A 57671-nucleotide genomic window follows, 5' to 3' on the forward strand; every position below is an offset into this window, starting at 1 on the left:
GGTCGTCTCCGACGACGGCGCGCTCAACACGGCCGTCCAGGAGGCCATCGCAGGCAACCCGGGCATCGCCGACAAGATCCGCGGCGGCAAGGTGGCCGCGGTCGGCGCCCTGGTCGGCGCGGTGATGAAGGCGACCCGCGGCCAGGCCGACGCGGCCCGCGTCAAGGAACTGATCCTTGAGCAGTTGGGCGTCAGCGAGGGCTGAGCCGAGCGGCAGTGAGCCGAGGGGCGCACCGGAATTCCGGTGCGCCCCTCGGCCGTTGCTCTACCTGATCACGTACGGTGTCCCACGACCCGTACGAAGCCCAGGGACCGGCCCTGGTCGGCGCGCACCAGCTCCACCGAGTCGCGGGCCATGTTCGCCATGAACTCCTCGGTGCTCTCCTCGGCGCAGACCTCGCTCCACAGCAGCCAGTCGCGCCAGCCGTCCGGCAGCCAGTCGGCCCTCTCCACGGTCACGGCCCCGCTGCGTGTCCACTGCCGCCGCCACCAGTCGGCGGTGTGGAACGACCAGAACCCCGGGTCCCAGAACGGCTTGAGGTGCTCCGGCGGCTCGACGCCGTCCAGCTCCTCGCGCAGTGCCGGTACGACGACACCGATCCGCCCGCCAGGCTTCAGCAGCCGGGTGAGCGTGGGCAGATACAGGTCGTTGGTGCCGAAGTACTGATACGCGTCGATGCTCACGATCGCGTCGAACGACCCGTCGCCGAAGGGCAGTTGGTGTGCCTCGGCGTAGACGGGCAGCACCCGGTCGGCGACGCCCGCCTCATTGATGCGGCGCGCGTTCTTGGCGGGCTCGATCCACAGGTCGGCGGCGGTGACCTGGACGTCGTACTCCTTGGCGAGGAAGACCGACGTCATGGCCTTGCCGCAGCCCAGATCGAGCACCCGGGCGCCCGGCGGGAGGGTGTCGAGGCCGAGTGCGGGGGCCAGCCACTCCAGCAGCCACAGGGCGTGCGGGCCCATCTGGTTGTCGATGGTCCAGCGGGCGTCGTACCCGCTGCTGCGCGGGTAGTGGGGGTGGTTCAGCCGGTCAGCGAGCGGGTCGGGACGGTCGTTCGAGGTCCTGGATGTGATGTCGGACATCGGTGAACGGGCTCCTCGGGTTCTGTGACGAGAAAGAACGGAAGGCGTCGGAGCTCGGTCGGACCTTCAAACAATGCACCTGCTCGGGGAGGCGGCGAAAAGCCGGATACGGACAGTCGACGGCCGGACGCTAGCAGTGGCCGTACGACGTCCGCATCCGAATTCTCAGGCGGGCGCGCTACGCTCCCGCGCCATGGACGAGAAGGACGAGACCCATGGGAACGAGGAGGAGTACGAGGACGCGGTGCTGGACGCTCGGCGCGCCCGCTGGACGGCGACCGGGACCGGGGCACTGCTGGCCCTCGTGGGGCTCGCTGCCTCGACGCTCCGCCTCACGGGCTCCGCACCCGCGCTCGTACCCGGCGCGTACGCCTTCGGCGCCGCCGTCTGCGGGCTCGCGTCGGTGCTGGGGGCGCGGGGGCGTACTCGCAGGGCCCTGTGGCTGCTGATCGTCGGCGTGATGGTGATGGCGCTAGGGGACCAGTTCGACTGAGTTGCTTATCGCGCTTTTACTGGGGCGACAGAGTTCATGTGATTGTCCTGTGATGTGACTCGCACTCTTGTGAATAAGCGCACTAGCGGCTCAAACGATCACCAGCGCCTGTAACAGTGGTTCGGTATCTCTCTTGCCTAGTTTCGTTTCTTTGCGGGCCGTTCTGTTCATTCACGAGTGCTCCCGGTCAAAGATCCATATTTCATCCAGGGAGCACGTCTGTGGCAGTCCTCGCACGCTGGTGTGTCAGGCACCGCCTCCTCGTCGTTCTGATCTGGCTCGCCGCCTTCGCCGGGGTGACCGCCGCCGCAGCCGTCGCGGGCTCGGCGTACTCGAACGACTACGAGGTCCCCGGCACCGAGTCGGGCCGCGCCACCCAGCTCCTGGAGAAAGGTTTCTCCGGGCTCGGTGGCGACACCGACACCGTCGTCTGGCACACCGCCTCGGGCACGGTCCGCGCCGCCGACGTCGAGCAGACGATGACCCGCACCCTGGACCGCATCGCCGACCTGCCCTCGGTGGCCTCGGTCGTCAGCCCCTACGAGGGCCGCGACACCGGCCGCATCAGCGCCGACGGGCGTACGGCCTACGCCACCGTCACCTTCGACAAGTCCGCCGAGGACATCGGCGAGGGCGAGGCGCGGGCCGTCGTCGACGTTGCCGAGTCGGCGCGTGCCGACGGGCTCCAGGTGGAGCTGGGCGGCAGCGCCATCGCGCTCACCGAGTCGTCCGGCGGCCACCTCGCCGAGGTCGTCGGGGTGGTCGTCGCGGCCGTCGTGCTGTTCCTCGCCTTCGGCTCGCTCGCCGCCTCGCTGCTGCCCATCGCCACCGCCCTGGTGAGCGTCGGCACGGCCTACGCCGCGATCGTGCTGCTCGGGCACGCGATGACCGTCGCCGACTTCGCGCCCATGCTCGGCATGCTGATCGGCCTCGGCGTGGGCATCGACTACGCGCTCTTCATCGTCACCAGACACCGGCGCGGCCTCAAGCGCGGCCTGTCCGTCACCGAGGCGGCCACCAATGCCGTCACGACCACGGGACGCGCCGTCGTCTTCGCGGGTGCGACCGTTTGCATCGCCCTGTTGGGGATGCTGATCCTGCGGCTGGGCTTCCTCAACGGGGTCGCGATCGCCGCCTCGCTGACGGTGGTCCTGACCGTCGCGGCCTCCGTGACCCTGCTCCCCGCCCTGCTGTCGTTCATCGGGCCGCGCGCCCTGAGCCGGCGCGAGCGGCGCAGGCTGGCCGGGCACGGGCCCGAGCCGGAGCTGCCCACCGGGTTCGCCGCCCGCTGGTCCGCCTTCGTCGAGCGCCACCCCAAGGTGCTCGGCGCCGCCGCCCTGGTCGTCGTCGCGCTGCTCGCCCTGCCCACCTTCTCGCTCCACCTCGGCACCTCCGACCAGGGAAACAACCCGAAGGAGACGACAACACGCCAGGCCTACGACCTCCTCGCCGACGGCTTCGGCCCAGGCGTCAACGGCCCGCTCACCCTGGTCACGCCCGTCTCCGACGCCGAGGACAAGCTCGTCCTCGACAACCTCGCCGCGACCCTCCGGACCACCGAGGGCGTCGCGTCGTCCTCGCCGGTCACCTACAGCGCCGACGGCTCCACCGGGTACCTCACCGTCGTACCGGAGTCCTCCCCGCAGTCCGCGCGGACCAGTGACCTGGTGGAGCGGCTGCGCGAGAAGGTGCTCCCGCGCGCGGAGACCGGCACCTCGCTCGACCTGCACGTCGGCGGGGTCACGGCGAGCTATGACGACTTCGCGGATGTGATCGTCGACAAGCTGCCGCTGTTCGTCGGTGTCGTGATCGGCCTCGGCTGTCTGCTGCTCCTGCTCGCGTTCCGCTCGATCGGCATCCCGCTCAAGGCCGCCGCGATGAACGTCGCCGCCGTCGCCTCCGCGTTCGGTGTCGTCGTCGCGATCTTCCAGTGGGGCTGGGGGAGCGAACTGCTGGGCCTCGGCAGCGCGGGCCCGATCGAGCCGTTCCTGCCGGTCATCATGGTCTCCGTCCTCTTCGGCCTCTCCATGGACTACCAGGTCTTCCTGGTCAGCCGGATGTACGAGGAGTGGCTGGAGACCGGCGACAACCGGCGGGCCGTCCGGGTCGGCCTCGCCGAGACCAGCCGCGTGATCAACTCTGCGGCGGTCATCATGATCTCCGTCTTCCTCGCCTTCGTCCTCTCCGGCGACCGCGTGATCGCCATGTTCGGCATCGCCCTGGCCGCCGCCGTCGCCCTCGACGCCTTCGTCCTGCGCACGCTCCTGGTGCCCGCGCTGATGCACCTGCTCGGCGGCGCCAACTGGTGGCTGCCCCGCTGGCTGGACAGGCGCCTGCCGCGCATCAGCATCGAGCCGCCCGAGTGCCGGAGCGCCGCCGCGCAATTGCCGGGCGTCGGGGAGGCCGCCCGTGCGAGCATTCCGGACGTACTCGACGTACTCGACATGGACGTCATGGACGTACTGGTGAAGGAGCGACCGCAGGATGTACGCGATATCCCTGGGTGACGACGGCGCGGAACTCCGGCCCCTGGAGCCCTGGCACGCCGAGGAGTTCCTCGCGCATCTCGACCGGGGGCGGGACTTCATCACCCGGCACGTCCCCTTCGGCATGAAGACCACGGACCTCGACTCCGCGCGGGACCAGCTCCAGCGGTACGCCGACCAGCGCGCCGCCGACACCGGGTCGCTGCACGGGATCTGGCTGGACGGGAAACTCGTCGGCGGGGTGCTGTTCCTCAACTTCAGCGCGGAGCAAGGCAACTGCGAGGTCGGCTGCTGGCTGGAGCCGGCCGGTACCGGACGCGGGCTGATCACGCGCGCGATGCGTGTCCTCATCGACTGGGCGATTGACGTACGTGGCATGCACCGTGTGGAGTGGCACGCGTCGTCCGTCAACGAAGCGAGCATCAACGTGGCGCGGCGACTGGGCATGAGCCGTGAGGCCCTGCTGCGGGAGAACTACCCGCACCGGGGTGTACGCGCGGACACCGAGATCTGGTCGGTACTCGCGCCCGAGTGGCGTGCCGCACGCGCGCGTGCCGCTCACAAGGAGCATTAAGGAACTTCTCAGACGACGTCCGTACGGTGCGAGGCATGGGAACCAAGACAGCAGACGAGACCGGCGCCGAGACCGGTACCGAGGCGAAGAGCGACGACGTGAAGAGCGGTAACGAGACGGTGGACATCACCAAGGACGAGCAGCCGGCGGAGGCCGCGGCCGAGACCGAGGTCGAGGTCCTGGGCGACGCGGACGAGTACGAGGGCGAGGACCTGACGGACCTCGACGAGGCGGAGCTCGCGGCCGAGAAGGAGGGCCCCTCCGGTGTGGGCCAGGGCGCTGCGGCCGTGGTGTCCGCCGTCCTCGGCTTCGTCTCGCTCACCGGCAGCTGGCTGGGCACGGTGGCGGGCGCGCGCGAGACGCTCGTCGGCCAGCTGGGGACCGCGTCCTCGGCGAGCGTCGCCACCCAGATCAAGGAGGTCTACGGCGACGCCTGGCAGACCACCGCGCTGTGGGGCGGCATCTTCGCGCTCCTCGGGCTGCTCGTCGGTGTCGCGGCCCTCGCCCGGCCCGCGTTCGGCGCCCCGGGCAAGCCGCAGCCGGTCTGGATCAAGTCGGTCTCCTGGGCGGGTGTCGCCCTCGGCATCCTCGGACTGCTCCTCGCGGTCCTGAAGTACACCGACGTACTGCTGGGCCTGCCCTCCGCGCCCTGACACGGGAGCGGAATCACCGCAGGTCATGAGGGGCCTTAGGCCGGTCGTAAGCACCTTACGACCCGTCCGGGGCCCCTCACCCGTTCCTAAGGCCCCCACCCCCTCGGAAGATGCGGAACTCTCCCGATGTGGCGGACCCCCCTGGGAGACGAAGGTTGGGACATCGCAGAAAGCGAAGACCGACCGAAGTCACCAGGACCCGAGGGGCATCACATGTTCGAGTACGAACTCCACCAGATCCGTTCCGCCGAGCTGCGCCGCGCCGCCGCGGACGAGCGCCTGGCCCGGGAAGCCGTCCGTGGCGCTCGTGCCGCCCGCCGCGAGGCAGCCGGCCCGGCCGCCGAGGGCGAGGTGCATACCGACCGCACCCGCAGGCACTGGTTCACCCGGGCCGCGTGAGCACCGGGGGACGGGCGGACGGTTCTCCCACGGCGGCGCTCCTCCCCGCGCACGCCGAGGCCGTCCGCCCCACGACCCACCACGGGCCGGTCGCCGTCACGGTGACCGGCCCGTCCCGCACGTCGTCCGTCGGCCCGGTCATCGGCCCGATAACCAGTCCCGCGATGTCAGAGCCCTGTGCGATGCTCTGGCCCGTGGAGACCAGGTCCGTCTGTCCGGTGTTCGTCGGTCGCGCCGATGAGTTGGGGGTGTTGCACGACGCGCTCGCCCGCGCCGCCACCGGTGAGCCGCAGGCGTTGCTGCTCGGTGGGGAAGCAGGGGTCGGCAAGACACGACTGGTCGAGGAGTTCGCCGAGGCGGCCTCCGGCCGGGGCGCTGTCGTCGCACTCGGCGGCTGCGTCGAGATCGGCGCCGACGGGCTGCCCTTCGCTCCCTTCTCCACAGCCCTGCGCGCCCTGCTCCGCGCGCTGCCCGACGAGTTGGCCGCCGCCGCTGCCGGGCAGGAGGAGGAACTGGCCAGGCTGCTGCCCGAGTTGGGCGAGACCGGCGCCGGACGGCACGACGAGGAGGGCATGGCCCGCCTCTTCGAACTCACCGCGCGCCTCCTGGAACGCGTCGCCGCCGACCGCACAGTCGTCGTCGCCCTCGAAGACCTCCACTGGGCCGACGCCTCCACCCGCCACCTCCTCGCCTACCTCTTCCGCACCCTGCGCACCGGCCGCCTCGTCGTCCTCGCCACCTACCGCGCCGACGACATCCACCGCCGCCACCCCCTGCGCCCCCTCCTCGCCGAACTGGACCGGCTGCGCACCGTCCGCCGCATCGAGCTGAGCCGCTTCAACCGCGCCGAAGTGGGCCGACAGATCGCCGGTATCCTCGCCGCCGAACCCGCACCGGCCCAGGTCGACGAGATCTTCGACCGTTCCGACGGCAACGCCTTCTTCGTCGAGGAACTCGCCGTCGCCGCCCACGAGGGCTGCCGCACCCGGCTCACCGACACCCTCCGGGACCTGCTCCTCGTACGCGTCGAAAGCCTGCCCGAGAGCGCCCAGCGGGTCGCCCGGATCGTCGCGGAGGGCGGCTCCACCGTCGAGTACCGGCTGCTCGCCGCCGTCGCCGGGCTCGCCGAGGACGACCTCATCGAGGCACTGCGCGCTGCGGTCGGCGCCAACCTCCTGCTCGCCACCCCGGCCGGCGACGGCTACCGCTTCCGCCACTCCCTGGTCCGCGAGGCCGTCGCCGACGACCTGCTCCCCGGCGAACGCTCCCGCCTCAACCGCCGCTACGCCGAGGCACTGGAGGCCGAGCCGACGCTCGTCCCCGCAGACCAACGCGCCATGCGCCTGGCCAGCTACTGGTACCACGCCCACGACCCGGCCAAGGCCCTCCCCGCCGTCCTGGACGCCTCGGTCACCGCCCGCCGCCGGTACGCGTACTCCGAGCAACTACGGCTCCTGGAACGGGCGATGGAGCTCTGGGACGCCGCCCCCGACGCCGTACGGGCGACCCTCCGCCCTGTCGACTACACCGAGATCTACCCGCCCTACGGCTGCGACTCGGCCCCCACCGCCCTGCGCTACCTCGACCTCATGGCCGAGGCCGCCGTCGCGGGCCGGCTGTGCGGGGAGCGCGAACGCGCACTGAAGATCATCAAGCGGGCGCTGCACCTCCTGGAGGACGACGGCGACCCGCTGCGCGCCGCCTGGTTCTGGTGCCAGCGTTCCCGTCTGGTCCAGGCCCAGTCGCGAGGCGACGGCTGGAAGGAACTCGGCACGGCCCAGGAACTCGTACGCGGTCTGCCGCCCTCGGAGGTGCACGCCGAGGTCCTGGCCAATGTCGCCGCCTGGTCGATGCTGCACTCGCCCGGCCCCGACGCCCTCGCCGCCGCCGAACAGGCGGTCGAGTACGCCCGCATGGTGGGCGCCCACGAGACCGAGCTGCACGCCCGTCTCACCCACGGCGGACTCCTGATCGACGCCGGTGCCACGGAGACCGGGTTCGCGGAGATGCGCGCGGTCAAGGAACAGTCGGTCGCGGAGAACATCTTCTTCGTCGCCGGACGCGCCTATGTCAATCTTCCCAGTGGGCTCGAGTCGGTCGGCCGTTCCCGGGACTCCGTCCCCATCCTGGAGGAGGGCATCGCCTACACCCGCAGGTTCGGCCTGCTGGACTCCGAGGCCTGGGTGTGGGGCAACCTCTCCCAGTCGCTGTACTCGCTCGGACGTTGGGACGCCGCCGCCGACGCCGCGACCAACGCGCTGCGCCGGGGCCACAGCACCAAGCCACAGGGAGGCGGCGCCATCTGCCTGGCCCAGCTCGCCCTGGACCGGGGCGACCTGCCCGAGGCCACGCGCCAACTGGCCACCGCGCACGAGCACTTCGGCACCCACGACCCCATGCCCCAGCACGACCTGCTGCTCGCCCTGGTCACCATCGGTGTCGCCGCCGCCGAGGGCCGCCTCCTCGACGCCCGCACCGAACTGGGCCATGTCCTGGACACCGGCTTCCCGCCGGGCACCCACCGCTACGGCTGGCCCTTGCTCCTCGCCGCCGTCACCGCGGAGGCCGACGCCCGCGCCCTGCCCACCGTCGCGGCGGGCCGCGCCGAGATACTCGAACGCATCCGCGACACCGCCAAGAAGCTCACCACGGGCGCCCCCGTCTGGCTCGCCCACGAGCAGTGGGTCCGCGCCGAACTCCAGCGCGCCGACGGCACCGCCACCTCCGACACCTGGTCGCGGCTCGTCACCGCCTTCGAGGCCCTGGACCGCCCGTACGACCTCGCCCGGGTCCGCCACCGCCTCGCCGAGGCCCTGCTGACGGACGGCGCCGAGCCCGACGACCGCGACCGGGCGACCGAACTCCTCCGGCTGTCCGCCACCGTCGCCGACCACCTGGGCGCCCGCCCGCTCGCCGACGCCGTCACCCTCCTCGCCCAACGCGCCCGCCTCACCCCGACCCGCACTCCCGGTCCGGCCCGCCCCACGGCGGACCCGGTGGAGTCCCTGGGCCTGACCAGCCGCGAACGGGACGTCCTGCGTCTGGTCTCCGCAGGCCGCACCAACCGCCAGATCGCCGAGGAACTCTTCATCTCGCCGAAGACGGCGAGCGTCCACGTCTCCAACATCCTGGCCAAACTGGGCGTCTCGGGCCGGGGAGAGGCGGCGGCGCTGGCCCACCGGCTGGGGCTGTTCCCACCGGGGGCGGTTTCCGCCAGGACGGTCGGGTGAGGGCGAGAGTTACGCTGCAGGGGACCCAGGCCCACGGGAGGCCCCGTGTTCAACATGTTCGAGGAGCTCTTCGCACCGGGACGCAAGCACACCCGCGACGAGCAGAACCGCCTGGAGCTGACCCGCGAGGACGTCGGTGACGGCGACCCCGGACGCGGCCCGATAGACCTCGCGTCCGGAAAGGTCGTCGTGCGCCCGTCCGAGCAACCGGGTCGGCCGGACCGCGCCGATCAGCCAGAACGGACTGATCGGCCGGAACGGACTGATCAGCGTGAACGGACTGATCCTCCTCACGTCACCTGAAGCTCCAGAATCCGGTCGTCCCCGCCCTCCGGGGACCCCCTGCCGTCCGTCTCGCTCGTCACCAGCCACAACTTGTCGCCGCCCGCGGACACGACCGTACGGAGCCTGCCGTACTCGCCCTCCAGGAACGCCTGCGGGTCGGCCGAGGTCTCCGTGCCCTTCAGAGGGACGCGCCAAAGGCGCTGGCCCTTCAGCCCCGCCATCCATATCGAGCCCTCGGCGTAGGCGACGCCGCTGGGGGACGCGTCGTCCGTGTGCCACTGGGCGACGGGGTTGTGGAACGCGTCGTCGTCGCTGTCGCCCTCCGCCTCGGGCCAGCCGTAGTTGTCGCCCGGCTTGATCTGGTTCAGCTCGTCCCAGGTGTCCTGGCCGAACTCCGAGGCGAACAGCCGCTGCTTCGAGTCCCAGGCGAGGCCCTGCACATTGCGGTGGCCGTAGGAGTACACCGGGGAGTCGGGGAAGGGGTTGCCCGGGGCCGGTTCGCCCTCCGGGGTCAGGCGCAGGATCTTGCCGCCCAGGGAGTCCTTGTCCTGGGCCAGCCCGGTGTCGCCGCTCTCGCCCGTGCCCGCGTACAGCATTCTGTCCGGGCCGAAGGCGATCCGGCCGCCGTTGTGGATGTAGCCCTTCGGGATGCCCCGGAAGACCGTGTTCGGGGCGCCCAGCTGCTCGCCCGACGGCTTCTCCTCCTCGTACAGCATGCGGGCGATGCGGTTGTCCGACTCCGTCGTGAAGTACGCGTAGACCATGTGGTCCGACGCGAAGGAAGGGGACAGCGCGAGGCCCAGCAGACCGCCCTCACCGGCCGCCGAGACGCCCGGCACCTCGCCCACCTCGGTCTTCTTCCCCGTCTCCGTGTCGATCCGGGTGATCGTGCCCTCGTCACGGGAGGAGACCAGCAGATCGCCGTCCGGCAGCGGGGCCAGGCCCCAGGGGGACTTCAGGCCCTCGGTGACCGTGCGCACCACCTTCACCGAGCCCTTGGCCGGCGGGGCCTCCTCGGCCGCCTGCGCCGGGGACGACGACTGCGGGCTCGTACGTCCCGGCGACGCACCGCCGTCGCCGCCCGAGCCGCTTCCTCCTCCCTCGTCGGAGGAGCAGCCGGCCGTGAGCAGGAGCGTGGCCGCGGCCAGTACGGCCGTCACAGCTCTACGTTGCACGATCATGGTCCCTTCGACGCGGCGGGTTCTCCTTGTGATACACCGCTCGCGCCTCGCGAGTTCCCGATCCGCACAGCCTGATTCCGGGCAGCCTGATTCCGGCCTCAGTCCCAGGATCCCTGCGCCCTGGGCAGTCCCGCCACCTCGGCCAGATCCGCCGCCGTCAGCCGCAGCCGTGCCGCCCCCGCGTTCTCGGCCACCCACCGTTCCTGCTTCGCCCCGGGTACGGGCACCACGTGCCGGCCCTGCGCGAGTACCCACGCCAGCGCCACCTGGGCCGGGGTGACCCCCGGGCCGATCCGTGCCGCCACCCGGCGCAGGCCCGCCACGATCGGCTGGTTCGCGGCCATCATGTCGGCCGTGAAGCGGGGGTGGCGGGCGCGGATGTCCTCCGGCTCGAAGCCCTCGCCCGGGGTCAGCGTCCCGGTCAGGAAGCCGTTGCCCAGGGGCATCGCCGCCAGGAAGCCGATCCCGCGCGCCGCGCACCACGGCAGCAGCGTGTCCAGCGCCTCCCTCGACCACACCGACAGCTCGGCCTGCACCGCGCTGACCGGAAACACCTGCTGCACCCGCTCCAGCTGGCGGATCGTCGCGTCGTGCAGCCGCGCCCCCGGCCGGCGCCCGGACCGCGCGCCCATCGCGGACAGCCCCAACGCCCTCACCTTTCCCGCCCGTACGAGTTCCGCCAACGCGCCCCAGGTCTCCTCGACGGGTACCTCCGGGTCCGCGCGGTGCAGTTGGTACAGGTCGATGACGTCCGTCTGGAGGCGGCGCAGCGAGGCGTCGCACGCCCGTTTCACGTATCCCGGGCGGCCGTTGGCCACGATGTGCTGATCGCCCACCAGCAGACCGACCTTCGTCGACAGGAAGGCGTCCCGGCGCCGTTCCCTCAACGCCCGTCCCACCAGCAGCTCGTTGGTGAACGGTCCGTACATGTCGGCGGTGTCCAGGAGCGTCGAGCCCTCGTCCAGGGCCCGGTGCACGGCCCGCACCGACTCCTCGCCATGCCGCCGGGAGGCGCTGTACGCCCAGGTCATCGGCATGCACCCGAGGCCGACGGCCCCCACTTCGAGCGCCGCCGCGCCGATCGTCCTGCGCTCCACCTGGTCGTGAACCTCTCTCTCCCTGCCCCTCAAACCTAACCTCTGTACGCACAGGGGTTCGCCTACGCTCGTGACCATGACTGCTGACGTGTGGCTCCCCATCCCGCCGGAGGAGATCGAGGGCCTGCCCGAAGGACCCGACTACCTCTTCTGGAACGGCGATCACGACTACCCCGGGGACCCGGCCGACTGCGCTTTCTACGTCGTGCCGTACATGAAGTCCGTGGAGGTGTGCGTACGTCCGCTGCCGGAGATGACCGGCGTCCAGGTGATGCAGACGCTGTCCGCGGGCGTCGACAACGTTCAGCCCGGGCTCAGGCATCTGCGCCCGGGCGTGCAGCTGTGCAACGCGCGCGGTGTGCACGAGGCGAGTACCGGTGAGCTGACCCTCGCCCTGATCCTGGCCTCGCTGCGCGGCATCCCGGACTTCGTGCGGGCGCAGGACAAGGGGGAGTGGCGGGGCGGGTTCCGGCCGGCGCTCGCCGACAAATCCGCCCTCATCGTCGGCTACGGGGCGATCGGCGCCGCCATCGAGGACCGGCTCGCGCCCTTCGAGCTCGCGCGGGTGGCGCGCGTCGCGCGCTCTGAGCGCACCACGGCGCGCGGACCGGTGCATCCGCTCACCGAACTGCCCGCCCTGCTGCCCGAAGCCGACATCGTGATCCTCGCGACACCCCTCACCGATCAGACAAGAGGGCTGGTGAACGCTGATTTCCTGGCGCGCATGAAGGACGGCGCACTGCTCGTGAACGTGGCCCGCGGGCCCGTCGTCGACACCAAGGCACTCCTCGCCGAGCTGGAGTCCGGGCGCCTCACGGCAGCCCTCGACGTCACCGATCCGGAGCCGCTGCCTCCGGGACACCCCTTGTGGCAGGCGCCCGGCGTGCTCATCAGCCCACATGTCGGCGGCCCGACGTCCGCGTTCCGGCCCCGGGCCGAGAGACTGCTGGTGGACCAGTTGAGTCGTTTCATGAACCAGGAGCCGTTGCGGAACGTGATCCTTACTACGGGGGCGGTGCACGCGTAGTCCGCTTCGAGCACCCTCCGCATTCCCTCGTATGCGGGGTGTGTCGCCGTCGCCGTCGGCCGTCACGGAGAGTAGAGGAACTATGTCCCTGAGTGACGAGACTGGTGTATCGTCCCGACAGGGGCTGCGCCGCGAACCGTTCGGCGCCGGGGATGGACATTGCAGACTGTGAGGGGGGCGACGGGCGATGCACGGCCTATGGACGAACGATCCGACGCGGCGGGGCCGCCGACGGCGACCCTGGCGCACGACCGCGCACAGACGCGGCCACAGCAGCCATCATCAGCACCGCCGGCACAGCGGTCGCCGGAGGCACACCCACACCGCGACCCCGGCATCCGCAGCACACCCGGCGCGGCGGGACGCACGGGACACGGTCGCGATTCGGGCCCGGGGTGTCCGGTGAGTTCCCCCGGGGCACTGCTGACCCGCCGACCGGCCCTCGGTGGCGGGACGAACCTGGTCTCGCAGCTCGTACTGGCCCTGGTGTGCGCGGGATACGCCGTCGGTTCCGCGCTCGGCTGGGGCTCCCCCCGACTCGCCCTGATCATGGGCGACTTCGGCCTGAGCATCGCGGCGGCCACCGCGGCCGTCTCCTGCTTCCTCTACGCCCGCCGCCGGATCCGCTTTCGACCCGCCTGGCTGCTGTTCGCGCTGTCGTCCGCCATGGCCGCCCTGGGCAACCTCGTCTGGGGCTGGTACGAGGTCGTCCTCGACCGGGACGTACCCAGCCCCAGCTATGCGGACATGTTCTTCCTGTGCTTCGCCCCGCCCGCCATCGTGGGACTCCTGGTCCTCGCCAAGCGACCGGTGACGAAGGCCGGCTGGGTCTGCATGGTCCTGGACGCCTGGCTGATCGGCGGCTCGCTGCTCACCCTGTCCTGGAGTCTCGCCCTGGCGCAGGCGGCGAAGGCCGACGGGCCGAGCGTCGCGCACACCGCGCTGTCGCTGGCCTACCCGCTGCTCGACATCGCCCTCGTCAGCATGGTCCTCGCGCTGCACTTCCGGCGCTTCACCGTGAACCGGTCCGCCGCGAACACCGCGATCGGCGCGCTCGCCCTGACCGTGTGCTGCGACGCTCTGTTCACCTCGCCCCTGATGCACAACAACTACCGCTCGGGTCAGCTGCTCGACGCGGGCTGGTTCGCGGGCTCGCTGCTGCTGGCGTACGCCCCGTGGGTCGGCTCCGGGCGCGGCGGCCCGGGCGAGTCCGACGGGCACACGCGCGTGGTGCACGAACACCGCCCCGGGCGGCAGCACCCGGGCAGGCCCGAGGGACAACGGCCCCTACCCCGTCAGGGCCGGGCGCCCGCCACCGGGCAGGGGCATCCGCCCGCACCGGGAGGCGAACACAGCAGGTATCCGGCCACCCGGCCCATCACCGGTTCCCTTGCCGCGCTCACGCCGTATCTCGCCGCGGCCGTGTGCACGCTGGGCGTCCTCTACAACGTTCTCAACGGCCGCAGCCCCGACCGCGTGGTGCTCATCACCGCGGGTGGCGTCGTCCTCGCGCTGGTCGTGCGGCAGGGCATCATGCTGCTCGACAACATCACCCTCACCCAGGAACTGGCCCAGAAGGAGAACCACTTCCGTTCCCTGGTCCAGGGCTCCAGCGACGTCATCATGATCGCCGCTCCGAACGGGATCCTGCGGTACGTCAGCCCGGCCGCGGCCGGGGTCTACGGACGGTCCGCGGAGGACCTCGTCGGCACCGAACTGGCCCATCTCATCCACCCGGAGGACCTGGGCTGCGTGGTGCACGAGGTGCGCCGCTTCCTCGCCGCCAGCCCCGACGACGAACCCACCACCCGTATCGAGTGCCGCTTCAAGGCCGGCGGCGGGGGCACCTCCCGCTCGGGCGAGGCCGAGAGCGGGGGAGGCTGGCTGAACGTCGAGTCCACCGTCAACCGGCACCACGGCGGCCTCATCTTCAACAGCCGGGACGTCACCGAACGGGTGCGGCTCCAGGCCCAGTTGCAGCACAACGCCGAACACGACCCGCTCACCGACCTGCCCAACCGCGCGCTGTTCACCCAGCGCGTGCAGCAGGCCCTGTCCGGCCGCCGCTCCACCGACCGCGGCACGGCCGTCCTCTTCATCGACCTCGACGGCTTCAAGGCCGTCAACGACACGATCGGCCACCAGGCCGGGGACGAACTGCTCGTCCAGGCCGCCCGCAGACTCCAGGACGCGGTCCGCTACGGGGACACCGCCTCCCGCCTCGGCGGTGACGAGTTCGCCGCCCTGATCGTCGGCGACGGCACCCGGGACCGTGCCGCGCGCGAACGCCACATAGGGGAACTGGCCGACAGGCTGCGACTCACCCTCTCGCAGCCCTACGACATCGACGGCAACGATGTCCGGGTCAACGCCTCGATCGGCGTCGCCTTCGCCGAGCCCGGCCTCGGCGCGGGCGAACTGCTGCGCAACGCCGACCTGGCGATGTACCGGGCCAAGGCCTCCGGCAAGGGCCGCGTCGAGCTCTACGCCCCCCAGATGCAGCAGGACGTCGTACGGAAGGCGGAGCTGGCCACGCGTCTGCGTGCCGCCCTGCACGACGGCGAGTTCGCGCTGCTGCACCAGCCCGTGGTGGAGCTGGAGAGCGGGCGGATCACCTCGGTCTCCGCCCAGGCGCGCTGGCGCTCCTCCCAGGGAGTGCTCTTCACGCCCGCCGAGTTCCTGCGCGTCACCGAGGACAGCGACAAGACGGCCGAGCTGGACCGCTGGATGCTGGAGGAGGCCGTCGAACAGGCCGCCGAACGCGCCGCGACCGGGCTCGCCGTACCCGTCGCCGTCCGGATGAGCGCCCGGCGGCTCCTCGACCGCTCGCTGCCCCTCGGGTCGATCGAGACCCTGCTGACCCGCCACGGGCTCCCCACCGGCGCCCTGGAGATCGAACTGGCGGACACCGACCCCCGGATCTCCCTGGACGAGCTGGAGCGCCGGCTGAACGCCTTCAGATGCCTCGGCGTACGGATCGCGCTGGACGGCTTCGGCAGCGGCTACGCGCCGATCACGGCACTGCGGCGGCTCCCCGTCGACGTGCTGAAACTCGACCGCGGTCTGGTCGAGGGCGTCGTCGAGTCCACGCGGCTGCACAAGATCACCAGCGGGCTGCTCAGAATCGCGGGCGACCTCGGGCTCCCGTCCGTGGCCGACGGCGTGGATCTGCCGGAGCAGGTGATCGCCCTGCGCGCGATGGGCTGCACGCACGGGCAGGGCATGGCCTTCTCCGGGCCGCTGGACGAGTACCGGCTGCGCCGGGCCCTGTCCACAGGCCGCTATCCGGTGCCGAACGGTCCGGCCGAGCCCGCGTTCGCGGGCGGCGGCAGCGGGGTGTACACAAGTACAGGTGTGCCCGCTGTTTTCGGAGGCGGAACAGCCCTCCGTTCACATAATGAGACTCCCGTCCCACCCACTTGACAGTCGGTGTGTGCCGGGGGGAGGGTCGACCCCATGCGCACCCGAATTCTCGTACTTGGAAAGCGCGTCGGCTGACGCTGGTGAACGTTTCGGACGGACCCGGAACTCCCAGCGACCGCACCCGGCGCGCTCCCCTCGCTTGCCTCACGGCACGAGGGGTTTTTTGTTGCACCGGTATCGGTCGAACAGCGACGCAACCGCAACGCACACCGCACAAACCTCGCAAAAACCCTCAGCATCGAGAAGAGAATGCCGATGACCGAGCAGGCCACCGGGGCCCATCACCCGCAGCCGCGGCCCCGTTCCGGAGGACAGCAGTCCGCCCCCGAGCACGTCACGGGTGCGAAGTCCCTCATCCGCTCGCTTGAGGAGGTCGGGGCCGAGACGGTATTCGGCATTCCCGGGGGCACCATCCTGCCGGCGTACGACCCGATGATGGACTCCACGCGGGTGCGCCACGTGCTGGTCCGCCACGAGCAGGGCGCCGGCCACGCGGCCACCGGTTACGCGCAGGCCACCGGCAAGGTCGGCGTCTGCATGGCGACCAGCGGCCCCGGCGCCACCAACCTGGTGACCCCGATCGCCGACGCGCACATGGACTCGGTGCCGCTCGTGGCGATCACCGGGCAGGTCGTGTCCAAGGCGATCGGCACGGACGCCTTCCAGGAGGCGGACATCGTCGGCATCACCATGCCGATCACCAAGCACAGCTTCCTGGTCACCAAGGCGGAGGACATCCCCCGGGCGATCGCGGAGGCGTTCCACATCGCCTCCACCGGCCGCCCGGGCCCGGTCCTGGTCGACATCCCCAAGGACATCCTCCAGGCCCAGACCGTCTTCCAGTGGCCGCCGGTCACCGACCTGCCCGGCTACCGTCCGGTGACCAAGCCGCACGCCAAGCAGATCCGCGAGGCGGCCAAGCTGATCACCGCCGCCAAGCGGCCGGTCCTCTACGTCGGCGGCGGTGTCATCAAGGCCCAGGCCACCGCCGAGCTGAAGGTCCTCGCAGAACTCACCGGAGCGCCCGTCACCACCACCCTGATGGCGCTCGGCGCATTCCCCGACAGCCACCCGCTGCACGTGGGAATGCCGGGCATGCACGGTGCGGTCACCGCCGTCACCGCGCTGCAGAAGGCCGACCTGATCGTCGCCCTCGGAGCCCGCTTCGACGACCGTGTCACCGGCAAGCTGTCCAGCTTCGCCCCGCACGCCAAGATCGTCCACGCCGACATCGACCCGGCGGAGATCGGCAAGAACCGCGCCGCCGACGTCCCGATCGTCGGGGACGCCCGCGAGGTCATCGCCGACCTGGTCCAGGCCGTCCAGAAGGAGCACAGCGAGGGCCACGCCGGCGACTACACCGCCTGGTGGAAGGACCTCAACCGCTGGCGCGAGACCTACCCGCTGGGTTACGAGCAGCCCGACAACGGCTCGCTCTCCCCGCAGCAGGTCATCGAGCGCATCGGACAGCTCGCCCCCGAGGGCACGATCTTCACGGCGGGCGTCGGCCAGCACCAGATGTGGGCCGCGCACTACATCCAGTACGAGAAGCCCGCGACCTGGCTGAACTCCGGCGGCGCCGGAACGATGGGGTACGCGGTCCCGGCCGCGATGGGTGCCAAGGCCGGCGCCCCGGACCGTACGGTCTGGGCGATCGACGGCGACGGCTGCTTCCAGATGACCAACCAGGAACTCACCACCTGCGCGCTCAACAACATCCCGATCAAGGTCGCCATCATCAACAACGGCGCCCTCGGGATGGTCCGCCAGTGGCAGACCCTGTTCTACAACCAGCGCTACTCCAACACCGTGCTGCACTCCGGGCCGGACGACGTCAATCCGGCGGCCAGGGGCACCCGTGTCCCCGACTTCGTCAAGCTGTCCGAGGCGATGGGCTGCTACGCGATCCGCTGCGAGTCCCCCGACGACCTCGACAAGGTCATCGAGGAGGCGAACTCGATCAACGACCGCCCCGTCGTGATCGACTTCATCGTCCACGAGGACGCCATGGTGTGGCCGATGGTCGCCGCCGGCACCTCGAACGACGAGATCATGGCCGCCCGGGACGTCCGCCCCGACTTCGGCGACAACGAAGACGACTGAGCGAGAGAGACGTAAAGAGACATGTCCAAGCACACCCTCTCCGTCCTCGTCGAGAACAAGCCAGGTGTCCTCGCCCGGATCACCGCACTGTTCTCCCGGCGCGGCTTCAACATCGACTCGCTCGCCGTCGGCGTCACCGAGCACCCCGAGATCTCCCGCATCACCATCGTGGTCAACGTGATCGAGGCGCTCCCCCTCGAACAGGTCACCAAGCAGCTCAACAAGCTCGTCAACGTGCTGAAGATCGTCGAACTGGAATCCGGCTCGGCCGTTCAGCGTGAACTCGTTCTGGTGAAGGTGCGCGCGGACAACGAGACGCGTTCCCAGATCGTCGAGATCGTCCAGCTGTTCCGCGCCAAGACGGTCGACGTCTCCCCGGAGGCCGTCACCATCGAGGCCACCGGCAGCAGCGACAAGCTGTCCGCGATGCTCAAGATGCTGGAGCCGTACGGCATCAAGGAACTGGTGCAGTCCGGCACCATCGCGATCGGCCGCGGCGCGCGCTCGATCACGGACCGGTCGCTGCGCGCCCTCGACCGGTCGGCGTAACAGCGTCGAGCCCGGCGGATTCGGGCGGTCGGGTGATACCGGCCGCCCGTATACCGAGACCCCCGAACCTCACTTCCGCCCGCCGTCATACGGTGGGACGCAACACCTGCACCCAAGGAGAGAACCCAAAGTGGCCGAGCTGTTCTACGACGCCGACGCCGACCTGTCCATCATCCAGGGCCGCAAGGTCGCGGTCATCGGTTACGGCAGCCAGGGCCACGCCCACGCGCTGTCGCTCCGTGACTCTGGTGTCGACGTCCGCGTCGGTCTGCACGAGGGCTCCAAGTCCAAGGCGAAGGCCGAGGAGCAGGGCCTGCGCGTGGTGACCCCCGCCGAGGCCGCCGCCGAGGCCGACGTCATCATGATCCTCGTCCCGGACCCGATCCAGGCCCAGGTCTACGAGGAGTCCATCAAGGACAACCTCAACCAGGGCGACGCGCTGTTCTTCGGCCACGGCCTGAACATCCGCTTCGACTTCATCAAGCCCCCGGCCGGCATCGACGTCTGCATGGTCGCCCCCAAGGGTCCGGGCCACCTCGTCCGTCGCCAGTACGAGGAGGGCCGCGGCGTTCCGTGTATCGCGGCCGTCGAGCAGGACGCGACCGGCAACGCCTTCGCGCTGGCCCTGTCGTACGCCAAGGGCATCGGCGGCACCCGCGCCGGCGTCATCAAGACCACGTTCACCGAGGAGACCGAGACCGACCTGTTCGGTGAGCAGGCCGTTCTCTGCGGTGGCACGGCCGCGCTGGTCAAGGCCGGTTTCGAGACGCTGACCGAGGCCGGCTACCAGCCGGAGATCGCGTACTTCGAGTGCCTGCACGAGCTGAAGCTGATCGTCGACCTCATGTACGAGGGCGGCCTGGAGAAGATGCGCTGGAGCGTCTCCGAGACCGCCGAGTGGGGCGACTACGTCACCGGTCCCCGCATCATCACGGACGCCACCAAGGCCGAGATGAAGAAGGTCCTCGCCGAGATCCAGGACGGCACCTTCGCGCGTGAGTGGATGGCCGAGTACCACGGCGGTCTGAAGAAGTACAACGAGTACAAGTCCCAGGACGAGAAGAGCCTCCTGGAGACCACGGGCAAGGAGCTGCGCAAGCTCATGTCCTGGGTCGACGACGAGGCGTAGGTCTTCGGGGGATGGGGCCGCGGCGGATGCTGCGGCCCCATTGCCGAACCCCGGGTAAGGCCTTGTCCGCGCTGACCGGCCACGGATGAGTGATCCTTCCGCAGGGGCGGGAGCCGCCCTTCGCCGCGCCACTACACTGCCGTACTACCAACGCGTCAGGCCCACAGCGTCGTGCGTCTCCAACGCGGTAGCACCTCCACCGCCTGCGGCCGTCGGGACGGCCGTCCGCATAGGACTGAGTGAGGACCTCACGTGAGCTCGAAACCTGTCGTACTCATCGCTGAAGAGCTGTCGCCCGCGACCGTCGACGCGCTCGGCCCGGACTTCGAGATCCGGCACTGCAACGGAGCGGACCGAGCCGAACTGCTCCCCGCCATCGCCGACGTCGACGCGATCCTGATCCGCTCGGCCACCAAGGTCGACGCCGAGGCGGTCGCCGCCGCCCGCAAGCTGAAGGTCGTCGCACGAGCCGGCGTCGGCCTGGACAACGTGGACGTCTCCGCCGCCACCAAGGCCGGCGTGATGGTCGTCAACGCCCCCACCTCGAACATCGTCACCGCCGCCGAGCTGGCCTGCGGTCTGCTGCTGGCGACCGCACGCCACATCCCGCAGGCCAACACCGCGCTCAAGAACGGCGAGTGGAAGCGCAGCAAGTACACGGGCGTCGAGCTGGCCGAGAAGACCCTCGGTGTCGTGGGCCTCGGGCGCATCGGCGCGCTCGTCGCGCAGCGCATGTCCGCGTTCGGCATGAAGGTCGTCGCCTACGACCCCTACATCCAGCCCGCGCGGGCCGCCCAGATGGGCGTCAAGATCCTGTCGCTGGACGAGCTCCTCGAGGTCTCCGACTTCATCACCGTGCACCTGCCGAAGACCCCCGAGACCGTCGGTCTCATCGGTGACGAGGCGCTGCACAAGGTCAAGCCGAGCGTCCGAATCGTGAACGCCGCGCGTGGCGGGATCGTCGACGAGGAGGCGCTGTACTCGGCGCTCAAGGAGGGCCGCGTCGCCGGCGCCGGTCTCGACGTGTACGCGAAGGAGCCCTGCACGGACTCCCCGCTGTTCGAGCTGGACGAGGTCGTCTGCACCCCGCACCTCGGCGCTTCCACGGACGAGGCGCAGGAGAAGGCCGGTATCTCCGTCGCCCGCTCGGTGCGTCTCGCGCTCGCCGGTGAGCTGGTCCCGGACGCGGTGAACGTCCAGGGCGGCGTCATCGCCGAGGACGTCAAGCCGGGTCTGCCGCTCGCCGAGAAGCTCGGCCGTATCTTCACCGCGCTCGCGGGCGAGGTCGCGGTCCGTCTCGACGTCGAGGTGTACGGCGAGATCACCCAGCACGATGTGAAGGTGCTCGAACTCTCCGCTCTCAAGGGCGTGTTCGAGGACGTCGTCGACGAGACCGTGTCGTACGTCAACGCCCCGCTGTTCGCCCAGGAGCGTGGCGTCGAGGTACGGCTGACGACCAGCTCGGAGTCGGCCGACCACCGCAACGTCGTGACCGTGCGCGGCACGCTCAGCAGCGGCGAGGAGGTGTCGGTCTCCGGCACGCTGGCCGGTCCCAAGCACCACCAGAAGATCGTCGCGGTCGGCGAGTACGACGTCGACCTCGCGCTCGCCGACCACATGGTCGTGTACCGGTACGCGGACCGGCCGGGTGTCGTCGGCACGGTCGGCCGGATCTTCGGCGAGGCCGGGATCAACATCGCCGGGATGCAGGTGTCCCGGTCGGTGGCGGGCGGCGAGGCGCTGGCCGTCCTGACCGTCGACGACACGGTTGCCCCCGGCGTATTGGCGGAAGTGGCCGAGGAGATCGGGGCGACGTCGGCTCGATCGGTCAACCTGGTCTGAGGTGACCGTCGTCCGGGGGCTGCCGCCCCCGGGCCCCCGCTTCGGCCTGAACGGCCTCGTCCTCAATCGCCGGACGGGCTGGATGGCCTGAGCGGTGCTTGGATGCGAACGCGGGCCTCCTGAGGGTTTCCTCAGGAGGCCCGCGTTTCCCGTTTCCCTAGACGACAGCCTCCTCCGTCTTCTCAACAACCGTCTCCCGCACGGTCACCCCGCGCAGCGCCCGCGCCGCCAGCACCGCCGCCCCCAGCAGGAGCACCACCCCGGCGATCGCAGCGGCCTGCATTCCATGGGCGTACGCCTCCCTGGCCGCTGTGACCAGCGCGTCTCCCGTGCGCGCCGGGAGCTGCTGGGCCACTGCCAGTGCGCCGCCGAGGGTTTCCTGGGCCGCGGCGGGTGCCGAGGCCGGGATGTCGTGGCGGTAGACCGCCGTACCGATCGAGCCCAGCACCGCCATGCCCAGCGCGCCGCCGAACTCCGCGCCCGTCTCCAGCAGGGACGCGGCGGTGCCCGCCTTGTCGAGGGGGGCGGTGCTCAGGCCCAGGTCCATCATCTGGGACATCACGGTGACGATGCCGGCCGCGAGGACGCCCGCGCCGGCCAGCACCAGCCACAGCGAGTCCGTGCCGACCAGGGCCAGCAGCCCGTATCCGCCCGCCGCCGTGACGAAGCCGCCGGCGACGACATGGGCGCGCTGCACGCCCCGCTGGACGAGGGCGGCGGCGACGGGGGCCGCGATGCCGACCAGGACCGTCGGCAGCAGGCCCCACAGCGCGGCCTCGATGGAGCTCTTGCCGAGCACCGACTGGAGGTACTGCGTGGTGAAGTACGCCGAGCCCATCATCGCGAACGCGGAGAGCAGGTTCAGGGTGACGGCCGGACCGAAGCCGCGGCCCCGGAACAGCGCGGGGGAGATGAGGGGCGAGGCCGACGTGCGCTGGCGCTGGACGAAGAGGTAGGCGAAGAACAGGCCGACGGTGACCGAGAGGACGTACTGCGTGTGCCAGCCCTCGGACGGGATCTCCTTGAGGCCGTAGATCACGGGGAGGACGGCGGCCATCGACAGGGGGACGCTGAGGAGGTCGAAGCGGCCCGGGTCCGGGTTCTTCGACTCGGGGAGCAGGATCGGGCCCAGGACCAGCAGCAGCGCCATCGCGGGCAGGTTGACCAGGAAGACCGAGCCCCACCAGAAGTACTCGACCAGCAGTCCGCTCATCACCGAGCCGAGGGCGATGCCGCCGGTCATGACGCCGGACCACATGCCGATCGCCCTGGCGCGCTGGCCGGGGTCGCGGAACATCGTGCGGACCAGGGCCATCGTCGACGGCATCAGGGTCGCGCCGCCGATGCCGAGGACCGCGCGGGCTGCGATCAGGGTCTCGGCGCTGTTCGCGTAGGCGGCGAGCAGCGAGCCCGCGCCGAAGGCGGCGGCGCCGATGAGGAGGAGCCGGCGGCGGCCGATGCGGTCGCCGAGCGAGCCCATCGTCATCAGCAGGCCGGCCAGGACGAAGGCGTAGATGTCGAAGATCCACAGCTGCTGGGTGCCGGTCGGCTCCAGGTCCGCGCTGATCGCGGGAACGGCGAAGTAGAGAACGGAGACATCCATCGAGACCAGCAGCAGAGGCAGCATCAGCACGCCCAGCGCGGTCCATTCGCGGCGGCCGGCACGAGGGCCGGGGGAAGCGGTCGTGCTCGTCGTGCTCGTCGGGTTCGTCATGGCAGGGAATATACGGCCGTATTAAACGGCTGTCTAGAACGGTCGTGTAATTCGTTTGTCTAGGACGACCGTATGGATCGCGGGTAGGGTGGTCGCATGGGACACCGCGAGGATCTGCTCGAAGGCGCCAGGCGCTGCCTGCTGGAGAAGGGCTTCGTGCGCACGACCGCGCGCGACATCGTCAGGGAGTCGGGGACCAACCTGGCGTCGATCGGCTACCACTACGGCTCGAAGGACAAGCTCCTCGCCGAGGCGTACGTCTCGCTGGTGGAGGGGCTCTCCGACGACTTCGCCCCCGCCGTGGAGACGGCTGGCGGCACCGGACCCGGCTCGCTCGACCGGTTCCAGGAGGTCTGGTCGAACATCATCGCCACCATGCGGCAGCCGGGTTCGCTGTGGCGCCTGAGCGTGGAGATCGTGGCCATGGGAGACCAACTGCCCACCGTCCGCGACCACTTGGCGCAGGCCCAGCGCGAGGCGGGGCGTGGCATCATCCCGCTGTTCCTCGGGGGCAAGGAGGAGGACGTGTCGGAGGACGACGTCGACTCCGTCGGCCAGTTCTACAACACCCTGATGACCGGACTCATCTGCCAGTACGTCTTCGACCCGACGACGGCTCCGACCGCGGAACAGCTCACCGAAGGGTTCCGCCGGGTCATCGGGGCATCCGCGGCCGACTCCTAGAGCCGCGCCCCCTTCAGCGCCATGTGCAGCAGCAGGCGGTCCTCGCCGTCGTCCAGGTCCAGGCCCGTCAGCTGCTCCACCCGGGACAGGCGGTAGTACAGCGTCTGGCGGTGGATGCCCAGCTCGGCCGCCGTGCGGCCCGCCTGGCCCGCCCGGTCGAGGTAGACCTCGGCGGTGCGGGCCAGTTCCTGGTGGGCGGGGGAGAGCAGGGTGCGTACGGCGGGGTCCTGAGCCGTGTCCGGGGGCAGCGCGGTGAGGAGACGGTACGGGCCGATCGCGCCCCACTCCGCGACCGGGCCGAGACGTGGTTCCGCCAGGGCCGCGCGGGCCGACGCCGAGGCCTCCTGCCAGGCGGTGGCCAGAGCGGCGAGGCCGGTGCGCGGTGCGCCGACGCCGGCCGCGACCGCGCCCTCCGTCTCCTTCAGCAGCCGGGCCGCCGCCGTGAGCGCCGGGGCGGGTACGTCCGTCGCGCGCAGCCTGATCAGCAGCGCCAGGCTCTGCGCCGCCGTGCCCCACGGCACCGTGCACACCGCCGTCGCGTGCGGCACCGTACGGGCCGAGGGGGCGTCTTCCGGATCCGCGGACGGCCAGGGCGCCACGCACACCACCGCGTGCGGGCCCTCGCCGCGCGCCCCCAGGGCCGTACGCAGCGCCGCCACCGCCATGTCCCGCTGCCAGCCGCGCTCGGCGGTCAGCACCGTCCGGAACTCGCGGGTCAGATCGGCCCCGGCCTGCGCCTCGTCCGCCAGCAGCGAGCCGATCCGGTCCGCCACCTCCATGGCCGCCGTCAGCTGCTCCGCCGAGGGGCCCGGATCGTCGTCGAGCAGCCAGACATAGCCGAGAACGACACCCCGATGGCGTACGGGGAGACAGATCCGCCCCCGGTACACCCCCGCCTCCGGGGTGGGCGGGATACGGACCGGGCCGGTCGCGCGTGTGATGCCGAAGCCCTCGAACCACGAGCGGACGGTCGGTGTCGAGCGTCGGGTGAGGATCGAGCGCGCCCGCACCGGGTCCAGTGCCGACGCGTCCAGCTCGCCCTCGCTGTCGTAGGCGCCGAAGACGAGCAGTTCGAAGTCGCGGTTCTCCAGCGTCGCGGGGGCGCCGAGGAGCTCCGAGATGTCGTCCACCAGTTCCTGGTAGTCGCCGTGATGGTCGCCGCTCGCCTGGCTCATGCGGGCATTCTCGCGCATTCCGGCGGCACCTTCAGACATCTGTATGAGATCTGGGGCACGGATGCGTGACAGCTGTCGATGGCCCACGATCGGAGGGATCTCTAGGTTTCACGGTGGTTCTCCGGTTCTCCGTCTACCGGCCTTCAGTGGAGGTGCCCCGTGCTGGGTCCCGTGATTCTCGCCGCCTCGCGCAGCGACCGGATGCGCCGACTGATCTCGGCCGCCCCGGTCACCAGGCCGGTCGTCGACCGCTTCATCCCCGGCGAGACGGTCGACGACGTCGTACCGATCGTCCAGGACCTCACCGACCGGGGGCTGGAAGTCACCCTGGACGTGGTCGGCGAGGACATCACCACCCCCGAGCAGGCCGCCGCCGCCCGGGACGCCTATCTGGAACTGGTCGAGCGGCTCGGCGAACTGGAGCTCGGCACCCGCGCCGAGATGTCCGTCAAGCTGTCGCTGTTCGGACAGGCGCTGGTGGGCGGGCACGAGCTCGCCCTCGCCAACATCCGGCCCGTCGTCGAGGCCGCCGCCGCGATCGGTACGACGGTCACGCTCGACGCGGAGGACCACACCACCCTGGACTCGATGTTCGCGATCCACGAGGAACTCCGGAAGGACTTCCCGCAGACCGGCTGCGTCATCCAGGCCTATCTGTACCGCACCGAGACCGACGCCCGCCGCCTCGCCGACAGCGGCAGCCGCGTACGGCTGGTCAAGGGCGCGTACAAGGAGCCCACCGAGGTCGCCCACCAGCAGAAGTCCGAGATCGACAAGGCGTACGTCCGCATCCTGAAGATCCTGATGGACGGCGAGGGGTACCCGATGATCGGGTCCCACGACCCGCGCCTCATCTCCATCGCCCAGGAACTCGCCCGGCGCGCGAGCCGCAAGCCCGACGAGTACGAGTTCCAGATGCTGTACGGGATCAGGAGCGACGAGCATCTGCGGCTCGCCGCGGAGGGACACCGGATGCGTGTCTACACCGCCTACGGGACGGACTGGTACGGGTACTTCATGCGGAGGCTGGCAGAACGCCCCGCCAACCTCCTCTTCTTCGGACGTTCGATCCTCACCAAGGGCTGAGACCAAGGGATTTGGCCCCCGACAACACCCGCTCACTCACCCCTCAAGGAGATTCGGAAACCATGGACGCCGTCACCCAGGTCCCCACCCCCGTCAACGAGCCGGTGCACGGCTACGCCCCCGGGTCGCCCGAGCGGGCCCGCCTGGAGGCCAGGCTCAAGGAGCTGGCCGAGAACCCCGTCGACCTCCCGATGACCATCGGCGGCCACCGGCGCATGGGCGGCGGCGAGCGGTTCGACGTGGTGCAGCCGCACCACCACGCGGCCCGCCTCGGCACCTACGCCAACGCCACCCGGCAGGACGCCCAGGACGCGATCGACGCGGCCCTCGCCGCCGCGCCCGCCTGGCGCGCGATGTCGTTCGACGACCGTGCCGCGATCATCCTGCGCGCCGCCGAACTGCTGGCCGGCCCCTGGCGCGAGACCCTCGCCGCGTCCACCATGCTCGGCCAGTCGAAGACCGCCCAGCAGGCCGAGATCGACTGTCCGTGCGAGCTGGTCGATTTCTGGCGCTTCAACGTCAAGTACGCGCGCGATCTGCTCGCCGAGCAGCCGCCCGCCAACTCCCCGGGCGTCTGGAACCGTCTCGACCACCGTCCCCTCGAAGGCTTCGTCTACGCGATCACCCCCTTCAACTTCACGGCCATCGCGGGCAATCTGCCCACCGCGCCCGCCCTCATGGGCAACGTGGTGGTGTGGAAGCCGTCCCCGACGCAGACCCACTCCGCCGTTCTCCTGATGCAACTGCTGGAGGAGGCCGGACTGCCCAAGGGCGTCATCAACCTCGTCACCGGTGACGGCATCGAGGTCTCCAAGGTGGCTCTGGAGCACCACGATCTGGCCGGCATCCACTTCACCGGATCGACGAAGACCTTCCAGTACCTCTGGAAGACGGTCGGCGCGAACATCGAGAAGTACCGCTCGTACCCGCGTCTCGTCGGCGAGACCGGCGGCAAGGACTTCGTCGTCGCCCACCCGAGCGCCGACCGGGCGGTCCTGAAGACGGCCCTCACTCGCGGTGCCTTCGAGTACCAGGGCCAGAAGTGCAGCGCGACCTCGCGCGCCTACATCCCTGCCTCCATCTGGAACGACGGCTTCCGGGAGGAGTTCGCCGCCGAGGTCGACGGCTTGACCATGGGTGACGTCACCGATCTGTCCCACTTCATCGGCGCGGTCATCGACGAGCGCGCCTTCGCCAAGAACAAGGCCGCCATCGACCGCGCGAAGTCCGACCCGACGTGCACGATCGTGGCGGGCGGCTCCTACGACGACTCGGTCGGCTGGTTCGTCCGCCCGACGGTCGTGGAGTGCACGGACCCGGCCAACCAGGTCTTCACCACCGAGTACTTCGGCCCGTTCCTCGCCGTGTACGTGTACGACGACAGCTCGGACGACAAGTACGACGCCATGCTGACCCAGATGGAGTCCGTGTCCGACTACGCGCTGACCGGCTCGGTCATCTCCGCAGACCGTGCGGCGGCCGCGTACACGATGGAGAAGCTGCGCTACGCGGCCGGCAACTTCTACATCAACGACAAGTCGACCGGCGCGGTCGTCGGGCAGCAGCCGTTCGGCGGCGGGCGCGCGTCCGGCACCAACGACAAGGCGGGCGCCCCGCAGAACCTGATGCGCTGGACCCTGACCCGCTCCATCAAGGAGACCCTGGTCGCCCCGACCGACTACCCGTACCCGCACATGGGGTGAATCTCCCTCGCACCCGGGGTCATGGGCCGGGCAGACTTCGGCCCATGACCTGGACGGAGAGCGAGACCGCGAGCGAGCACGCGACGGATACCGTGCCGGCCGGTGACGGGACCGGACTGTGGGCCCGCCGGTCGGGACGAGGCGAGCCGCTGGTGCTGTGCCACGGCGGGCCCGGACTCTGGGACATGTTCGAGGAAGTCGCCGCGCTCCTCGGGGACCTGGCCTCGGTGGTCCGCTGGGACCAGCGCGGCTGCGGACGCTCGGACCCGTCCGACGGGCCGTGGACGAGTGAGCGTGCGGTGGCCGATCTCGACGCCGTACGAGGGCACTTCGGCCTGGAGCGGATGGTGCTGCTCGGCCACTCCTGGGGCGCGCAGCTGGCCTTGAGCTACGCGCTGGCCCATCCGGAGCGGGTCCGCGCGCTGGTCTATGTGAGCGGCACGGGAATCGGCCCGGACGCCGACTGGCACGACGCGTACCGCGACAACCTCCACGCGAGACTTGCCGAGTCGCCCGAACTCCACGCCCGCTGGAGCGAGTTGACGGCCCGTCGGCCGACGCTGTCCGAGGCGGAGGCGCGCGAGAACGCCGTACTGCAGTGGTCGGCCGAATTCCCGGAGCGGGGGCGGGCGTTGGAGCACGCCGGGCGCATGGCCGACCCCTGGTTCAGCATCAACCACCGGTCCAACCAGGCCTTCAACGCCGAACGGAAGCGGACCTGGGGCACACCCGACCTGTACGACCGCTGCCGGGTGCTCGACCTTCCCGTGGTCATCATCGACGGAATGGCGGACATCCGCCCCCGTACGGCGGTGGACTCCCTGGAACGGGCCCTGCCGTGCGTACGGAGGGTGATCCTGCCGGGAGCCGGGCATCTTCCCTGGGTCGACGATCCGACGGGCTTCAGGCAGGCGGTGGCGACGGTGTTGTAGGCCCGGAGGGCAGAGCGAGGTCTTCAGCCGGATCGATCGGGCTCCGGAATCCGAAACACTGCGGTCATGGCTCCCCTGCTGCGTACCGCCCACACGGCCGACCTCAACCCCGCCGAACTCGCCGCCGCCCGCGGCCTTCTGGACGCCGCCTTCGACGACGGCTTCGCCGCCGCGGACTGGGAACACGCGCTCGGCGGCATCCACGCACTCGTCCACGACGACACCGGTCTGCTCGCCCACGGTTCGGTCGTCATGCGCCGCGCGCTGCACCGGGGCCGCTGGCTGCGCGTCGGCTATGTGGAAGCGGTCGCTGTCCGCTCCGACGCCCGCCGCCGCGGTCTCGGCGGGCAGGTGCTGGGCGCGCTGGAGAGGTACGTCGACGGTGGCTACGACTTCGGTGCCCTGTCCGCGAGCGCCGACGGCTCCGCCCTCTACGCGGCCCGGGGCTGGCAGCTCTGGCAGGGGCGGATCGGCGCTCTCGGCCCGGACGGCGTGATCCACCTCCCGGACGAGGAGGGCAGTGTCTTCGTGCGCCCGGCCGCTGTCGGCTCACTCGACCCGGCGGACGGTCTGGTCTTCGACTGGCGGGATGGTGACGTCTTGTAAAAGGCCAGGTCAGTGGGGTGTGACCCAATCCACCGTCTCAGATAGTAGGAAGTCCGAGTAACTGTGGAGACAGATGCCCCGTCCTCGCCTAGCTTGGTAGAAGCCGAACGTCTCGCCAGACCAAGCGAATGACGGCCGTGAGCCGGTACCCCGTGCAGGCAACCCCTGCGGTGCCGCTGTTCCCCGTCCAACCCGGCGTCTCGAATCCCCCCTGCCGTACTCCCGGATTCCTTGAAGGAGTCGATTTCCCATGGCCGAGACGACCGTCCGCCGCCGAGTCCGCCACGTCTCCCCGACGAGCGAGTCCGACCGCAAGAACGCCGCCGCGGCTCTCCAGCGCGCCCTCGACCGCCGGGACAACGGCGGCCAGACGGGTCACTGAGGACCCTCGTCGGGCCCTCGTCGTGGGTGCGGTCGCCCTACCCGCGCCGCACCTCGAAGTGGTCGATCCGCTCCCCGCTCTGCGCCAGCGCCGACACCGTGAGCCGGGGAGCCGTGCCGGGTGCGCCCGCCGCCGCCTCCACCGAGAGGAACGAGTAGCCGGTGTAGCGCACCCGCGACCACTCCACGGTGTCCTCGTGCCGCTCCCGCGACTTCGCCCAGTAGAAGCTCTCCACCGACTCCCGGTCGGCGACCTTCCCCTCGAAGCTGTCCTTCACCCCGTAGGGGAACCCGTACAGGCTCTGGCCCGCGCCGCCCGCCGTGACGTACACGGTGCCGTCCCGCGTCGGGTCGGTCGACGCGCCTACCGGCACCCGCCGTCCCACCCGGCCGCCCCTGAGGGCGTCCGTCCGCTCGTACACATGGTTGTGGCCGTTGATCACCAGGTCCACCTGGTGCTTGTCGAAGAGCGGCAGCCAGGCGTCCCGCACGCCGCCGTCGGAGGCGTGGGTGGACGTCGAGTACGTGCAGTGGTGGAAGAAGACCACGACGAAGTCGATCGCGTCCGACGCCCGCAGCTCGGCCAGCCGCCGGTCCAGCCACGCCGTCTGGCGGCCGTCCGTGTGGCCCAGGTTCGCCGGGATCTCGTACGACACGTCGTTCGCGTCCAGCGCCACGACCCCGACGTTGCCGTACGTGAACGAGTAGGCGCCCGGGGTGTTCCGGGCGTCGAAGCCGTTGTCCGGGAGCGACCAGCGGGCCGACTGGCCGCCGTAGCCGTTGGGTGAGTACCAGGCCTCCATGTCGTGGTTGCCGGTCGTCACCATCCACGGCACCGACCTCGCGACCGTCTCCGTCTGCTTCAGGAACAGGTCCCAGGCGGTCGGGTCGTAACTGTCCGACTTCTCGCCGTGGCCGGTGACGTCCGCGTAGCAGATGTCACCGGCGTGGAGGTGGAAGGCGGGGTTCCGGCCGAGGAGGGTCCTGTCGTTGGCGAGCGCGTCGGGTGTGACGCCCTGGTCGCCGAAGGCCGTGAACACGAAGCTCGCGGGGGCGGTCGCCGGGGCTGTGCGGAACATGTTGAGGGACGAGCTGTGCGCGGCGGACGCCGGGTCGAAGCCCTCGTGGCCGACGCCGTAGTAGTACGTCGTCCCGGGGCGCAGTCCGTCGAGGGCCGCGTGCACGTAGTACTGGTCCAGATCGAGGCGTACGCCCGTCAGGCCCGGAGTGTGCAGCGGGCGGAGCTCGGCCTCGACGCGGTGGCTCAGGTCCCCGGGCGTCGGTCCGACGCGTACGTACGGCTTCCGCACCGCGAACGGGACCTGCCAGGAGATCCGCATCTGCGTCTTCGGGTCGGCGCCGAAGGCGAGATGGCGGCCGAAGGGGACGACGGCCGAGCCGGGGACCCTGCTGGTCGCGGGGTTCGCCGTGCCCGTGCTCGACGAACAGCCGGAGAGCAGGCCGCCGCCGGCCAGGGCGCCCGCCGTCACCAGCGCGCGGCGCCGGGTCAGCCGCGTCCGCAGGTACTCGTACTGCTCCGCCATGCTCATCCGGCGGGCCAGCTGAGGCGGTATGCCGACGTCGGGGGTGTCCATGTCCGGGGGACTGTCCAGGGGAGGGAACTCCATGGGTGGGAATTTCCCAGCAAACCCCAACGTCCGCCACACATACAGGTGAACGCCGGTCGAAGAGCGCCCACCCCCGTCCCTTTCGCTCGCCTGTTCGCACCCATTCGCTGTCCGTATCGCGGACACGGCGTGTCATCCCATGGGACCCGGAGTACGGTGCCGGTATGTCTCGCAGCATCAATCTCGCAGTGATTCCCGGTGACGGCATCGGCCAGGAGGTCGTGGCCCAGGGGCTGAAGGTGCTCTCCGCCGTCCTTCCGCAGGATGTGAAGCTGGAGACCAAGGAGTTCGACTTCGGCGCCCGGCGCTACCACGCCACCGGTGAGACCCTCACCGAAGCCGACCTGGACGCGCTCAAGAAGCACGACGCCATCCTGCTCGGCGCGATCGGCGACCCCAGCGTGCCGTCCGGCGTCCTGGAGCGCGGCTTCCTGCTGAAGCTCCGCTTCGCCTTCGACCACCACGTCAACCTGCGTCCGTCGAGGCTGCTCCCCGGGGTCGCCACCCCGCTGGCCGGCCAGCCCGCGATCGACTTCGTGGTCGTCCGCGAGGGCACCGAAGGCCCGTACACCGGCAACGGCGGCACCATCCGCCAGGGCACCCCGCACGCGGTCGCCACCGAGGTGTCGCTGAACACCGCCTTCGGCATCGAGCGGGTCGTCCGCGACGCCTACGCACGCGCCCAGGCCCGCCCCCGCAAGAAGCTGGCGCTCGTCCACAAGAACAACGTGCTCGTGCACGCCGGTCACCTGTGGACGGACATCTTCAACAAGGTCGGCGAGGAGTTCCCCGACGTCACCACCGAGTACATGCACGTGGACGCGGCGACGATCTACCTCGTCACGCAGCCCGAGCGCTTCGACGTGATCGTCACCGACAACCTCTTCGGCGACATCATCACCGACCTCGCCGCGGCCGTCTCCGGCGGCATCGGCGTCGCCGCGAGCGGGAACATCAACCCGGCCGGCGAGTACCCCTCGATGTTCGAGCCCGTGCACGGCTCGGCCCCGGACATCGCCGGTCAGGGCAAGGCCGACCCCAGCGCCACCGTCCTGTCCGTCGCCCTCCTGCTGCGCCACCTCGGCTACGAGTCCGAGGCCGCCCGCATCGAGGAGGCCGTCACCGCCGACCTCGCGGAGCGCGGCACCACGACCCGGACGACCGACGAGATCGGCGACGCCCTCGCCGTACGAGTAGCCGGCTGACCCGCGGCGCTCCACTCGAAAACTTTCGAAGCCGCCGGGTCGCACATGCACCCGGCGGCTTCTCTTATGTCCCCGCCGGGTGTCACCATCATCCCCTGGGTCGCATTCACGCCCTTTTCGTCCATGGCTCCCTTCGCGCGATAATCGAACGCGGAGCCGCGGACCGAGGGAATGCTCGGACGTCCTATCACCGGCCATCAGTTGCTGGTCACTGGCGGTCACGGGCGTGGGCGCGGCCCGTCACACACACATTCGGTGAAGGACAAGCACTCATGACGACGCCCACGATCGAGCTCAAGCCCTCGGCCTCGCCACTTTCCGGCGCGGAGCGCGAGGCGATCCTGGCCAGCCCCGGCTTCGGCCGCCACTTCACCGACCACATGGTGACGATCAAGTGGACCGAGGGCCGCGGCTGGCACGACGGCCAGCTCGTCCCGTACGGCCCGCTCTCCATCGACCCGGCGAACATGACCCTGCACTACGCGCAGGAGATCTTCGAGGGCCTCAAGGCCTACCGCAGGCCCGACGGCTCCGTCGCCACCTTCCGGCCGGAGAAGAACGCCCTGCGCTTCCAGCACTCCGCGCGCCGACTCGCCATGCCCGAGCTGCCCGTCGAGACGTTCATCGAGGCCATCGACGCGCTGGTGCGGCAGGACCGCGACTGGGTGCCGGCGCACGGCGGCGAGGAGTCCCTCTACCTGCGCCCCTTCATGATCGCCACGGAGATCGGCCTCGGCGTCAAGCCGGCCAACGAGTACCTGTTCCTGGTGATCGCGTCCCCCGCCGGCGCCTACTTCCCCGGTGGCGTCAAGCCCGTCTCCATCTGGCTCTCCGAGGACCGCGTCCGCGCCGTCCCAGGCGGCATGGGCGACGCCAAGACCGGCGGCAACTACGCGGCCTCCCTGCTCGCCCAGGCCGAGGCCGCCGAGCACGGCTGCGCCCAGGTCTGCTACCTCGACGCCGTCGAGCACAAGTGGATCGAGGAACTCGGCGGCATGAACCTGTACTTCGTGTACGGGGACCGCATCGTCACCCCCTCCCTCACCGGCTCCATCCTGGAGGGCGTCACCCGCGACTCCCTCCTCACCGTCGCCCGCGACCTCGGCTACACCGCCGAGGAGGGCCGCATCTCCGTCGACCAGTGGCAGCGCGACGCCGAGAACGGCACCCTGACCGAGGTCTTCGCCTGCGGTACGGCGGCCGTCATCACCCCCGTCGGCACGATCAAGCGCACCGGCGTCGAGTGGCAGCAGAGCGGCGGCGAGCCCGGCGAGGTCACGCTGCGGCTGCGTGAGGCGCTGCTCGACATCCAGCGCGGCACGGCGGAGGACAGGCACGGCTGGATGCACCTTCTCGGCTGAGGGCTTGGCGGGGTCGGCAGTTCGTTGTCTGCGGGCCGGTGGGGGCTGGTCGCGCAGTTCCCCGCGCCCCTTCAGGGCGCGGGTCCGCTCATGGCATCCGCCCCTTGCGCGTAACGCGTTCCCCCGGTGGGTATCCACCTATTCCACCGGGGGAGGGGGAACGTATGACCGCACGGCCGCCGAGTCGCTCGCGTCTGCGCGGTCTCCTGCGTGAACTGCGCAAACCCCGGCGCCCGCAGAGCCTCTCCGTCCTCGTGTTACTCGCCGCGCTGGCCGGATTCCTGCTCTGGAACAGCTCCGGCATGGACAACTACGGCCAGAACCTCTCCCTCAACCTCGGCACGGACATCCTCGGCGTCGCCGTCACCGTCTTCGTGATCGGCCCGCTGATCAGCCGCGCCCAGGAGGGCCGGGTGCGCGAGCACACCCGCCTCGACTACGAGTGGTTCAGCGCCCAGGTGCACGGCTCGACCTCCAACGTGAAGATCCTCGACACCTTCTCCAACGTCTTCGGCCCCCAGTTCTCCGAGCGCCTCTTCCGCGGTATCCGCTCCGCCACCGCGCACGGGGCCCGCGTACAGATCCTGCTGCTCGACCCCGACTCCCTCGCCGTCATCCTGCGCGGCCAGGAACTGGGCGAACGGCACGCCGACATCCGCCGGGACATCCTGCGCAACCTCCGCACCCTGCACTCCTTCCGGGACCGCCTCGACGACCACGCCCGCACCCTGCTCGACGTACGGCTGTGCTCGACCTCGCCCGGTGTGACCCTCTACCGCTGGGACGGCCACTCCCTCGTCTCCTTCCTCACCGTCGGACGTCTCTCGGGCGAGGGCGTCCAGCTCCAGGTCGCCGTCCGTTCCCCGCTCGGGGCGTTCGTCGAGCAGCGGTTCGACGAGCTGTGGCAGCAGAGCAAACCCATGGACCGCTTCACCCATATGCCGGTCACCCTGGTCGACGCGGCCGCCGCCCGGCGGGAGTTCACCTGCCGGTTCGTGGTCGTCGACGAGCGGTGGTACGTCGCCGGACACGACCTCGTGTCCTATCTGGCCCGCCACCGCCTCGACCAGCTCTCCGCGTACAGCGACGCCCTGGGGACCCCCTCGGCCGCCTACGAGGTGATCGTGGTCGACGACGAAACGGAGCTGCACACACAGCTCATCGCGCACTATGCGGAGAAGTACGATGCACCGGCGGCGGCCTTCGTCTGGCTGCGACCGCCGGCCCTGGTCACGGAATAGAGGCCCCAGCACAGCATGAGCTCAGCGCACGACCCGGCCCCGCGCGGCGGCCCGAGATTCCGCGCCCTCACCCCCCGTGACCTGGACGGCCTGCTCCAGCGCGTCGGTTCACTGTCGCCCGCCGACAGACTGGCCCTGCGCGCGGTCGCGACGGTGCTGCCCTTCCGTACGAACGCCTATGTGGTCGACGAGTTGATCGACTGGTCGGCCGTACCGGACGGCGACCCGATCTTCCGGCTCACCTTCCCGCAGACGGGAATGCTCCCCGCGCCCGACGTGCGGGAGATCGCGGACCTGCTGGCCACCGGCGCCCCGGCCCGCGAACTCCAGCGCGCGGCCCACGAGATCCGGATGCGCCTCAACCCGCACCCCTCCGGCCAGTTGGACGCCAACGTGCCCGTGCACGAGGGCGTCCGGCTGCCCGGTCTCCAGCACAAGTACCCCGAGACGGTGCTGGTCTTCCCGCGCCAGGGCCAGACCTGCCACGCCTACTGCACGTACTGCTTCCGCTGGCCCCAGTTCGTCGGCGAGTCCGAACTCCGCATCGCCACCGACGACATCGCCACCACCACCGCCTACCTCCGCGCCCACCCCGAGGTCAGCAGCGCGCTCATCACCGGCGGCGATCCGCTGGTGATGAGTACGGAGGTACTGAGCCGCCACGTCGACCCGCTGCTGGAGATCGACCACATCCGCTCGATCCGCCTCGGCACCAAGTCACTCGCCTTCTGGCCCTACCGCTTCACCACCGACCGGGACGCCGACGACCTGCTGCGGCTGTTCGAGAAGGTCGTGGCGAGCGGCCGTCACCTCGCCCTGATGGCCCACTTCACACATCCCCAGGAACTGCGCCCGGCCGTCGTACGGGAGGCGATGCGACGGGTGCGCGACACCGGCGCGGTGATCCGCTGCCAGGGACCGCTGGTGGCCGGGATCAACGACAGCGCCGACGCGTGGGCCGAGTTGTGGGACGAGACGACGACACTGGGCGCGGTGCCGTACTACCAGTTCGTGGAACGGGACACGGGCCCGCAGGGCTACTTCGGGGTCCCGCTGGTCCGCGCCCACCGGATCTTCCGGGACGCCCACTCCCGGGTCTCCGGCCTCGCCCGTACCGTGCGCGGCCCGGTGATGTCGGCGATGCCCGGCAAGGTGAGCGTGGACGGGGTCGCGGAGGTGGCCGGTGAGAAGGTCTTCGTGCTGCACCTGATCCAGGCGCGCGATCCCGCCCTGGTCGACCGCCCGTTCTTCGCCGCGTACGACGAGGACGCGACCTGGTTCACCGACCTCAAACCGGCGTTCGGGGCGGGGGAGTTCCTGCCCGGACTGCAGGCGGGATGAGGCGCCCCGACGCTACCTGCCGGCCGCCGGTTCCCTTGTCCGGCGAGGACCACACGGACGCGTGAACCCGCGTCCGGGTTGTACGCAATAAGACCCATTGACCCGTAGCGTGGGGTGCGTTTGCATCGCGGTGAGCCCTCGGCACGGGGCCGGGGGAACAGCGCCCTGCGGGGGCAGGGGAAAACGGGGGAGCACATGTTCGCAATCACGCGCGCGATGACCGTCGCGGCGATCACGGCGGGGGCGGTCGCGCTGGCGGCGACCTCGGCGGCTCCGGCGCCGCCGCGCACGACCGAGCGGGTCACCGTGTCGGCCGCGGGCGCGCAGGGAGACAGCTACTCGGCCGGGCCGTACCTCAGCGACGACGGCCGCTGGGCCGCGTTCGACTCCAACGCCAGGAACCTGGTCCCGGGCGACACGAACGGCGTGGAGGACGCCTTCGTCAGGGATCTGCGAACGGGCCGGGTGACGCGGGTCAGCGTCGCGTCGGACGGCGCCCAGGCCGACCGGGGCACCGACGTCGCGGCCATCAGCCCCAACGGCCGGTTCGTGGTGCTCGTCTCGACCGCGACCAACCTCGCCAAGTGGCCCGAACCGCAGGTCGACTGGGCCCAGGACGTGTACGTGCACGACCGCCGTACGGGCCGCACGGACCGGGTCAGCAAGACGCCGACGGGCGCGTCCGCGTACGCCCACGGAGCCGCGCGGATCTCCGACGACGGCCGCTACGTCGCCTTCACCGCCCGGCCCAGCCAGATGGAGAGCGCCGACCGGCCCATCTATCCGGCCGTCTACCTGGCCGACCGCCGCACCGGCAGGACGGAGCGGATCACCAACCGCGACCACCCGGACCGCGGCTCGTACCACGTCGACATCAGCGCGGACGCCCGCTATGTGGCGTACACGCAGTTCGGGCCGCGCGGCGGTCCGGGGCAGCTGTGGGTGCGCGACCGCCGCACCGGCACCGAGGAACAGGTCGACGTCACCCCGGGGGGCACCCCGGCCGCGTACCACGGCCTCACCCCGTCGCTCTCGGCGAACGGCCGGATCATCTCCTTCGAGTACTACGGCGACGACTTGGTCGCCGGCGGTGCGGTCAACACCAACACCTATGTCCGCGACCTGCGGACGAACAGGACCCGGGGCGTCGTCCACGAGGGAGCGGGCGGCCCCGCGGTCTTCGGGCCCGAGCTCAGTCGTGACGGCCGGTACGTCGGCTATGTGTTCGCGGCCCCACAGGGCCAGGGCAACGCGTACGTACGGGATCTGCGCACCGGAAAGTCCCGGCTCGCCAGCCCCGCGGTCACCGGCGGGCCGGTCACGGACAACTCCGTCCACATCACCTCGTTCGGCGGCGGCGGCCGTCTCCTCGGGCTCGGAAGCACGTCCGCGCAGCTGGTCAAGGGCGACACGAACGGCGAGGCCGACGGGTTCGTGCGCCGTCTGCGCTGAGTCCTGCGGACATTCCGGGTTCGTATGCTGAGACGCCCCTGAGCGCGGGGGCAGTGCTGTGCCAGACTGCCCCCGTGCTCTCGTTCGCCACGATTATTGGCAGCAGGCGCGCCGGTCCGCAGTGACCGCCACGTACTACCAGGTACGGGCGGCCTCTTCGTCCTCGACCCGCGCGCAGACCTCTCGCACCCGCGAGGGGTTTTTCGCTTTTCTGGCCCACCTTCAGCCGGAGAAGGAGCGCGAGGGATCATTGAGGGACGGTGGAGCCGGTCATTCCGGTACAGACCGAGATCGACATCCTCAGGAGCCTTGAGATCATGACGGAACCCAGCGAACCCGACGACTCGTTCCACGTCTTCGACACCACCCTGCGCGACGGCGCCCAGCGCGAGGGCATCAACCTCACCGTCGCCGACAAGCTGGCCATCGCACGGCACCTGGACGACTTCGGCGTCGGCTTCATCGAGGGCGGCTGGCCGGGCGCCAACCCGCGTGACACCGAGTTCTTCGCCCGCGCCCAGCAGGAGATCGACTTCAAGCACGCCCAGCTGGTGGCCTTCGGCGCCACCCGCCGGGCCGGCGGCAAGGCGAGCGAGGACCCGCAGGTCAAGGCACTGCTGGACTCGGGCGCGCCCGTCGTCACCCTGGTCGCCAAGTCCCACGACCGGCATGTCGAGCTGGCGCTGCGCACGACCCTCGACGAGAACCTGGAGATGGTCCGCGACACCGTGGCCCACCTGCGCGCCCAGGGCCGCCGTGTCTTCGTCGACTGCGAGCACTTCTTCGACGGCTACCGCGCGAACCCCGAGTACGCGAAGGCCGTCGTCCGCGCGGCGTCAGAGGCCGGCGCCGATGTCGTCATCCTCTGCGACACCAACGGCGGGATGCTCCCGGCCCAGGTCCAGGCGGTCGTCGCCACGGTCCTCGCCGACACCGGTGCCCGTCTCGGCATCCACGCCCAGGACGACACGGGCTGCGCGGTCGCCAACACCCTCGCCGCCGTCGACGCGGGCGCCACCCACGTCCAGTGCACGGCGAACGGCTACGGCGAGCGCGTCGGCAACGCCAACCTGTTCCCGGTCGTGGCGGCCCTGGAGCTGAAGTACGGCAAGAAGGTCCTGCCCGACGGCGCGCTGCGCGAGATGACCCGTATCTCCCACGCCATCGCCGAGGTCGTCAACCTGACGCCGTCCACGCATCAGCCGTACGTGGGGGTCTCCGCCTTCGCGCACAAGGCCGGCCTGCACGCCTCGGCGATCAAGGTCGACCCCGATCTCTACCAGCACATCGACCCCGAGCAGGTCGGCAACACCATGCGGATGCTGGTCTCCGACATGGCGGGCCGCGCCTCGATCGAGCTCAAGGGCAAGGAGCTCGGCGTCGACCTCGGCGACGACCGCGAGCTGGTCGCCCGGGTCGTGGCGAGAGTCAAGGAGCGCGAGCTGCAGGGCTACACGTTCGAGGCGGCCGACGCGTCCTTCGAGCTGCTGCTGCGCGCGGAGGCCGAGGGCCGGGCCCGTACGTACTTCGAGGTCGAGTCCTGGCGCGCGATCGTCGAGGACCGCCCCGACGGCAGCCACGCCAACGAGGCCACGGTCAAGCTCTTCGCGAAGGGCGAGCGCATCGTCGCGACGGCGGAGGGCAACGGCCCGGTCAACGCCCTCGACCGCGCCCTGAAGGTGGCCCTGGAGAAGATCTACCCGCCGCTCGCCAAGCTGGAGCTGGTCGACTACAAGGTCCGCATCCTGGAGGGCAAGCACGGCACGCAGTCCACGACCCGTGTGCTCATCTCCACCTCGGACGGCAAGGGCGAGTGGTCGACGGTGGGCGTCGCCGACAACGTGATCGCCGCGTCCTGGGAGGCGCTGGCGGACGCCTACACGTACGGACTGCTGCGGGCGGGCGTGGAGCCCGCCAAGTAGAGGACCGGTTTCGGGCAGAGTGGCGCGAGGCGTGTTCGGCGCCTTGACGGCTCCAAGGGGCACTTGTTGACTCGCGGCGTGTTCCCAGCCACGAGTGCACGTGAGGTGTTCAAGTGGACTCAAGGCCTCAAGGACTCCTAGAGCCGAGGGAAGGTCCATGCGACGAACCGCCCTGCTCGTCTGCGCCACTCTGCTGACCGGGCTGCTGCCCCTGGCCGCCGCGGGCACGGCGGCCGGGGCGGACGACCCCGCCCCGGTACCCGACCCCGTCCCGGTGGACCGCTTCGAGGGCGAGGTCCCCTTCGCCTCCCCGCCCGCCGGAGGCATCTTCACCTGGGGCGGCGACGCCGACGACCCGCCCCGGCTCGCCCTCACCGAACGGGCCGACGCCCCCGAGGGCGCCAAGGTCCTCACCGGCACCTACGACATCAGCGGCTACGGCGGCTTCACCCACGACTTCGCCTTCGCCGAGCCCGCCCACGACTGGTCGGCGAGCAAGGGCATCCGCTTCTGGTGGGAGGGCCGCGACAACGGCAGGAAGGTCAGTTTCGAACTGAAGGACGGCGGCGCCAACGGCGAGGCCTCCGAACTCTGGACGACCTCCTTCACCGACGACTTCACCGGCTGGAAGCGGATCGAGATCCCCTTCACCGACTTCGTGTACCGCACGGACTACCAGCCGGTCGGCGGCATCGACCAGATCCTCGGCCTGACCGAGACCTGGGGTTACGCCCTCACGCTCCCCGTCGGGATCAGCGACCGCTTCGCCATGGACGGCGTCGAACTGTACGGCAGGGCCGATCAGTCGCTGCGGGCGTCCGTCACCACCGACTCCGCCGTGTACCCGGTGAAGGAGGGCGGCACGGCGACGGTCGGCGTCACTCTCGGCACGACAGGTTCCGCCCCACTCACCGACCCGGTGACGGTCACGTACGAGACGACGACCGGCGGCACGGCGTCGGACGGCGCCGACTACACCCCCGTCCGCGGCGAGTTCACCTTCCCCGCGGGCACCGCCTCCGGCACCTCCCGCACGATCCAGGTCCCCACCCGCAAGGACAGGGCGGCGGAGTCGGCGGAGACGATCCCGCTCAAGCTCACGGTCACCGGAGCCAGGGCCCCGGCCGAGACCCCGCAGATCGTCATCGACGCTCACGGACTCCCGTACCTGAACGGCAAGTTGCCGGTGAAGCAGCGGGTCGCCGACCTCCTCTCCCGGATGTCCCTCGCGGAGAAGGCCGGCCAGATGACCCAGGCCGAGCGCGGCGCACTCGCGGCGACGCCCGGTGACATCGCCTCCTACGACCTCGGCTCGCTGCTCTCCGGCGGCGGTTCGACGCCCACGCCCAACACCCCGGCGGCCTGGGCGAAGATGATCGACGGCTTCCAACTCCGGTCTCGGACAACGCGGTTCCAGATCCCGTTGATCTACGGGGTGGACGCGGTGCACGGCCACAACAACCTGGTCGGTGCCACGATCCTGCCGCACAACATCGGCATCGGGGCCGCCCGCGATCCCCAACTCGCCTACGGGGCAGGGAAGGTGACCGCGGCGGAGGTCCGGGCCACGGGCATCCCCTGGGACTTCGCGCCCTGTCTCTGTGTGGCCCGTGACGAACGCTGGGGACGTACGTACGAGTCGTTCGGTGAGGACCCGGCGCTCGTCGAGTCGATGGAGACGGTGATCCAGGGCCTCCAAGGGCGGGCGAACGGCACGGAGTTGAAGAGGAACGACAAGGTCCTCGCCACGGCCAAGCACTTCGTGGGCGACGGAGGCACGACATACGGCTCCTCCACCACCGGCTCGTACACCATCGACCAGGGCGTCACCGAGGTCACCCGGCAGCAACTGGAAGCGGTCCACCTCGCCCCCTACCAGGACGCCGTCGACCGGGGCGTCGGCTCGGTCATGCCGTCCTACTCCTCCCTCGATGTCGAGGGGGACGGCCAGGGGCCGGTGAAGATGCACGCCCGCGCCGACATGATCAACGGTGTGCTGAAGGGCCGTATGGGCTTCGACGGCTTCGTCATCAGCGACTGGCAGGCCATCGACCAGATCCCCGGCGACTACGCCTCCGACGTCCGTACGTCCGTCAACGCGGGCCTCGACATGATCATGGTTCCGTACGCCTACAAGGACTTCCACGCCACCCTTGTCGGCGAGGTGAACGCCGGCCGGATCAACGGCAAGCGGATCGACGACGCCGTCTCCCGCATCCTCACCCAGAAGTTCAAGCTCGGCCTCTTCGAGCGCCCGTACGCCGACACGAGCGGTGCTGCGGACATCGGCTCGGCCGAACACCGGGCGGTGGCACGGCAGTTGGCGGCGAAGTCGCAGGTGCTGCTGAAGAACTCGCAGGGCCTGTTGCCGCTGAAGAAGTCCCAGAAGGTGTACGTCGCCGGGTCCGACGCGGACGACATCGGCAACCAGACCGGCGGCTGGACGGTCACCTGGCAGGGCTCCTCCGGGGACATCACCGAGGGCACGACCGTCCTGGAGGGCATCCGGAAGGCCGGCGGCAGCGTCACCTACTCCAAGGACGCCTCCGCCCCGACCGACGGATACGACGTGGGTGTGGTGGTCGTCGGCGAGACACCGTACGCCGAGGGCGTCGGAGACGTCGGCAACGGCAACGATCTGGCACTGAGCGACACCGACAAGGCGGCGGTGGACCGGGTGTGCGCGGCGATGAGGTGCGCGGTGCTGGTGGTCGCCGGGCGCCCTCAGCTCATCGGCGACCGGCTCGGTGACATCGACGCCCTGGTCGCCTCCTGGCTGCCGGGCACCGAGGGTGACGGCGTCGCCGACGTGCTCTACGGCAGGCGCGCGTTCACCGGCCAACTCCCGCTCACCTGGCCGAGGTCGGAGGCCCAGCTGCCGATCAACGTGGGCGACCCGACGTACGATCCGCAGTTCCCGTACGGCTGGGGACTCACGACGAGGACCAAGGTCGCGGAGGGTGGCGAGAAGACCCTGAAGTCGCTGACGGTCGCGGCGGCCCGGGCCGAGCGGGCGCACGACGGGAGGACGGGACGCACCCTCGTCACCCAGGCGCGGCTGATCGTGCAGCAGAAGATCGGGCAGGACATCACGTCGGCCGTCGCCAAACCCTTCGCGGACGCCGACCATCTCCTGCTGACCGGGCGCTACGGCGCGGCCGTGGAGAAGCTGAGGGCCGCGTACCGGGCGGCCTGAGCGATGCGGGAGCGGTCCTGGTGAGGTGGGGGCAGTGGGAGCCCCACCAGGACCGATCCCCGTTTCGCCCCCGACTCGGGTAGCTTCGAAGACATGAAGGCCGTACTGGTCCGTCCTCTCGTACGCCTGCTGCTGGTGCCCTTCGTCGCGACACTCGCGGTACTCGCGCTGCTGACGGCCGCCGCGCCCGGAGCGCACGCGGCCACCGACCTCTCGAAGATCGCCGAAGCGCTGCGCGCGGGCCCGGTGTACGTGGACCCGGCAGCCTCCGGCCTGCTGTCCTCGTCCGACGCCGACGCGCTCGCCGCCAGGATCAAGGACGCGGACAAGCCCGTCTTCGTGGCCGTCCTTCCGGCCGACCAGCCGCGCCGGAACCTGTTGACGAACCTCCGCACGGAGACAGGTGTCACGGGGCTGTATGCCGTCCGCCTCGGTGGCGACTTCGCCGCGCGGGCCGACAGCACCGTGCTGAGCGGGTCGGCGGTCGCCAACCTTGTGACGGCGGCGCAGCGCACGGGCGATACGAAGGCCCAGCTCAACGACTTCGTCGACGCGGCGCTGCGCGGCAACGTCGGCGGTTCGGCGCCGGCCACCTGGAGCGACTCGGGTGGTGGCGACGAGGGCGGGGTGAACACGGGGGCGCTGATCGCCTTCGGCACGGTGCTCGCGGCCGGTGGCGTCGGCGCGTACGCGCTGGTCCGGCGCAACCGCGCACGGCACGAGGAGGAGCGGCGGGCCGCGCTCGCCAAGCTGACGGTCGTCGTCGACGAGGACATCACCGCGTTCGGCGAGGAACTCGACCGGCTCGACTTCCATCCCGCCGAGGCGGGTGCCGACGACGCGATGCGCGCGGACTACGAGCGGGCGCTGGACGCGTACGACAAGGCGAAGTCGCTGATGGCGGCCACCCGGCGGCCGGAGGAGGTGCGCGCGGTGACGCAGTCGCTGGAGGACGGCCGGTTCTCGCTCGCGCAACTGGCCGCGCGCCGCGAGGGCCGCCCGCTGCCCGAACGCCGTGGCCCCTGCTTCTTCGATCCGCGTCACGGCCCGTCGGTCGGGGACGCGACCTGGACGCCGGCGGGCGGCGCACCCCGCGAGGTCCCGGTCTGCGCCGCCGACCGGGCCCGCCTGGCCGACGGCCACGACCCGGCGGTCCGCGAGGTGGAGACCGCCTCGGGGCCCCGCCCGTACTGGGACGCGGGTCCGGCGTACGGCCCCTGGGCGGGTGGTTACTTCGGCGGCGGCATCCTCCCCGGCCTCCTCGTCGGCACCATGCTCGGCAGCATGATGGCCACCCCGTCCTACGCGGCCGACTACGGCGGGGGATACGGCGACTTCGGGGGTACCGGCGGCTACGAGGGCGGCGACATGTCCGGCGCGGACTTCGACCCCGGGGACTTCGGGGGCGGATCCGGGGGAGGGGACTTCGGGGGCGGCGGCGACTTCGGAGGGGGCTTCTGAGCCGGCGCCCCGAGGACGGGTCGGACAGGGGCGGCGGGGGCACCCACCCTCACCACGCAAGCCCTACGACGTACGGCTAGAGGTACGGATACGGGCACGGGCCCGGCGCTGGAGAGCGTCGGGCCCGTGGACGTCGTACGGAGGGTGTTGCTCAGGCGCGTCAGAGAGTGGACGCCGCCGAGGCTATGGCCGAGGCGAAGGTCGAGACCTCGGAGTAGACGCCGGGAGCGTTCCGCTGGGCGCAGCCGTCGCCCCAGCTGACGATGCCGACCTGGACGAACGCACCGGCGTTGTCCTTGCGGAACATCGGGCCGCCGGAGTCGCCCTGGCAGGTGTCGACGCCGCCCGCCGCGAAGCCGGCGCAGATCTCCTCGCCGGCGACGAGACCGCTGTAGAGGCCGCCGTACGCCTTACAGGTGGCGTCGCTGATGAACGGCACCGTGGCCTTCAGCATGTAGCGCTGCTGGGCCCCGCCCTCACGGGCCGCGCCCCAGCCGGCGACGGTGAAGTCACCGGTGTTGTACTGCGTGGTGGTGGCGATCTTCAGCGTCGGCAGGTTGATCGGCTGGGCGAGCTTGATCAGCGCCCAGTCCTTGCCGGTGCCGTTGTAGCCGGGGGCCTGGAGGACCCGGGTGGACCTGACCTGGACACGGCCGGAGGTGGACTGGAGGTCCACGACACCGGCGGTGGCCGTGATGCTCGTGTTGGCGCCCGAGCCGCTCACACAGTGCGCGGCGGTGAGCACGATCTGCTGCGTGTACAGCGCGCCGCCACAGCCCATGGAGAGCCGGACCATGAACGGGAACTCGCCCTGCGCGGCACGGGTTCCGCCGACGACGGGCGCCGGTGCGGCCTGCGCGGAGGAGAGGGGCTGCAGGCTGATGATCGCGAGCGCGGCTGCGCCGGCGGCCGCGGCTCTCTTGAGCGCGGTGATGAGCTTCTTCAACGTGATGCCTTCCGTGGGGGGTTGGACATACGCAGAAATGTCAGGCCCATGCCAAATCAACAGAAAGAACTCGTGCTTTTGATGGCATGAGCTGGTCAAAATCTGTTGAAGGATTATGTGAACGCTGTGAGTGCCCCCACAAGGGGCGAAATCCAGCCGCGGCTATCGAGCCATCGGGCTGGATCGGGGGCGGGGGCCGGGGGCTACGCGGCGGCGTCGGGCAGCCGCAGCCACTCCGCCCAGGACAAGTCGCGCCCGATGAACCGAGGCTTCTCGAAGGGCCAGTCCTCGGCGATCCACTGCGGCACGAGAGCGTCGAGGGCCTGCTCCACCGCACCCCCCACGGCACTGTCCACCACCCACCAGGAGACCTCGGCGTCGGCGCCCGCCTTCTCGGGCGGATCGATGTAGACGCACCCGAGTTCGACGGTCTCGTCGTCATTGAGCAGTACGTAGTTGAAGGACTCGTGGGCGTCGATCTCGGCTGCGTGCCGCTCCAGATCGGCGAGATTCGCCTCGTACGTGATGGTGGCGGCCGGCCATCCCCAGGCCTCCCCGAAGATGCTCCACAGCCGCTCGCGCGAGCCCATGACGGTCGGGTGGTCGAGCGCGGCGTCGGCCCCGCGAATCGGCCGCAGGTGAAGTCCGCCGGGCACGTCGACGTGCAGCGGATGGACGAAATCGCGGGGGAGCCAGGTCATGGTCGGAGATTAACTCGCGGGCGGGGGCCACGCATCGGGTTATTCCGGAGGCGGAGGCCCCGGCCACCGGCGGCCGTACCGCTCCCCGGCGGTGTGGGCGCCAGTAGGACAGTTTCTGTCCTAGATCTCTCCTACTGTGGCCTCATGACCACCCCACCCGCCAATGCCCCGGACCAGCCCGGCGACGCCCTCGACGGAGTACCCGTCATGCCCTTCCCCGACGCGCCCGCCCTCGACGCCTGGCTCGTCGCCCACTCGGCACCGCGGGTCGCCGGTCTGTGGGTGAAGGTCGCGAAGAAGGGCTCGGGACTGGTCTCCGTCACCGCGGGTGAGGTCAATGACATGGCCCTCTGCCACGGGTGGATCACCGGGCAGCGCAAGAGCCTCGACGCCTCGCACTTCCTCCAGAAGATCACGCCACGAAGGCCGGGCAGCCAGTGGTCGATGGTCAATGTGCGGAGGGTGCCCGAGCTGGCGGCGGCCGGGCTGATGCGGCCCGGCGGCTTCGCGGAGGTGGACGCCGCCAGGGCGGACGGCCGATGGGAGGCGGCGTACGAGTCCCAGCGCAACGCCTCCGTCCCGGACGACCTCCTCGCGGCGCTGGAGGGCGACCCCGTGGCCAAGGCGGCCTTCGGGGCGCTCGGCAGGACGGATCAGTACCAGGTCGTACTGCCGCTGCTCAAGGCCCGTACGCCGGAGATCCGGGCCGCACGCCTCGCCGCAGCCGTCGCCGGACTGGCGGGAGGGGCGGCAACTCCGTCCGCCTGAACGGGAGTCGGGGCACCGATACACGTCCGCCCGCCTGGTCGGGGAACGACCGGGCGGGCGGTTCGTCTCCGCTCCGTGGGTGCCGGCTCAGCGGCATCCGGAGCGGCAGGCGTGGCGTCACGCGTTCCTGATGGCCGAGATGTCGAAGTTCAGCTTGATCTTGTCCGACACCAGCACGCCGCCCGTCTCCAGCGCCGCGTTCCACGTCAGGCCCCAGTCCGAGCGCAGGATCTCGGCCTTGCCCTCGAAGCCCACGCGCTCGTTGCCGAACGGGTCCTTCGCCGTGCCGTTGAACTCCAGGTCGATGGAGATCGGCCTGGTGGTGCCGAGGATCTCCAGGTCGCCGGTGATGCGGTAGTCGTCGCCGCCCAGGGACTCGGCCTTGGTGGAGCGGAACGTCATCGTCGGGAACTCGTCCGTGCGGAAGAAGTCCGCGCTCTTCAGGTGACCGTCACGGTCGGCGGAGCCCGTCTCGATGCTGTTCATCGTGATGTCGAGGGAGGCTGTCGAGTTGGCGGGGTCGGCGCCGTCGAGGTGCAGGCTGCCCTCGAACTCCTGGAAGCTGCCCTTGACGTTCGTCACCATGGCGTGCCGGGCGACGAAGCCGATGGTCGTGTGGGACGGGTCGATCGTGTAGTCGCCGGTCAGCGCGGCGAGCTCGGGAGCCACCGCGGTCGCCACGGACGAGGTGGCGGCGTCGCTGTCAGCGGTGGTCTTGCGGCCGAAGATGCTCATGACGTGACTCCTTGGGGACGAGGTACCGAAGTTGTTGAAGCTTGAATCACTTCAACGAGAGACACCGTAGTTCCATTCCGTTCAAAGTTCAACTTTGTCTGTGAAGTGATGACTCCATCACTCTAGGTGTCGTACTCTCGTCCGACGTGACAGGGTTCTCGCCGCGACTGCTTTGTGGAACCCCTACAACGCGCATGCCCTCTGATCAGTCGGGTCGGCTGCATGCCGATGTTGTTCTGTTCAGGGGTACCAGGAAAACGCTCCGGAGACTGTACGGAGTCGACGGCCCGGTTTTCTCGCTCGGCTTCGTAAGGTCGCTACATGACCGTTTTGGATGAGGCGCAGGGTGAGTCCACGGGCGAGCCGACGGGGGAACCGACGGACGCGCGTGGGCGTGTGGCCGAGCTGCACCAGATCCGTGCGCAGGCTCTGGCCGGACCCAGTGAGAAGGCCACCGAGGCGCAGCATGCCAAGGGCAAGCTGACCGCCCGGGAGCGCATCGAGCTGCTCCTCGACCCGGACTCCTTCAACGAGGTCGAGCAGCTGCGCCGGCACCGCGCGACCGGCTTCGGCCTGGAGGCCAAGAAGCCGTTCACCGACGGTGTCATCACCGGCTGGGGCACGGTGGAGGGCCGTACGGTCTTCGTGTACGCCCATGACTTCCGTATCTTCGGCGGCGCGCTGGGTGAGGCCCACGCCACGAAGATCCACAAGATCATGGACATGGCCATCGCGGCCGGGGCCCCGCTGGTGTCGCTCAACGACGGCGCCGGCGCCCGTATCCAGGAGGGCGTCAGCGCCCTCGCCGGGTACGGCGGCATCTTCCAGCGCAACACCAAGGCCTCAGGCGTCATCCCGCAGATCAGCGTGATGCTCGGCCCGTGCGCCGGCGGCGCGGCCTACAGCCCCGCCCTCACCGACTTCGTCTTCATGGTCCGCGAGACCTCGCAGATGTTCATCACCGGCCCGGACGTCGTCAAGGCGGTCACCGGTGAGGAGATCACCCAGAACGGTCTCGGCGGCGCCGACGTGCACGCCGAGACGAGCGGCGTCGCGCACTTCGCGTACGACGACGAGGAGACCTGCATCGCCGAGGTCCGCTACCTCCTCGCGATGCTCCCGCAGAACAACCGCGAGAACCCGCCGAGCGTTGATTCCGAGGACCCCGCCGACCGGCGCGGCGACATCCTGCTGGACCTCGTCCCGGCCGACGGCAACCGGCCGTACGACATGACCAAGGTCATCGAGGAGCTCGTCGACGACGGCGACTACCTTGAGATCCACGAGCGTTGGGCCCGCAACATCATCTGCGCGCTCGGCCGGCTCGGCGGCCAGGTCGTCGGGATCGTCGCCAACCAGCCGCAGAGTCTCGCCGGGGTCCTGGACATCGAGGCATCGGAAAAAGCTGCGCGTTTTGTCCAGATGTGTGACGCTTTTAACATCCCGATCGTCACGCTGCTGGACGTCCCCGGCTTCCTGCCGGGTGTCGACCAGGAGCACGGCGGAATCATCCGGCACGGCGCGAAGCTGCTGTACGCCTACTGCAACGCGACCGTTCCGAGGATCTCGCTGATCCTGCGCAAGGCGTACGGAGGCGCGTACATCGTCATGGACAGCCAGTCCATCGGCGCCGACCTCACCTACGCCTGGCCGACGAACGAGATCGCCGTGATGGGCGCGGAAGGTGCCGCCAACGTCATCTTCCGCCGTCAGATCGCGGATGCCGAAGACTCCGAGGCGATGAGGGCTCGGATGGTCAAGGAGTACAAGTCCGAGCTGATGCACCCCTACTACGCCGCCGAGCGCGGTCTGGTCGACGACGTCATCGACCCGGCCGAGACGCGTTCGGTGCTCATCAGGTCGCTCGCGATGCTGCAGAGCAAGCACGCCGACCTGCCCTCGCGAAAGCACGGCAACCCCCCTCAGTGATCCCGCTCGGTAACCCAGCGGATCCTTCGCGGTCCATTCGCGGAAACCTCTCTCACGGAGACTGTGACCTATGAACACTTCTGACATTCGCGTCGAGAAGGGCCACGCCGAGCCCGAGGAAGTCGCCGCCATCACGGCGATCCTCCTGGCCCGTGCGGCATCGGCACCGGCGACGGCCCCGGCCCACCGCGGACGCCCGAAGGCCGGCTGGCGCCGTCTGGAGCGAGAGGGCGGCTTCCGCGCCCCGCACAGCTGGCACTGAGCCTGATTACTGAAGTGGCCCCCTTCCGCACTGCGGAAGGGGGCCACTTCGTGTGTGCGTCGGCTGCGGGCAGGCAAAGACCGGGGCGGAGCCCCGTCTTTAGGGGCGCGGGGAACTGCGCGACAAGCCACTGGGCTGCCGCAGACGGCGTACAACCGTCCATGGCAGCCCAGTGGCCGCAAGAACCACGTACCTACCGCAGTCGAGCCATCAGCGCGTGCTCCACGAGAGTGATGAGCGCGCTCTTCGCGTCCGCACGGTGACGCGCGTCCGTCGTGATGATCGGAGTGTCGGGCCCGATCTGCAGAGCCTCCCGGACCTCGTCCGGGTTGTACGGCTGGTTGCCGTCGAACCCGTTCAGGGCGATCACGAAGGGAAGCCCCGAGTTCTCGAAGTAATCGACAGCCGGGAAGCAGTCCGCAAGGCGCCTCGTGTCGACGAGGACGATCGCGCCGATCGCGCCGCGCACCAGGTCGTCCCACATGAACCAGAAGCGGTCCTGGCCGGGCGTACCGAAGAGGTACAGGATCAGGTCCTGGTCCAGGGTGATGCGGCCGAAGTCCATGGCGACGGTCGTCGTCGTCTTGTCCCCGGTGTGCGTCAGGTCGTCGATGCCCGCCGACGCGGACGTCATCACGGCCTCGGTACGCAGCGGATTGATCTCCGAGACGGCCCCGACGAACGTGGTCTTGCCCACGCCGAAGCCGCCCGCCACCACGATTTTCGCGGACGTGGTGGAGCGGGAAGGCCCTCCGCTAGAGCTTGCGAAGTCCACTGAGCACCCTTTCGAGCAAAGTCACGTCTGGCTGCCCGCCGGCGCTTTCGTCGCCGCCGGGCTGATGGATGGCGACCAGGCCTGCCTCCGCCAAGTCGGCGACGAGGATCCTGGCCACGCCGAGGGGGATGGTCAGCAACGCCGAGATCTCGGCCACCGACTTGATCTCTCGGCAGAGGTTGCAGATTCGCTGATGCTCGGGCAACTGGCCCTGCATCTGGTGAGGCTGCGCAGTGGTGTGCACCAGCGCCTCGATGGCGAGCTGGTAGCGGGGGCGGGTCCGGCCGCCGGTCATGGCGTACGGACGCACCAGGGGATTGCTCGCACCCCCGGCGGGCGACGGCTCCGAAGAACGGCGCTGCGGCTGCACGGGCTGGATGCGTGGCGCCGGCGGCTGGTCGTACGGCGACGGCCCGGGACCCTGAGGGTTCTGGGGTGCGTACGGCTGCTGCCGACGGTGACTCGGTGCGGAGGGGAAGTTGTACCGGTTCTGGTCACCCTGGCCCTGACCCTGGCCAGGGCCGTACGACCAATTGCCCGAGGGCGAACCGCCTGGGGGTGTTGCCACTTTCTTCTCCTCCTCCGACTGTGCCGGGCACCGCATCACTGTGGAGCCGCGTCCGAAACCTACCGCCCCGAGACGCCAAAACGCACCGTCTGACTGTTAGTTGAGAAGGCTCCCTTGGAGCTCCGCACGCAGATCGGGTGTCAGGACCGTACCGGCACGGTCGACCAGAAGCGCCATCTCGTACCCAATGAGACCGATATCGGCCTCGGGATGTGCAAGCACCGCGAGGGAGGAACCGTCGGAAACGGACATGATGAACAGGAATCCCCGTTCCATCTCCACGACCGTCTGGTTCACGCTGCCGCCCTCGAAGATGCGCGAGGCACCCGCGGTGAGAGAGGTCAGACCGGAGGCGACAGCGGCGAGCTGGTCCGCACGGTCCCGCGGAAAGCCTTCGGACATCGCCAGCAGGAGTCCGTCGGCGGAGACCACCACTGTGTGCGACACCCCAGGGGTGTTGTCCACGAAATTGGTGATCAACCAGTTCAGGTTCTGCGCCGCCTGGCTCATCGGACTCACACTAACGCTCCTGGTTGTAGGTGCTGTCAGGCCCACCATGATGGTTCCTGGTGGCCTGGCCGTTCGTCTCACTACCTGCGGTGCGTCCCCGCTGGACGCCCCGGCGCAGGTTGCTCAACCTGCCCCGGATGTCCTCGGGGGCGCGGGAGACCGACGGGCCGCTCTGGAGAGTCGCTTCCGCGGCTCCCTCGATCAGGTTGGCCTTCGGTACCCGGCGCGGCAGGCCGGAGGAGGTCACCCCGCCCGCCTTGGGCTTGCGGAGCTGTGAGGCCTGCTGCCAGCGCTCGTCGTTGGCCGAGCGCCAGTCGTCGGGACCGGTTCCGTTCCCGTTTCCGTTCGCGTTGCCGTTCTGCTCCGCGGGGACGGAGACGGGGGCGGGGGCCGGAGTCTCCTGGCCCACGTGCTGCCGGGAGGTGCCGTTGCTGGTACCGCTCGTGGTGGATCCACGGCGGGGGAGCCCGGCATCGGTCAGCGCGTGGGCGGCGGAGGGCGCCGGTCCCGGACGCTCGAAGCCTACGTGATTTCGCTCACTCACGTCAGCGGCCTGCGCGGATTCCGTTTCCGGAGCGTACTCGGAGCTGTGCCCGTTCTGGTAACCGTCCGGCTGCGGCCAGTCGTCCTGGTACCGCCGCTCCTCGAAGGCCGAGAAGCTCTCCGGGGCGGAGGCGTGGACCGGGGCGGGCTCCTCCTGGACGGGCTCCGCGTACGCGGGCTCCGGGTAGCCACCGTTGCCGTTCGAGGACGGGTAGCCGCCGTTCGTCGACGGGTACTCGCTGCCGGTCGCCTGGAAGTCGTCCGTCTGCGGGAAACCGTTGTTCCCGTTGAAGTACGGCTCCTCGTACGACGGCTGCTGCCGCTCCTCGTACCCGGTCTGCTGGTCGTAGCCCACGAAGGGCTCCTCCAGGGCCGGGGTCTGGCTGTTCGGCGCGCTGAAGTCGTCGCCGTACGCGGGGGCCTCGTTGGCGTCCTGCGGGCCCGACTCGGGGTGTGCCTGGGCCTCCAGCTGCGCCCGGCGCTCCTCACGCATCAGGGAGCGGCCCACCGGGTCCAGCTCACGGATGTCGTCAGGGACCTCGGTGTAGCGGCTGTCGTCGAAGCCGAGCTCGGCCGCCGTACGCATCGGCTGCATCTGGCCGGCCTGGAAGTTCTCGCCGACGTACTGCTGCTGTTGCTGCTGCTCGGGGATGATCTGCGAGACGGTGAACTCGTCGCGCTGCATCTGCTGCTCGCCACCGCCACCGTGGGTGATGGCGTCCGGGAGCATGACCAGCGAGGTCGTACCGGCCTGCTCGCCCGAGGGGCGGAGCTGGACGCGGATGCCGTGCCGGTCGGACAGCCGGCCGACCACGAACAGGCCCATGCGCTGGGAGATCGCGGCGTCCACGGTCGGCGGGTTGGCCAGCTTGTGGTTGATGTCCGCGAAGTCCTCGGCGGTGAGGCCGATGCCCTTGTCGTGGATCTCGACCATGATGCGGCCGTCGGGGAGACGGGTCGCGGTGACGCGGACCTTGGTCTGCGGGGAGGAGAACGTCGTCGCGTTCTCCAGCAGCTCGGCGAGCAGGTGCACGAGGTCGGTGACCGCGCGGCCGTGGATCTCGGCCTCCGGTACGCCCGACAGCTCGACACGCTCGTACTGTTCCACCTCGGAGGAGGCGGCACGCAGGACGTCGACCAGCGGGACCGGCTGGTCCCAGCGGCGGCCCGGCTCCTCGCCGGCGAGGACGAGGAGGTTCTCGCCGTTGCGGCGCATACGGGTCGCGAGGTGGTCCAGACGGAAGAGGTTCTCCAGCTGGTCCGGGTCGGCCTCGTTGTTCTCCAGGTCCGTGATCAGGGTCAGCTGGCCCTCGATCAGGGACTGGTTGCGGCGCGACAGGTTGGTGAAGATCGCGTTGATGTTGCCTCGGAGCAGGGCCTGCTCGGCGGCCAGTCGGACCGCCTCGCGGTGGACCTGGTCGAAGGCGCGGGCGACCTCGCCGATCTCGTCCGTGGTGTTGATGGGGATGGCGGCGACCCGGGTGTCCACGCGTCCGGGGTCGGTGCGCGAGAGCTGGTCGACCAGCATCGGCAGGCGCTGCTCGGCGATACCGAAGGCGGCGTTGCGCAGCTGGCGCATCGCGCGGCTCATCTGGCGGGCCACCATGCCGGCCAGGATGAACGCGGCGAGCAGGGCGACCACGACGGCCGCACCCACGATGAACGCGTCGCGCTTGGCGTCGTCGGAGATGCCGGCGGCCTCGTCCACCGCGCTCTGCGAGAGGTTCGACTCCAGCTTCAGGTACATGTTGTATTTGAGCGTGTTGACCGCCCACCAGTTCTGGGGCGTGATGCCCTTCGCCGCGAGGTTGGCGCGGTCACTGGTGTCGGTCGTGGAGAGCGAGGCGAGGGCCGCGATCATCTGGCTGGGGTCGGAGGGCGGCGGGACGTACGTCTCCCCCTTGGCCGCCGCGGCCTGGGTGGCCTGCGCGGCCATCTCCTTGCCCTGGGCCGTGACCTGTGCGCTCGCGTCCTGCAGCTTCTTGGCGTCCGACTCGGTGCCGCCGCCGATGTACTCGGCGATGGCGATCCGCTCCAGGTACGCGTACGAGGAGAGAGCGATCTTCTGGCTCTGGAAGTTGCTCTCGCCGGGGCCGGGCTTGATCAGCAGGTGCATGCCGATGGCACGCTCCAGCGACAGCGCGGCCTTGGTGAGCGAGAGGGCGTAGACCGTACGGCCGTAGGCCGTCGAGTACGTCTTGTTGCCCGTGCCCAGGCCCAGCTCGTTGGAGAACTCCATCAGCGTGTGCGTGATGGCGGTGTAGCTCTCCTCGGACTGCACACCGGTGAGCTTGGAGGTGTACGCGGCCGCCCGGACCGTCTCCAGCTGGGGCTCGACCTCGCGGAAGAGCTTCAGGCGGCGCTCCAGGCTCGCCCGCTGCGGGATGTTCTGCGCGGCGGCGTCGAAGGCGTCGGCGGCCTTGTCGGTGACCGCGCGGGCCTTGACGACCGTCTCGTCGTCCTCGCCCTTGCCCTGGAGCAGGGGGGCCGCGGTGATGTCGCGCTCCTGGAAGAGCGCGTCGCCGTAGACCAGGGCCGCCTGCACGAAGCGGGCGGTCTTCTCCGCGTCCTCGGCCTGCTGCCAGGTGTCGATCGAGCTCTTCACCTGGAAGCCGCCCATGATCAGGCCGACCACCACGGGTATGAGCAGGATCGCGTTCAGCCTGGTCGGCACGCGCCAGTTGCGCGGGGAGAATCGGCTGCCGCTCGGAGCGGGTGGCGCCATCGGCTCGGAGCCGGGCACAGGGCCGGGCGCCGCTCCGCGCGGCGGCGGGGTGAAGTTGCCCCGTGCCGACGGCTCGGGACCGTTCTTGCTTCGCCTCACTCGACCAACAACCTCTCGGCGGAAGGCACCAACGTTGTGCCGCAGTCTCTCAGAGCCGGTAAGTCAAAGACCCTCCACAGGGGTACGTCTTTGACTATTAGGCAGTTCAGGCATTCCAGCACGTCGGCCTTCGCTCTTCCAAACGTCGGAATGCGAAGATCCATAGCGATGTAAGCCCCAGATAAAACGGTCATAAAGAACGAGCCCCGCCAAAAGGCGGGGCCGATGTGAGCACAGCGAGACCGGGCGACCGCGACGCGTGGCCATACCACCGGATATCTCTGTCGAAACGTTATGAACACCGGGGTCGACCGTGTCAAAGGCCACAGTCGACTCCGGTGTATCTACGACAACTGCCGTAGGGCATAGTCGAATTGATCTACCGCAGGCGCGCCATGAGCGCGTGCTCGACCAGCGTGATCAGCGCACTCTTCGCATCCGAGCGGTGCCGGGCGTCCGTCGTGATGATCGGAGCGTCCGGGCCGATCTGGAGCGCCTCACGCACCTCTTCGGGGTTGTACGGCTGGTGCCCGTCGAAGCCGTTGAGGGCGATGACGAAGGGCAGGCCGCTGTTCTCGAAGTAGTCGACCGCGGGAAAACAGTCCGCGAGCCGGCGGGTGTCGACCAGGACCACGGCGCCGATCGCGCCGCGCACCAGGTCGTCCCACATGAACCAGAAACGGTCCTGGCCCGGCGTACCGAAGAGGTACAGGATCAGGTCCTGGTCCAGGGTGATACGGCCGAAGTCCATGGCCACCGTGGTGGTGGTCTTGTCCCCGGTGTGGGTGAGGTCGTCGATACCCGCCGAGGCCGACGTCATCACGGCCTCGGTACGCAGCGGGTTGATCTCCGAGACGGCGCCCACGAACGTGGTCTTGCCCACGCCGAATCCACCCGCGACCACGATCTTCGCGGAGGTGGTGGCCCGGCCCCCGTCAGAGCTTGCGAAGTCCACTGAGCACCCTTTCGAGCAGTGTCACCGCTGGTGCACCGCCGTTGTTCTCGTCGCCGCCCGGCTGGTGGATGGCGACCAGTCCGGCCTCGGCGAGGTCCGCGACGAGGATGCGGGCCACACCGAGAGGCATGGCGAGGAGTGCCGACACCTCGGCCACCGACTTGACCTCGCGGCACAGGTGGCAGATGCGCTGGTGCTCGGGCAGCAGACCCATCAGCTGGGCCGGGTCGGCCGTCGTGCTGATCAACGCCTCGATGGCGAGCTGGTAGCGCGGCCGGGTCCGGCCGCCGGTCATGGCGTACGGCCTTACCAGCGGCTGGTCGCCCTCATCCTCGTACGTATGAGCGTACGGATCATGAGAGGCGGTGGGCGGGGTCATGAATCCTCCGGGCGGGACAGCGTCGGTCAGTCGTGCCGTCTGACAGGGCCGGTGGGGGAGATGTGGCGGCCGGACGGTGTTTTGGTGAGGCGGGTGGATCCGGAGCGGTCAGTGGAGAAGACTGCCCTGTAGTTCGGCACGCAGGTCGGGAGTGAGCACTGCGCCCGCCCGGTCGACCAGAAGCGCCATCTCGTAGCCGACAAGGCCGATGTCGCACTCGGGGTGGGAAAGGACCGCCAACGACGATCCGTCCGAGACGGACATGAGGAAGAGGAAGCCTCGTTCCATCTCGACGACCGTCTGGGCCACCGTGCCGCCCTCGAAGATGCGCGAGGCACCCGCGGTGAGCGAGGTGAGTCCGGACGCGACGGCCGCGAGCTGGTCGGCACGGTCCCGGGGGAAGCCTTCCGACATGGCCAACAGGAGGCCGTCGGCGGACACGACGACGGTGTGGGACACCCCGGGGGTGTTGTCCACGAAGTTGGTTATCAACCAGTTGAGGTTCTGTGCCGCCTGGCTCATCTGGCTCAACTATCGCTCCTGCTGGTGAGTGGGGCTGGGGAAGCTGCCCGTCTGGTCGGAGCCGGTACCGGCCTGCCGACCCTGGGCGATGCCCCTACGGAGGTTGGTCAGCCGGCCGCGCACGTCATCGGGCGCACGCGAGACCGCCGGACCGCTTTGGTGCTGTTGCTGCTGAGCCGTACCCGGTACGAGGTTCGCACGCGGGACCCGGCGCGGAAGGCCGGAAGTAGTGACGCCACCGGCGGCCGGCTGGCGGACGCGCTCGGCCTGCCGGACCAGTTCGTCGTTGGGCGAGGTGCGCCAGGAGCCGGTCGCGGCCGGCGCGGTCGCCGGACGCGGGGGAGCCGGCACGGAGGACGGCTGCGAGGGCGCCGAACCGTTGCCGTTGCTCCCGTTGCTGCTGCTGCCGTTGGATGGCGGCTGCTGCCCCTGCTGACCCTGCCCGTGGAACCAGTTGGTCTCCAGGGTGTCGTACAGCGGGGTCCGACCGTCACCGGGACCGGCCGGCGGCAGTGCCTCCGGCTGCGGCGGGCGCGGCGGGACCGGCGGACGGGCGCCGCCGAAGTCCGCGGGGCCACGGCCCGCGCCCGGCTGAGGGCGCTCGAACTG

At 70.2% G+C, this 57671-nt stretch carries 48 protein-coding genes (2 of these 48 cut by a window edge); 31 read left to right on the plus strand and 17 right to left on the minus strand.

The window, feature by feature from the left end:
- A protein-coding gene (gene gatB / locus OHN74_RS30980; protein ID WP_327697864.1) for an Asp-tRNA(Asn)/Glu-tRNA(Gln) amidotransferase subunit GatB crosses the window boundary here: on the plus strand, positions 1 to 205 show its final stretch. The gene continues 1313 nt to the left of window position 1, outside the view; 205 of the gene's 1518 nt are visible here — the last part of the coding sequence; its start codon lies beyond the left edge, outside the window; its stop codon occupies positions 203 to 205.
- Positions 206 to 273: 68 nt separating this feature from the next.
- Here the strand turns inward: gatB and OHN74_RS30985 are convergent, their stop codons facing one another.
- Positions 274 to 1086, minus strand: coding sequence for an SAM-dependent methyltransferase (locus tag OHN74_RS30985; protein ID WP_327697865.1), 813 nt, complete (start codon positions 1084 to 1086; stop codon positions 274 to 276).
- 193 nt (positions 1087 to 1279) lie between these two features.
- Here OHN74_RS30985 and OHN74_RS30990 point away from each other — a divergent pair, with 193 nt between their 5' ends.
- The 7 genes from OHN74_RS30990 to OHN74_RS31020 all read left to right on the plus strand — a co-directional run bounded on the left by OHN74_RS30990 (position 1280) and on the right by OHN74_RS31020 (position 9224).
- Entirely contained in the window at positions 1280 to 1579 is a 300-nt protein-coding gene (locus tag OHN74_RS30990; protein WP_327697866.1) for a hypothetical protein, read from the plus strand.
- A 221-nt stretch (positions 1580 to 1800) separates the two neighbouring features.
- Positions 1801 to 4086 (plus strand): MMPL family transporter, encoded by a 2286-nt coding sequence (locus OHN74_RS30995; protein WP_327697867.1) that lies wholly within the window; start codon positions 1801 to 1803, stop codon positions 4084 to 4086.
- Entirely contained in the window at positions 4064 to 4639 is a 576-nt protein-coding gene (locus OHN74_RS31000; RefSeq protein ID WP_327697868.1) for a GNAT family N-acetyltransferase, read from the plus strand. Before OHN74_RS30995 ends, OHN74_RS31000 begins: the two co-directional genes overlap by 23 nt.
- 35 nt (positions 4640 to 4674) lie before the next feature.
- A complete protein-coding gene (locus tag OHN74_RS31005; protein WP_327697869.1) occupies positions 4675 to 5292 on the plus strand; it encodes a hypothetical protein in 618 nt (205 codons plus the stop codon).
- Between the two features lie 213 nt (positions 5293 to 5505).
- Positions 5506 to 5691, plus strand: a complete 186-nt coding sequence (locus OHN74_RS31010; RefSeq protein WP_327697870.1) for a hypothetical protein — start codon at positions 5506 to 5508, stop codon at positions 5689 to 5691.
- A gap of 182 nt (positions 5692 to 5873) precedes the next feature.
- Positions 5874 to 8921 carry a helix-turn-helix transcriptional regulator gene (locus tag OHN74_RS31015; protein ID WP_327700344.1) on the plus strand — a complete coding sequence of 1016 codons (3048 nt, stop codon included), beginning with the start codon at positions 5874 to 5876 and terminating at the stop codon, positions 8919 to 8921.
- A 45-nt stretch (positions 8922 to 8966) separates the two neighbouring features.
- On the plus strand, positions 8967 to 9224 hold the full coding sequence (locus OHN74_RS31020) for a DUF6191 domain-containing protein (protein ID WP_327697871.1): 258 nt from the start codon (positions 8967 to 8969) through the stop codon (positions 9222 to 9224).
- On the opposite strand, the gene OHN74_RS31025 is transcribed toward OHN74_RS31020, so the two are convergent.
- Together OHN74_RS31025 and OHN74_RS31030 are read right to left on the minus strand one after the other, a co-directional pair.
- Positions 9212 to 10387 (minus strand): PQQ-dependent sugar dehydrogenase, encoded by a 1176-nt coding sequence (locus OHN74_RS31025; RefSeq protein WP_327697872.1) that lies wholly within the window; start codon positions 10385 to 10387, stop codon positions 9212 to 9214. The two genes, OHN74_RS31020 and OHN74_RS31025, sit on opposite strands and share 13 nt — an antisense overlap.
- Before the next feature lie 98 nt (positions 10388 to 10485).
- Positions 10486 to 11484, minus strand: coding sequence for an aldo/keto reductase (locus OHN74_RS31030; RefSeq protein ID WP_327697873.1), 999 nt, complete (start codon positions 11482 to 11484; stop codon positions 10486 to 10488).
- 76 nt (positions 11485 to 11560) lie between these two features.
- On the opposite strand from OHN74_RS31030, the gene OHN74_RS31035 reads away from it, so the two are divergent.
- The 6 genes from OHN74_RS31035 to serA all read left to right on the plus strand — a co-directional run bounded on the left by OHN74_RS31035 (position 11561) and on the right by serA (position 21557).
- Complete coding sequence (locus tag OHN74_RS31035) at positions 11561 to 12511, plus strand: 2-hydroxyacid dehydrogenase (protein WP_327697874.1); 951 nt, start codon at positions 11561 to 11563, stop codon at positions 12509 to 12511.
- A 402-nt stretch (positions 12512 to 12913) separates the two neighbouring features.
- Positions 12914 to 15934 (plus strand): putative bifunctional diguanylate cyclase/phosphodiesterase, encoded by a 3021-nt coding sequence (locus tag OHN74_RS31040; RefSeq protein ID WP_327697875.1) that lies wholly within the window; start codon positions 12914 to 12916, stop codon positions 15932 to 15934.
- A 255-nt stretch (positions 15935 to 16189) separates the two neighbouring features.
- Complete coding sequence (locus tag OHN74_RS31045; protein WP_327697876.1) at positions 16190 to 18037, plus strand: acetolactate synthase large subunit; 1848 nt, start codon at positions 16190 to 16192, stop codon at positions 18035 to 18037.
- A gap of 21 nt (positions 18038 to 18058) precedes the next feature.
- Positions 18059 to 18586, plus strand: coding sequence for an acetolactate synthase small subunit (ilvN, locus tag OHN74_RS31050; RefSeq protein ID WP_053739835.1), 528 nt, complete (start codon positions 18059 to 18061; stop codon positions 18584 to 18586).
- A 130-nt stretch (positions 18587 to 18716) separates the two neighbouring features.
- A complete protein-coding gene (ilvC, locus tag OHN74_RS31055; RefSeq protein ID WP_327697877.1) occupies positions 18717 to 19715 on the plus strand; it encodes a ketol-acid reductoisomerase in 999 nt (332 codons plus the stop codon).
- Between the two features lie 252 nt (positions 19716 to 19967).
- The gene (gene serA, locus OHN74_RS31060) at positions 19968 to 21557 is read left to right on the plus strand and encodes a phosphoglycerate dehydrogenase (RefSeq protein WP_327697878.1); all 1590 of its coding nucleotides are present in this window, start codon (positions 19968 to 19970) and stop codon (positions 21555 to 21557) included.
- Between the two features lie 157 nt (positions 21558 to 21714).
- Here serA and OHN74_RS31065 read toward each other — a convergent pair whose 3' ends face one another.
- A complete protein-coding gene (locus OHN74_RS31065; protein WP_327697879.1) occupies positions 21715 to 23271 on the minus strand; it encodes an MFS transporter in 1557 nt (518 codons plus the stop codon).
- Positions 23272 to 23367: 96 nt separating this feature from the next.
- Between OHN74_RS31065 and OHN74_RS31070 the strand changes: the two genes are divergently transcribed.
- Positions 23368 to 23955: a TetR/AcrR family transcriptional regulator gene (locus tag OHN74_RS31070; protein WP_327697880.1), complete on the plus strand. Its 588-nt coding sequence runs from the start codon at positions 23368 to 23370 to the stop codon at positions 23953 to 23955.
- Here OHN74_RS31070 and OHN74_RS31075 read toward each other — a convergent pair.
- Positions 23952 to 25148, minus strand: coding sequence for a PucR family transcriptional regulator (locus OHN74_RS31075; protein WP_327697881.1), 1197 nt, complete (start codon positions 25146 to 25148; stop codon positions 23952 to 23954). The two genes, OHN74_RS31070 and OHN74_RS31075, sit on opposite strands and share 4 nt — an antisense overlap.
- Positions 25149 to 25289: 141 nt before the next feature.
- Here OHN74_RS31075 and OHN74_RS31080 point away from each other — a divergent pair, with 141 nt between their 5' ends.
- The 5 genes from OHN74_RS31080 to OHN74_RS31100 all read left to right on the plus strand — a co-directional run bounded on the left by OHN74_RS31080 (position 25290) and on the right by OHN74_RS31100 (position 29839).
- Positions 25290 to 26216 (plus strand): proline dehydrogenase family protein, encoded by a 927-nt coding sequence (locus OHN74_RS31080; RefSeq protein ID WP_327697882.1) that lies wholly within the window; start codon positions 25290 to 25292, stop codon positions 26214 to 26216.
- A 62-nt stretch (positions 26217 to 26278) separates the two neighbouring features.
- Positions 26279 to 27919: an L-glutamate gamma-semialdehyde dehydrogenase gene (gene pruA, locus OHN74_RS31085; RefSeq protein ID WP_327697883.1), complete on the plus strand. Its 1641-nt coding sequence runs from the start codon at positions 26279 to 26281 to the stop codon at positions 27917 to 27919.
- A 44-nt stretch (positions 27920 to 27963) separates the two neighbouring features.
- Complete coding sequence (locus tag OHN74_RS31090) at positions 27964 to 28851, plus strand: alpha/beta fold hydrolase (RefSeq protein ID WP_327697884.1); 888 nt, start codon at positions 27964 to 27966, stop codon at positions 28849 to 28851.
- Between the two features lie 66 nt (positions 28852 to 28917).
- Entirely contained in the window at positions 28918 to 29457 is a 540-nt protein-coding gene (locus OHN74_RS31095) for a GNAT family N-acetyltransferase (protein ID WP_327697885.1), read from the plus strand.
- A 250-nt stretch (positions 29458 to 29707) separates the two neighbouring features.
- Positions 29708 to 29839 (plus strand): hypothetical protein, encoded by a 132-nt coding sequence (locus tag OHN74_RS31100; RefSeq protein WP_006374903.1) that lies wholly within the window; start codon positions 29708 to 29710, stop codon positions 29837 to 29839.
- A gap of 37 nt (positions 29840 to 29876) precedes the next feature.
- On the opposite strand, the gene OHN74_RS31105 is transcribed toward OHN74_RS31100, so the two are convergent.
- Positions 29877 to 31433: a purple acid phosphatase family protein gene (locus tag OHN74_RS31105; protein WP_327700345.1), complete on the minus strand. Its 1557-nt coding sequence runs from the start codon at positions 31431 to 31433 to the stop codon at positions 29877 to 29879.
- 197 nt (positions 31434 to 31630) lie between these two features.
- On the opposite strand from OHN74_RS31105, the gene OHN74_RS31110 reads away from it, so the two are divergent.
- From OHN74_RS31110 to OHN74_RS31145, 8 genes are all read left to right on the plus strand, one after another.
- Positions 31631 to 32671: a 3-isopropylmalate dehydrogenase gene (locus OHN74_RS31110; protein WP_327697886.1), complete on the plus strand. Its 1041-nt coding sequence runs from the start codon at positions 31631 to 31633 to the stop codon at positions 32669 to 32671.
- A 272-nt stretch (positions 32672 to 32943) separates the two neighbouring features.
- Positions 32944 to 34032, plus strand: coding sequence for a branched-chain amino acid aminotransferase (locus tag OHN74_RS31115; RefSeq protein ID WP_327697887.1), 1089 nt, complete (start codon positions 32944 to 32946; stop codon positions 34030 to 34032).
- A 164-nt stretch (positions 34033 to 34196) separates the two neighbouring features.
- Positions 34197 to 35273, plus strand: coding sequence for a hypothetical protein (locus OHN74_RS31120; protein ID WP_327697888.1), 1077 nt, complete (start codon positions 34197 to 34199; stop codon positions 35271 to 35273).
- Between the two features lie 15 nt (positions 35274 to 35288).
- Positions 35289 to 36614, plus strand: coding sequence for a KamA family radical SAM protein (locus tag OHN74_RS31125; protein ID WP_327697889.1), 1326 nt, complete (start codon positions 35289 to 35291; stop codon positions 36612 to 36614).
- Positions 36615 to 36809: 195 nt separating this feature from the next.
- Positions 36810 to 38066, plus strand: a complete 1257-nt coding sequence (locus OHN74_RS31130) for a TolB family protein (protein WP_327697890.1) — start codon at positions 36810 to 36812, stop codon at positions 38064 to 38066.
- A gap of 317 nt (positions 38067 to 38383) precedes the next feature.
- A complete protein-coding gene (cimA, locus tag OHN74_RS31135) occupies positions 38384 to 39988 on the plus strand; it encodes a citramalate synthase (protein WP_327697891.1) in 1605 nt (534 codons plus the stop codon).
- A 157-nt stretch (positions 39989 to 40145) separates the two neighbouring features.
- On the plus strand, positions 40146 to 43184 hold the full coding sequence (locus OHN74_RS31140; RefSeq protein WP_327697892.1) for a glycoside hydrolase family 3 protein: 3039 nt from the start codon (positions 40146 to 40148) through the stop codon (positions 43182 to 43184).
- 93 nt (positions 43185 to 43277) lie between these two features.
- Complete coding sequence (locus OHN74_RS31145) at positions 43278 to 44645, plus strand: hypothetical protein (RefSeq protein WP_327697893.1); 1368 nt, start codon at positions 43278 to 43280, stop codon at positions 44643 to 44645.
- A gap of 160 nt (positions 44646 to 44805) precedes the next feature.
- Here the strand turns inward: OHN74_RS31145 and OHN74_RS31150 are convergent, their stop codons facing one another.
- Both OHN74_RS31150 and OHN74_RS31155 read right to left on the minus strand, forming a co-directional pair.
- Positions 44806 to 45591, minus strand: coding sequence for a S1 family peptidase (locus OHN74_RS31150; protein WP_327697894.1), 786 nt, complete (start codon positions 45589 to 45591; stop codon positions 44806 to 44808).
- Between the two features lie 203 nt (positions 45592 to 45794).
- Complete coding sequence (locus OHN74_RS31155) at positions 45795 to 46292, minus strand: GNAT family N-acetyltransferase (RefSeq protein WP_327697895.1); 498 nt, start codon at positions 46290 to 46292, stop codon at positions 45795 to 45797.
- A 207-nt stretch (positions 46293 to 46499) separates the two neighbouring features.
- Here OHN74_RS31155 and OHN74_RS31160 point away from each other — a divergent pair, with 207 nt between their 5' ends.
- On the plus strand, positions 46500 to 47060 hold the full coding sequence (locus tag OHN74_RS31160) for a YdeI/OmpD-associated family protein (protein ID WP_443060584.1): 561 nt from the start codon (positions 46500 to 46502) through the stop codon (positions 47058 to 47060).
- Between the two features lie 117 nt (positions 47061 to 47177).
- Here OHN74_RS31160 and OHN74_RS31165 read toward each other — a convergent pair whose 3' ends face one another.
- The gene (locus OHN74_RS31165; RefSeq protein WP_327697897.1) at positions 47178 to 47795 is read right to left on the minus strand and encodes a YceI family protein; all 618 of its coding nucleotides are present in this window, start codon (positions 47793 to 47795) and stop codon (positions 47178 to 47180) included.
- A 321-nt stretch (positions 47796 to 48116) separates the two neighbouring features.
- On the opposite strand from OHN74_RS31165, the gene OHN74_RS31170 reads away from it, so the two are divergent.
- Together OHN74_RS31170 and OHN74_RS31175 are read left to right on the plus strand one after the other, a co-directional pair.
- Positions 48117 to 49724 (plus strand): acyl-CoA carboxylase subunit beta, encoded by a 1608-nt coding sequence (locus OHN74_RS31170; RefSeq protein WP_327697898.1) that lies wholly within the window; start codon positions 48117 to 48119, stop codon positions 49722 to 49724.
- 70 nt (positions 49725 to 49794) lie between these two features.
- Entirely contained in the window at positions 49795 to 49986 is a 192-nt protein-coding gene (locus OHN74_RS31175) for an acyl-CoA carboxylase subunit epsilon (RefSeq protein ID WP_327697899.1), read from the plus strand.
- Positions 49987 to 50179: 193 nt separating this feature from the next.
- Here OHN74_RS31175 and OHN74_RS31180 read toward each other — a convergent pair whose 3' ends face one another.
- From OHN74_RS31180 to OHN74_RS31215, 8 genes are all read right to left on the minus strand, one after another.
- Complete coding sequence (locus OHN74_RS31180; protein WP_026248371.1) at positions 50180 to 50761, minus strand: GTP-binding protein; 582 nt, start codon at positions 50759 to 50761, stop codon at positions 50180 to 50182.
- Complete coding sequence (locus tag OHN74_RS31185; protein WP_327697900.1) at positions 50742 to 51329, minus strand: DUF742 domain-containing protein; 588 nt, start codon at positions 51327 to 51329, stop codon at positions 50742 to 50744. Before OHN74_RS31185 ends, OHN74_RS31180 begins: the two co-directional genes overlap by 20 nt.
- Positions 51330 to 51425: 96 nt before the next feature.
- Positions 51426 to 51839 carry a roadblock/LC7 domain-containing protein gene (locus OHN74_RS31190; protein WP_005479603.1) on the minus strand — a complete coding sequence of 138 codons (414 nt, stop codon included), beginning with the start codon at positions 51837 to 51839 and terminating at the stop codon, positions 51426 to 51428.
- Positions 51840 to 51849: 10 nt separating this feature from the next.
- Positions 51850 to 55206, minus strand: coding sequence for a sensor histidine kinase (locus OHN74_RS31195; RefSeq protein WP_327697901.1), 3357 nt, complete (start codon positions 55204 to 55206; stop codon positions 51850 to 51852).
- A gap of 379 nt (positions 55207 to 55585) precedes the next feature.
- Positions 55586 to 56161 carry a GTP-binding protein gene (locus OHN74_RS31200; RefSeq protein WP_006375318.1) on the minus strand — a complete coding sequence of 192 codons (576 nt, stop codon included), beginning with the start codon at positions 56159 to 56161 and terminating at the stop codon, positions 55586 to 55588.
- Entirely contained in the window at positions 56142 to 56540 is a 399-nt protein-coding gene (locus tag OHN74_RS31205; protein WP_006375303.1) for a DUF742 domain-containing protein, read from the minus strand. Before OHN74_RS31205 ends, OHN74_RS31200 begins: the two co-directional genes overlap by 20 nt.
- Positions 56541 to 56648: 108 nt before the next feature.
- Positions 56649 to 57062: a roadblock/LC7 domain-containing protein gene (locus OHN74_RS31210; protein WP_010984127.1), complete on the minus strand. Its 414-nt coding sequence runs from the start codon at positions 57060 to 57062 to the stop codon at positions 56649 to 56651.
- Positions 57063 to 57071: 9 nt separating this feature from the next.
- Positions 57072 to 57671, minus strand: partial view of a sensor histidine kinase gene (locus OHN74_RS31215; protein ID WP_327697902.1) — the 3' portion only. Its footprint extends 3267 nt past the window's final position; only the last 600 of its 3867 coding nucleotides appear in the window; its start codon lies beyond the right edge, outside the window; its stop codon occupies positions 57072 to 57074.

This window comes from Streptomyces sp. NBC_00459 (assembly GCF_036013955.1).
Classification (GTDB): domain Bacteria; phylum Actinomycetota; class Actinomycetes; order Streptomycetales; family Streptomycetaceae; genus Streptomyces.

Excerpts from the sequence above, each read along its gene's own strand:
- OHN74_RS30985 (WP_327697865.1), bottom strand. The coding sequence starts at position 1,086 with ATGTCCGACATCACATCCAGGACCTCGAACGACCGTCCCGACCCGCTC.
- OHN74_RS30990 (WP_327697866.1), top strand. The coding sequence starts at position 1,280 with ATGGACGAGAAGGACGAGACCCATGGGAACGAGGAGGAGTACGAGGAC.
- OHN74_RS31000 (WP_327697868.1), top strand. The coding sequence starts at position 4,064 with ATGTACGCGATATCCCTGGGTGACGACGGCGCGGAACTCCGGCCCCTG.
- OHN74_RS31005 (WP_327697869.1), top strand. The coding sequence starts at position 4,675 with ATGGGAACCAAGACAGCAGACGAGACCGGCGCCGAGACCGGTACCGAG.
- OHN74_RS31010 (WP_327697870.1), top strand. The coding sequence starts at position 5,506 with ATGTTCGAGTACGAACTCCACCAGATCCGTTCCGCCGAGCTGCGCCGC.
- OHN74_RS31015 (WP_327700344.1), top strand. The coding sequence starts at position 5,874 with ATGCTCTGGCCCGTGGAGACCAGGTCCGTCTGTCCGGTGTTCGTCGGT.
- OHN74_RS31025 (WP_327697872.1), bottom strand. The coding sequence starts at position 10,387 with ATGATCGTGCAACGTAGAGCTGTGACGGCCGTACTGGCCGCGGCCACG.
- OHN74_RS31035 (WP_327697874.1), top strand. The coding sequence starts at position 11,561 with ATGACTGCTGACGTGTGGCTCCCCATCCCGCCGGAGGAGATCGAGGGC.
- OHN74_RS31045 (WP_327697876.1), top strand. The coding sequence starts at position 16,190 with ATGACCGAGCAGGCCACCGGGGCCCATCACCCGCAGCCGCGGCCCCGT.
- ilvN (WP_053739835.1), top strand. The coding sequence starts at position 18,059 with ATGTCCAAGCACACCCTCTCCGTCCTCGTCGAGAACAAGCCAGGTGTC.
- OHN74_RS31065 (WP_327697879.1), bottom strand. The coding sequence starts at position 23,271 with ATGACGAACCCGACGAGCACGACGAGCACGACCGCTTCCCCCGGCCCT.
- OHN74_RS31070 (WP_327697880.1), top strand. The coding sequence starts at position 23,368 with ATGGGACACCGCGAGGATCTGCTCGAAGGCGCCAGGCGCTGCCTGCTG.
- OHN74_RS31075 (WP_327697881.1), bottom strand. The coding sequence starts at position 25,148 with ATGCGCGAGAATGCCCGCATGAGCCAGGCGAGCGGCGACCATCACGGC.
- pruA (WP_327697883.1), top strand. The coding sequence starts at position 26,279 with ATGGACGCCGTCACCCAGGTCCCCACCCCCGTCAACGAGCCGGTGCAC.
- OHN74_RS31090 (WP_327697884.1), top strand. The coding sequence starts at position 27,964 with ATGACCTGGACGGAGAGCGAGACCGCGAGCGAGCACGCGACGGATACC.
- OHN74_RS31095 (WP_327697885.1), top strand. The coding sequence starts at position 28,918 with ATGGCTCCCCTGCTGCGTACCGCCCACACGGCCGACCTCAACCCCGCC.
- OHN74_RS31100 (WP_006374903.1), top strand. The coding sequence starts at position 29,708 with ATGGCCGAGACGACCGTCCGCCGCCGAGTCCGCCACGTCTCCCCGACG.
- OHN74_RS31105 (WP_327700345.1), bottom strand. The coding sequence starts at position 31,433 with ATGGACACCCCCGACGTCGGCATACCGCCTCAGCTGGCCCGCCGGATG.
- OHN74_RS31110 (WP_327697886.1), top strand. The coding sequence starts at position 31,631 with ATGTCTCGCAGCATCAATCTCGCAGTGATTCCCGGTGACGGCATCGGC.
- OHN74_RS31115 (WP_327697887.1), top strand. The coding sequence starts at position 32,944 with ATGACGACGCCCACGATCGAGCTCAAGCCCTCGGCCTCGCCACTTTCC.
- OHN74_RS31120 (WP_327697888.1), top strand. The coding sequence starts at position 34,197 with ATGACCGCACGGCCGCCGAGTCGCTCGCGTCTGCGCGGTCTCCTGCGT.
- OHN74_RS31125 (WP_327697889.1), top strand. The coding sequence starts at position 35,289 with ATGAGCTCAGCGCACGACCCGGCCCCGCGCGGCGGCCCGAGATTCCGC.
- OHN74_RS31130 (WP_327697890.1), top strand. The coding sequence starts at position 36,810 with ATGTTCGCAATCACGCGCGCGATGACCGTCGCGGCGATCACGGCGGGG.
- cimA (WP_327697891.1), top strand. The coding sequence starts at position 38,384 with ATGACGGAACCCAGCGAACCCGACGACTCGTTCCACGTCTTCGACACC.
- OHN74_RS31140 (WP_327697892.1), top strand. The coding sequence starts at position 40,146 with ATGCGACGAACCGCCCTGCTCGTCTGCGCCACTCTGCTGACCGGGCTG.
- OHN74_RS31145 (WP_327697893.1), top strand. The coding sequence starts at position 43,278 with ATGAAGGCCGTACTGGTCCGTCCTCTCGTACGCCTGCTGCTGGTGCCC.
- OHN74_RS31155 (WP_327697895.1), bottom strand. The coding sequence starts at position 46,292 with ATGACCTGGCTCCCCCGCGATTTCGTCCATCCGCTGCACGTCGACGTG.
- OHN74_RS31160 (WP_443060584.1), top strand. The coding sequence starts at position 46,500 with ATGCCCTTCCCCGACGCGCCCGCCCTCGACGCCTGGCTCGTCGCCCAC.
- OHN74_RS31165 (WP_327697897.1), bottom strand. The coding sequence starts at position 47,795 with ATGAGCATCTTCGGCCGCAAGACCACCGCTGACAGCGACGCCGCCACC.
- OHN74_RS31170 (WP_327697898.1), top strand. The coding sequence starts at position 48,117 with ATGACCGTTTTGGATGAGGCGCAGGGTGAGTCCACGGGCGAGCCGACG.
- OHN74_RS31175 (WP_327697899.1), top strand. The coding sequence starts at position 49,795 with ATGAACACTTCTGACATTCGCGTCGAGAAGGGCCACGCCGAGCCCGAG.
- OHN74_RS31190 (WP_005479603.1), bottom strand. The coding sequence starts at position 51,839 with ATGAGCCAGGCGGCGCAGAACCTGAACTGGTTGATCACCAATTTCGTG.
- OHN74_RS31205 (WP_006375303.1), bottom strand. The coding sequence starts at position 56,540 with ATGACCCCGCCCACCGCCTCTCATGATCCGTACGCTCATACGTACGAG.
- OHN74_RS31210 (WP_010984127.1), bottom strand. The coding sequence starts at position 57,062 with ATGAGCCAGGCGGCACAGAACCTCAACTGGTTGATAACCAACTTCGTG.